The organism is Flavobacterium sp. 316, assembly GCF_000967805.1.
Classification (GTDB): Bacteria; Bacteroidota; Bacteroidia; order Flavobacteriales; family Flavobacteriaceae; genus Flavobacterium; species Flavobacterium sediminilitoris.
Genome location: NZ_JYGZ01000003.1, coordinates 449,101 through 506,771, shown reverse-complemented (window position 1 = coordinate 506,771; position 57,671 = coordinate 449,101). Strand labels below are relative to the sequence as shown.

Below are 57,671 nucleotides of genomic sequence, written 5' to 3'. Positions count from 1 at the left end.
GCATTGGTATTCCGTAAATTAAATACATACCATAATCTTCTTGACTATTGTTAAAAGCTCCTATTTGTAGTGCCATTTTTTTGTCGTCAACAATTTTCTTGTATAATTTAGAACTTTTACCATCTGATAAGTAAGAAGAAATCATATCTAAAACTCTAGCATCTCTTGTTTTCATAGATGGCGTTCTGTAAGTTGCTAAAACCATAGGAAGTTGAACGTTTGGATCTTCCCAAGTTGTTCTAAATTCTTTAGTTATAGGTTCTTCTGTAAAAGTTTTACGTTCTATAGCTGGTCCTTTTTTAATAGCACCAAAATATTGCTCTATCCATTTTTTAGCTGTTTCTGTTTCAAATTGTCCTGCAACAACTAAAACGGCATTATTAGGAATGTAGAATTTTTTATTAAAAGCTTGGAATTCTTCTAAAGTAGCAGCATCTAAATGTTCCATTTCACCTATAGTAGTCCATCTATATGGGTGTGTTTTAAACATGTTTTGTTTTACTGCTTTAAAAATATTACCATAAGGTTGATTGTCTACTCTTAAACGTTTTTCTTCTTTTACAACTTCGTTTTGAGTATCAACTCCTATTTGATTGATTATAGGATGCATTAATCTTTCCGATTCCATCCATAAAGCTAATTCTAAATTGTTAGAAGGGAAAACCTCATAGTAATACGTTCTGTCATCAGAAGTATTTGCATTATTATTACCCCCATTAGCTGTTACTAATTTAAACCATTCTCCACGCTCTATATTTTTTGTGCCTTCAAATAAAAGGTGTTCAAAAAAGTGAGCAAAACCAGTTCTATTAGGTTGTTCGTCTTTTGCTCCCACATGATACATTACAGATGTGATTACTACAGGAGCTGAATTGTCTTGATGTAGCACAACATGTAGTCCGTTTGCTAAATCATATTCTTCAAATGTTACTTTTTGGGCGTAAGTTGCTCCACCTAACAAAAGTGCTGTACTTAAAGCCATTAAAGATTTTTTCATAAGTTAATATTTGAGTTATTTTCCCCATAAGTCGTGATTTATTAAATTTTGTTACACCTTATGGAAGATTTAAAGTACTTTTTTTTGAAGAAACAGTATTTATTAAAACTTTAAGGATAATTTTTAAAGACACTTGTTGCTTGATTGATAAATTGTTGTATATTTGCACACTTGAAAAATTAACTAAATTCATATTCGTATGTATGCAATCGTAGAGATAGCAGGGCAACAATTTAAAGTAAGCAAAGACCAAAAGGTTTATGTACACCGTTTACCAGAAGAAGAAGGAAACAATGTTTCTTTTGATAAAGTTCTTTTGTTAGACGATAATGGTGCAGTAACTCTAGGCGCCCCAGCTATAGATGGAGCTTCAGTAGAAGCGAAAGTTTTAAGACACCTTAAAGGTGACAAAGTAATCGTTTTCAAAAAGAAAAGAAGAAAAGGATACAAAAAGAAAAACGGTCATAGACAATCGTTAACTCAAATTATCATTGAAGGAATTGTAGCTTCTGGTGCAACTAAGAAAACGGCTGCTCCTAAAAAAGAAACAGCTCCTAAAGCAGAGAAAGCAGCTCCAAAAGCAAAAGCTACTAAAAAAGGTGATGATTTAAAAAAGATTGAAGGAATAGGACCTAAAGCTGCTGAGGCTTTAGTTGCTGCTGGAATTGATACATTTGCTAAATTAGCTAAAGCTAGTGCAGAATCTGTAAAAGAAGTTCTAGACGCGTCAACTTCAAAACTTTCTCATTTAGATCCAACTACTTGGGCGCAACAAGCTCAATTAGCTGCTGATGGTAACTGGGATGAATTACAAAAATTACAAGACGAATTAAACGGTGGTAAAGCTGTTTAATTATTAATATTAACAATTAAAACTTAAAACGTCATGGCTCACAAGAAAGGTGTCGGTAGTTCTAAGAATGGTAGAGAATCAGAATCGAAACGTTTAGGCGTTAAGATTTATGGTGGTCAAGCTGCAATTGCTGGTAACATCATTGTTAGACAAAGAGGTTCTAAACACAACCCAGGTGAAAACGTTTACATGGGTAAAGATCATACTTTACATGCTAAAGTTGATGGTGTTGTTCAATTTCAAAAGAAAAAAGATAATAAATCATACGTTTCTATAGCTCCTTTTGAAGCTTAGTAATTAAGATTATTACATAAAAAAAACCAGCAGTTACTGCTGGTTTTTTTTATGCTTATACCATACTATATAAGCTTTTTTATAAAAGATTTAGAGTTGTGATTTTTTTTTCATTTTAAAAATAAAATTACAAAAGTTGTAAACTTTTTTTCAAAACGAAAAAAAAATTACAGAAACCGTGATCTTTTTTTTCATTTTGAAAAAAAAAATTACCAATCTTGTAATTTAATTTTCTTTTTGAAAAAAAGATTACAGACTTCGTGATTTTATTTTACTTTTGAAAAAAAAAATCACAAGATTAATTTGGTTAAAAAAAATGGATAAGAAAGGAACAATAAGAGAAGAACTAGGTGTTTCACAATCAGATTTAGCTATAGTATTAAAAGTAAGTAAAACTCAATTGGCTATGTATGAAACAGGCAGACGAGATTTGCCTACTGATGTTCTTTTGAAGCTAGCAGATATGGTAATTTTTGTACGAAAGGTGAAGAACAGTTCTATAGAAACAGCAGCTTATTTAAAAGAAGAAAATAAAAAAATGAAGCGATATTTAGAAGGAGAAATCCTTATAAATAAGCATAGGCAATTAATTTTAGAAAAGAAAATAAGTCGAGTTGAAAAGAAATATGAGGATAATATTGCTAAGTTAAAGTTTGTTGCTTATTTGAAAAAAATGAATGATAAAGACTCTTTGATTGATGCTCATTTAAAATTAATGGAGGTAGAAGCTATTAAAGAAATGGGACAAAACGGATACCAATTACAAGAAAAGTATAAGTTGAAAAAGAGAACTTTAGAAGATTATGAAAAATATTTGAAAGAGGCTTTGCAGCGTGTTTTATAGCACTATCAATTTAAATGTTTTAACCTGTTTTAGTGTTTCTCCTTTTTCATTGTACGCTACTTTAAAGATTGTATCACATTGGTTTTAAAATATAAAAGAGTCGGACCTATACTATATAGTCCGACTCTTTTATATTTGGCTTTTATTTAGTTTTTAACCCGTTGGGTGCAATTATTAAAAACGTCAATTCGAGTGTTTTTTGTGCAGTAAAACGGAACAAAAAATGTATCGAGAACCGTTTTTAATGAAATTTTTCTTGTTCTCGATACGATTTTCTRTCKAAAAAYACTCGAACTGAYAAAAAAAAKCATCAAAAATTAATTACACCCAACGGGTTTAGTTTTTTACTATCTTTTTAGTAATCACTTGATTGTAGTTATTAGTGATACGTAAAAAGTAAATACCATTCATAAAGTTTGATACGTTAATTTCATAAACAGCATTGCCATTAAATACAACCTGTCCTACTTGATTGTAAATTTCCACTTTTGTCACCATTTGGTCGGTGTTTATTGTTACTATACTTTTTGTTGGATTTGGAAATATTTTTATGTCATCTACTGAAAAATCTGGAGTTTGCAATGTAGTATCAACTACTTCTGTAGTAACAGTGTTGGTTACTATAGGAGGATTAAAATCAAAGAAAATATTAGCTGTGTTATTAAAAATATCACCAAGTGCTGCTGTTGATTTGGGTTTAATTTTGTAGGCAATATAGCCTTTTGAACCTTCTTCGTCTACATCACTACTTGCCAAATATATAGCATTAAAAATAAAACTTACTTGATTACCATCTTTTATTTCAACACGGTTTGAATGACTAAAACTTTCTAATTGAAATGTACTCCAATCTAATTTATCGTCTAAGATGTTTTCTACCCGAACACGTTCAGCATAAAAGTTTCCAGTATTTTGGTATCGGATGATATAGTGTAAATATTCATCAATATTTTCAACTGGAATTTGTGAACCTTCTAACACTGTAATGTCATTAGGGTCATAAGAGCCCACAATGGTTTGTTGTAATGTATATGTGTTGTTAGATTGCACAATATCATTTGTGTTTCCATTAATATTAGTAATAAAAGATACACTTTCGCCAATTGTAACGGAAGGAATTGTTGCTACTAAAAAGGTAAGATCTATTGTTGTTGTTTGAAACGGTAGCACATTATTAAAAGCAAAGGTTAAAGTGTTTGCAGTTTGTGATTCAATGGATTGACTTGCAGTAATAAAACTAAATTTTCCATTGTTGTAAGTAACTGACAGTGTTCCTGTTCCAGAGGTTGTACCATTGTTTTTTATATGTATGCGATACTTTGCTTGAAATCCTGGACGTGCTTCATCCAATTTGTACATGTTGATCTCTAATTCATCAAAAAGCGTTGTTGGTTGCATGCAAAAATTAAGCTGCTCTGTTTGATTGATACCTACAAAATTAGTAACATGGCTTAATGGATTCGGTTCATATTGTAATAATGGCGATTCAATTGTTGTGGTGTATTCATCTTCATTAGCGTACAATAAATAATTTCCATCATTGTTTGTAAAAGTTGAAAATGTAGTAGATCCTTTTGTTGTAGAAACCAATAAATTAGGTACTATTGTTGCATTGTTAGTGCAACCATTGGCAGCAATATCAGTGCGAACTGTGCCTTGAATTTTATTTTGTAAAAGACCAAGGTTTTCAAACCAAGCTATTTTAGAATCGTCAAATGATGAAGTTACAAAATCCAAAAGACCATCTGCATTCATATCAGCAACAACAATGCTGCTCATACGTAACAATTCATTGGTAATAGCAAAAGGCGTTTCAAAAGTTCCATCACCGTTGTTTTTAAACCAACGCAATCGGTCTCCTTGTTCAGCATCACAAACAATATCATTATCACCATCTCCATCTACATCATACATTGTAAGAGATAATGCTTTAGTAACTGTTGCAATAACGGTAGCTGGACCAAATGTACCTTGTCCGTCAGTATTTTCATACCATCCTATTTTGTTTTGACCTCGATAGATGTACACAATATCTTTATCACCATCGCCATCAAGATCGCTAGTATAAATCCTTTTTGTAAAGCTCGACGTTTCTGGAATGATGTGTTCTATGGTAAAATTACCTAATCCATTGGTGTTTTCATACCAACCAAATTTATTGCTATTTGCATTAATCACATCTAAATCGCCATCACCATCTATATCATCAATTGTTATATAACTAAAACTTGCTGTTGGAAAGTTATACAATTGCTGTGATTGAAAGGTTCCGTTGCCATTATTTCGAAGCACCATAAGGTTTGTTGTATTTAAAACGGCTACGATATCAATATCTCCATCGCTATCAATATCAACAGGAGTTATATAATACAAATCTGCTGTTCCTGTGTATATTGTGTTTTCGGTTGTAAAAACACCATTTCCATCGTTTTTAAACCATAAAATTTTATATACATCAATAGTATCATCAAAAAAATAAGTTGCAACAACATCTAAGTCTCCATCACCATCCATATCGCGTAAATATCCATTTCTTGCTTGTGTGGTCGTATTGGAAATGATTTGTTGTGGTTGTGTAAAGGTTCCAGTTCCTGAAACATTTTTATACCATGCTAACTTATTATCTCCATTAGAAGAAGAGAGAATATCTTTAATTCCGTCACCATCAATATCGCCAACATCAACATTATTAGGAAAAAGAACATAGTAAGAAATTCTAGTTGGTGCACTAAAACTGCCTAGATTATTCGTGTTTTTGTATAAAGAAATATCACCGTTTTTATAAGTTGCAGCAAGGATGTCTTTAGTTTCATTATTATTTAGATCAATTGAAGCAATGTCCCAAACCGATTCGGCATTTGTAGATATGATTTGTTCGGAACCGAAGGTTGTTCCAGTCATATTTTTGTACCATGCAATTTTGGTGGTATTGGATTCCATAAAAAGAATATCTAATTTATTATCACCATCCAAATCGGTCATTTCTAATTTTTTTTGATCATTACTAGAAGTTACCGTTAAATTAGGTAAATTGACCAAGATTACATTATTGGCAAAGGTTCCTAAACCATTTGTATTTTGATACCATTTTATTCGTCTTTCTGAACCTCCATTTTCAAATATGGTAAGAATATCAATATCGCCATCTCCATCTACGTCACCACTAAATATTCGACTTGTTTGTGCAAAACTGTCCATAGTTTCTAAGAGGCTAAGTGTTCCGTTTGTATTTTGCTCGTATGCCTGAAGTAAATAGCCATTTACTCGAACAATATCCATTAGGTTATCATTATTGAGATCTGTGATATGAAAAGCCGAACTATTACTTAAAATGGTAGATGTTGTAAAAGTTCCAGTGCCGTTATTTTTAAATAAAGAAATACCACTTGAAGAGCTACAAATTACATCCATATCATTATCGTTGTCCCAATCAACCACTTGTAACTGTGAACCATAACTACCAGTAGTTGTTATGGCTGTTGGAGAACTAAAAGTACCTAAACCATCTATGTTTTTTACCCAAAAGGCTAAGGATTGACTTCCATTCCAAATACTATAAACAACATCCTGAAAACCATCACCATCAATTTCTGCAACTGCTATACTATTAATAGAATATGTATTATTAGCAACGGTTTTCGTTTTAGAAAAATTACCTGTACCATTAAGGTTTTTTTGCCATGAAATTTTGCCTGAACTACCTACAACAACATCGGGAAAAGAATCCCCATCGATGTCGGCTATAGTTATCTTTTGTGGTTGAGAATAACCATAGGTGGAGTCAATTACTGTGTGTGGTTGGAAACCGACTTGAGCAAAACTAAAAAAATTAAAGCAAAATAGTAATGGTATGTAAAATTTACTCATAATAATTAATTGTTTGTAAGAATATTATTTTTTTCAGTAAGTTAGGTGTAAATATAATTATTTTATTTAATGTTAAAATTATAAGGTGTTAAAAGTGTAATAGTTACAGTAATAGATTTACTAGAGTTGTTATTTTTAAAATAGAATAATACTTCTCGATACGCTTCGCACTCGAAGTGACGTAGATTGCGTTAAACCGTTTGTGTCGTCAGTTTGAGTGTTTTTATGAAATGCGAACAGCAGTTTCACAAAAATGTATCGAGAACCACAAACTTGTCATGCTGTAAGCATCTCATTAGGAACTCCGTAATATTATGCATTAGTTTGGGTATTTTTATGAAAAAAATGTTGAGTCTTTGTGAAACTTCTCGATACGCTTCGCACTCGAAGTGACGTAGATTGTGTTAAACCGTTTGTGTCGTCAGTTCGAGTATTTATATGAAATGCAAATAGCAGTTTCACAAAAATGTATCGAGAACCACAAACTTGTCATGCTGTAAGCATCCCATTAGGAACTCCGTAATATTATGTATTAGTTTGGGTATTTTTATAAAAAAAATGTTGAGTCTTTGTAAAACTTCTCGATACGCTTCGCACTCGAAGTGACGCGAGTTGTGATTACTATAGTTTTTAAGACAATCTACGTCAGTTCGAGTATTTTTATGAAATGCGAACAGCAATTTCATATAAATGTATCGAGAACTTTTTTAAGATTTATTAAATTTTTTCTTAGCGAGGTTAGGCAGGTCATCATAATTATCTGAGATTAGAGCTTCTTTTTTTGCTTTAGACCATTTTTTAATTTGCTTTTCCTTTTGGATAGCAATAGTTATATCCGTAAATTCAGCATAAAAAGCTAATAAAACTGGTCGTCTTTTAAAAGTATAGCAATCTGGAAAATGTCCAATTTCATGTTGGAAAAAACGTTGAGATAAATTACTAGTAACCCCAGTATAATAGGTGTTGTCAGCGCATTTTAATATATAGACGTAAGAAATTTTCATATTATCAAAAATAATGTTTTTTCTTTTTATATCAAATTGGAGACATTGTGAGTTATTTTTTTGAGGAAAGAAGTAGAATAATACTTCTCGATACGCTTCGCACTCGAAGTGACGTAGATTGTGTTAAACCGTTTGTGTTGTCAGTTTGAGTGTTTTTATGAAATGCGACAGCAGTTTCACAAAAGTGTATCGAGAACCACAAACTTGTCATGCTGTAAGCATCTCATTAGGAACTCCGTAATATTATACATTAGTTTGGGTATTTTTATGAAAAAAATGTTGAGTCTTTGTAAAACTTCTCGATACGCTTCGCACTCCTTTAAAGGTTTTATTAAAATATCTATATAGTTTTCAGAGTATTTATACCGAAGATTTAATAAACCTTTGAGTTTTTTATTTGAATGAGCATTGTAGATGTCTTTTGTTTTGTTAAACTTTAAAACTTTCCACTAAAACGAAAATTGTCACCCTGTAAGGGTCGCATTAGAAACTCCGTATTATTGAGCTGCAAATGGGATGCTTACAGCATGACAAGATTGTGGAATTTAATGGTTAATAATTATGTTATAAATTAGTTTTTTGTTTGTATTCTCGCTGTTCGAGTGATTTTATGAAATGCGAACAGCAATTTCACAAAAATGTATCGAAAAAAAAGGGTTCAACTTTAATTAAAGTTAAACCCTCTTGTTTTTTAGAACAGTGTCAAAATTATCGTTTAATTTAGTTTATCCGCTTTTCTTTGTGCTTTGTCTAAATCAGCTTGATAATCTCTTAATTTATCTTCTTTTTTAAGAATTTTTTCTCTCCATTTTAGCTCATCATTAGGACTTAATTTTCCTTTTATTTTAAGCTTTTCAAATTTCGCTTTATCCTTTTCAATTTCTTTCTGATGTTCCGCTATTTTGTCTCTTCTTTTTGAAACATCTTTTCGTGCTTTCTCAGCTTTTTCTTTTTCTTTTTCCGCTTTTTTAGCTTCTTTCTCTCTTTTTTTAGCCGCTTTTTCTCTCTCTTTTTCTGCTTTGGCTCTTTCTTTTTCTGCCTTTTGAGCTTCTTTCTCTGCTTTTACTTTTTCCTTTTCAGCCTTTGCTAATTCTTTCTTTTGTTTCTCTTCTGCTTTAATCCTTTCTTTTTCTTGTTTAATGGCTTCTTTCTCTTTTGCAACTTCTTGCTCTGTTTTTAGTTTAGCAGCAGTAACACTATCTGTTATAATTTCCTGTCCGTTTGAAAATTGGAAACCAAGAACAACCAATAATAACATAAGTTTAATTTTCATACTTTTTTTTTTAAAGTTATCTTTACAAAGATAGATAAATGTATACAATATGTGCAAAAATAAAATGGCTATTTTGTTGATTATGACAGTGCTTATGGGGGCATGTAACCAGAATAGGACAACACAAAATAATGAATTTGGAACACAAAATAACGAAATAACAGTATTTGATTACTTACCTTCAAATACTACAGGAGCTGTTTATAAGCATAAAACGTATACTCTTTCTTATGCTGAAGAATATGAGCAAGCAGAGTGGGTGGCTTATGTGTTAAAGGAGAGTGATATAAAAAATACAGATTATAAGCGTCCTTATTTCGAAATAGATCCAGAAATATTAACGGGAGCGGCTCACTGGCGAAACTATAAAAGATCGGGGTATAATAAGGGGCATTTGTGCCCAGCAGGAGATAGAAGAGGGAGTTATGAGGATTATGAAGAAACGTTTTTAACGTCAAATATAGCGCCTCAAAAGTACGATTTTAATGCAGGAATATGGAATAGACTAGAGCAAAAAGTGCGCTATTGGGCAAAAGGACAAGATAGCTTATATGTGGTTACAGGCGGTGTTTTAACGCCTGATTTGGAAACTATTGGTTTTGAAAATGTTGCTGTACCTAAATATTTTTATAAAATACTATTGTCTAAAGATCAAAAAAATATGATTGGGTTTTTAGTACCAAATGAAGCTTCTGAAAAACCATTATATAGCTTTATTACTTCGGTAGACAAAATAGAACAGCTTACAGGGATTGATTTCTTTCCAGCATTAGAGGATGCTATTGAAGATGAATTAGAAGCGAAAACAGACTATACAGGATGGATATTTTAAAATTTAGAATTTGATTTTTTGTTTATTTTCTCTAAATGTTTGATGATTTTTAAAATGAGTCGTATCAGATAATAGATGATAATAACTAAGGCAAATACTAAAATGATTTGTAGTGTAAAATATAAATCCATTTTTTAAATAGGTTATAGTTGATGATTTAAACGGTTCTCGATGCATGAGTTTTTATTTTTGAAATGATAGCTTTAATTTGGTGTTTTTAACATTAAAATGACTAATGTTTAGATTATTGTTCTGCTATTTTAACAATTTCGGCAACAAAGTTGTAATTGTGAGTCAGATATTTTTTGTAGTATTGTGAACGTTGTATTTCTTTTTTAAAGTTAGTTAAAAGAACATTTTTACAACAAAAACAAGTAGATTACCAATAGATAATATGTTGGATACTTGAATTTTTTTAGTTATAATTTTCGTCAATTCGAGTAATTCTTTTAAAGAATTGTGATAAGATAAATGAAAATGGTTAAACGTTCTTCTCGCATTTTTGCTTTATAAAATAAAGTGAAAATACTCGAAACTGACGGTTTTTTATAGAGTTAAAAATTAGAATAAAAAATATTGTTGTAGCAATGTCAAAAAGTCTCAGTTGACTTAAAAAATCTTGGGATAATAATTAATTTTTTAAATTATTAGCATCATGAAAAAATCAATTTTAAGTTTAGTAGGGGCTCAGGAATTATCAAAGAAAACACAGAAAGAAATTGTAGGTGGACTAAGAGTAATGGATACTATAGGAGCTTCTTTTCCATGTTATTGTAATAGCGTTTTTAAGAAAAATTGCGATACAATAAGATGTTGTACAGATGCTTGTGGTTTAGTAACTACTTTATAAGGAAGGTATAAATATTATGAAAAACAATTTTAAATCTTTGTAGAACTCAGTAATTAACAAAAGATTATTAATGGAGGAAAAATAGTCTGTGTTTTGAGTTTGCCGAATTATAGTTGTACTGCAAAATAAGTGTCTTAAGGAGGAGTACGCTATAGAATAGGCGCTCTAAGATATTTGTGTGAACTTTATCCCATATAAAATATTAATAAATAAATATAAAAATGAAAAAATCAGTTTTAAATTTAAGAGGTGTGCAAGCATTATCTCAGAAAGAGCAAAAAGCAGTGCAAGGTGGATGGATTCCAGATTTAAGCAACCTATGTGGTGCTTATACTTTTAATTCAGTAGAATCTCAATGTTTAAGTTTAACAGAGTATTACCCTATTTGGGATAAGAATACAAGAAAATGTTCTGTAATAGGAAATAATTGTTAATAACTATAAAATTATGAAAAAATCAATTTTAAATTTGGCAGGAACTCAAGTCTTATCTCAAAAAGAGCAAAAAATGATTAAAGGAGGAAAAGCTCCAAAATGTTGTATAGACTGGGATCCAGTTCAAAGAGTTTGTTATGAGTGGCAAGAGGGTTGTGAAAGATAGAAAGTAAATACTAAAATTTACAGCAATGAAAAAATCAATTTTAAACTTGAGAGGTGTACAAGCATTATCTCAAAAAGAACAAAAAACCATTAAAGGTGGAATACATGTTTGTGCAATAGATGGTTGTCCTCCAGGATTATTTTGCACAAAAGTAGGATGTAAAAAAGATCCAGATTGGGTATAATTTTAAAAATAAAATAATAAAAATTATTATGAAAAAATCAATATTAAGTTTAAGAGGAGTACAGCAAATTTCTAAAGAAGAACAAAAGAATGTTTTTGGAGGAGAGAGAATAACATGTAATACACCATCTAATGTAGATTGTAGCACAAATCCTGGATTACCGGAAAGATGTAGAATTAATACACCTTCGGGCTGTAAACTTTCCGTTTGTTGTCTACTTGTTGCTTCAAACTGGCAGTAATCTCTAAATTTTAATGAAAGGTAATATAAATAGTATGAAAAATTATTTACATTAACTGAAGATTTTTTGATTACTATAAATATTGTATTTGAAATTTTTAGATGCTTTTAGAAAATCATTTGATTGGTTTTTTGAAAGCATCTTTTTTTTGTAGTTTTAATTTATATTATACCTTTGAGAGCATATAAGATTAATATGAATAAAATACTTTTTTTGATTTTTTTTGTAGTTCAAGCAGTTGTTGCACAGAAACTTAGTAATGATGATTTCTTGAAATATCAAGATAAAGTAAGTTTTCATATAAACGGAAATCTAGACAGTGCTTTTTATTATGTAAATAAAATAAAATTATCAAAAGAAGCAGAACAACTTACTTACGCATTTGCATCTGAAGCTTATTTATATCAATTAAAAGAATATTCAGATACTTTAAATTCTAATAATTCTTTTGAAACTTCACTCTTATATTTAGATAAAATTAATGCTCCATTTGTAAAAAAGAAAGCAAAAAGTAAACTGCTTAATTTTAAAGGATTGATAAATTGGAAAAGGAAAAAATTAAGCGATGCTATTAATGCCTATAGGGAAGCTAAAAGGCTAGCCATTGAGGTTGATGATAAAGTTTTAGCAGTAAAATGCTCAAACAATATGGCACTAATATTAGCTCAAGTTGGTAATTTTGAATTAGCCATTAAATCTGTAAAAGAATCAGATAGTATTACAGACAAGATAAAATACTTATACGAAAAAGAGAGTTTTTTAAAAGCAAAAAGCAGTGTATACATGAAGTTAGGCTCTTTTTATGAAGCCTATTATAGTGTTAATAAGAAGGCAACCTTATTAGATTCCTCAGAGTTATATTATAAAAAAACGATTATTTACTCTAAAAACTTATTAGATAGAAAATTAAAAGCTCAGATTAATTTAGGAAATATCTATGTAAAAAAATCAGATTTAATTAGTGCAGAGAAACAATATTTAGCGTCTTTAGTACTGGCGCAACAAAGCAACTTTACAACTCCTATAACTACATTATACTATAACTTAGGCTATGTTAATTATGGGAAAAGAAAATATGACAAAGCTCTAATTTATTTCAATAAAGTAGATTCATTATCCAATCATGAAACCAATAAAATAGAACTTACAAATTCTATGTACTATTTGGCTAAAATTCATAACGAATATGATGATTACGGTAAAGCAGAAAAATATTTAGCCATTTATAAAGACAAGTTTAAAGAAAATGAGAATTTAATAGCAGAAGAAACACTTAAAGTCAATAATATTATTGCAAATGCAGAAATAAAAGAAGATTTAAATATTCTTAAAAATGAAATTAAGCAAAAGAAGTCCCTTCTTTTGTTTTCAAAGGTTTTAATTGTATCTATTTTCTGTGGATTGATTTATTTTTTATATAAAAATTATAAAGCAAAAAAAGCAGCTCATATAAAAGTGAATAAACTTATAGAAGAGTTTAAACAAAAAAAAGATTTAATAGTTGTTAATGATGAAAAAGATAGTGAGGAGGTTGTAATAAACAATAATTCACTGAGCATCGATGAAGAGAAAGAAAATGAAATAGTGGCAAAATTAATTCAACTTGAAAAAGCAAATTATTTTTTAAGAGAAGACTTTAATCTGCAAAGCACTGCAAAAAAGATAAAAACAAATACTACTTATTTATCGTATGTAGTTAATAAAAGGTTTGAAAAATCATTTAGCGAATATTCAAATGAATTGAAAATAAATTATGCTATAGAACAAATGATAACAAATGCTACCTTTAGAAAATACTCCACGCAAGCTATTGCTGAAACAGTAGGATTTAAAAATGCTGTTTCCTTTGCAAAATCTTTTAATAAAAGAACAGGCGTTACACCTGTTCAATTTATTAAAAAAATAGAGAAAGACGAATTAGTCTAATTTAATAATATCTAAAACAATATCATCATCTTTAGGTTTGCCATCACCATTATCTTCACTAGATACAGTATCTGTAAGAATTGGTTTTTTAGGAGGCCTAGGATCACCCATTCCTATAATTTTAATTAATTGATGAGAAGGGATTTTGTCTGCTATAAATTGATCTAAAAAAAAAGGTTGCATTTTCATAAAATATGTTTTTATAGTTAATAAGTATCAAAGTTACTTTTATTTTTAGCTCTAAGAAGGGTATTTCATTTTTTGATACTAATAAATATTAATTAACGTTTAATGGGTTGTTTTTTAGTCTGTTGAATGTGTTTTTTGCCTTTCATAATTTATAAATTGTTTATGTTATAATTTATAAATTATATGTAACCCCCTTTTTTTTAACTCTTTTTTACTTCCATATTTGTCTTATCAAATTAATCAAATGATTAGTTCATTTTTTATTATATGAAGGCAATTATTAAAAAGTATTTAAAGATTAATAACTACGATAAAAAGCAAAATGATTTTGAAAATTTGTTTTTATCTCACCCTAATTATCCAAGCTTATTTGCAATAACGGATACATTAGATATGCTTTCTATAGAAAATGTAGCAGCTAAAGTTCCAAAAGAACAATTTCCAGAATTGCCTAACTCATTTTTAGCAGTATTTAATGATGACATAACCTTAGTTACAAAGCAGAATAATGAAATCGCGGTTGAGAAAGAAAAAGAAGGAAAAAAGAAAGTATCTACAGATGATTTCTTGAACAAATGGAATGGTGTTGTAATTGCTATTGAACAAGGTGTTAAACTAGAAAGAAAGAGATTAAGCCTATTTAAAAGTAAATATGTTTTACTCGTTTTAATTTTGTTTTCTCTTTTTGTGATTAAAATGGAACAAATGAATGGACTAATTTCCATATTTAATTTTGGAATTATAGTAATAGGAGTTTTAATCAGTGTGCTTATAGTCGATGAAAAATTAAATACATTAGACGGAGCTATCTCAAAAATTTGCTCTTTTAGCGAAAAGACATCTTGTGATTCTGTAATAAAATCTAAGAATGCGAAAATCACAAAATGGTTAGACTTTTCAGATTTACCAATTTTGTTTTTTAGTGTTAGTGCTCTTCTTATTGTAATAGATGAAAGTAATTTAAAACTAATTAATTTTTTAAGTGTTCTTTCTCTTCCTATTATTCTATACTCCATTTGGCTTCAACAAAGTAAATTGAAAAAATGGTGTGTTCTATGCTTGGGTATTTCATCCTTATTAATAATACAAGCTGCTTTGTTTTTTATTGTTAATCAACCACTAACATGGAATTTGTTGTCAATAACAAATGTGCTTTTAGTAATGGTTCCTATTTGGTTTTTTTGGAAACCAATATTATTTAAAAGAGTAGAATTGCAAAAGAAAAATATTGAGCTTATTAAATTTAAAAGAAACTATACTGTTTTTAAATCATTGCAAAAAGAGATCGTGAACGAACAAAGATTAAAGGCCTTAACAAAAGTTGAAATAGGAAATAAAAATGCATCTGTAAACCTAACCTTGATTTTAAGTCCAAGTTGTTCTTTTTGTCATACAGCATTTGAAAACGGATTAGAGTTAGTAAACTCAAGTTTAAATAAGGTAAGATTGACAGTGTTTTTCAATTTAAATCCAGATAATAAAGATAACCCTTACCTCTCAATTGTTGAAAGCATTCTTCAAATTAATGAAAATATGCCAGAAAAAATAGTGGAAGCTATTTCCGATTGGCACATAAAAAAGATGAGTTTAGAAGACTGGAAAGAAAAATGGGAACAAAAAAAGAAAGATTCTAATATAGTACAAATAATTAGAGAACAATACGAATGGTGCTCAGATAATAATTTTAATTATACACCTGTAAAATTATTGAACAGCAAATTATTTCCAGGCGAATATGATATTGAAGAAGTGAAGTATTTTATTTCAGAATTAGAAGAAGAATTACAACCTATTTTGGTTTAAAAATATTATTGCAATAATAGTCAAAAACTACAATTGACTTAAAAACGCTTGTAGTAGAAACAATTCAAAAACCGATTTATTATGAAAAAATCAATTTTAAATTTAAAAGGAGCTCAAATTTTAACAAAAGAAGAGCTTAAAGAAACTGCGGGTGGAAAAGTATTTAATCCAGGTGGAGGAGATGGACCAGGAGAAGATGGTTGCGGTTTCAATACATGTAGAAATCAATGGGGAAGATGTAGTTGGGCAGCTTGCGATAGAGGATATTAATCTATAAGCAACAAATTTGTCAAAACAATTGACAAAAACGTAGTAGAAATAAAAACAATTAAAATAAATATAACATGAAACAATCAATTTTAACTTTGAGCGGAGCTCAAGAATTATCAAAAAATGAACAAAAATCTATAAAAGGAGGATTGTACAATTGTGACGTTAACGGTGATAAAGTTTGCGAACAAGTAGGCAGACATTGCGCACAGTTATATTGTAGATTCATTGAAATAGAGCCATTGTTCTAGATTATCTTAATTAGGGAGATTTTCTCCCTAATTTTTTCTATTCCAGATTATTTATTTAACAATAACGGCAGAAAAACTGTAATACAAGTAGTGTATTTTTTTGTATTATTGTTTTATTGTATTTTTTGTTAAAAAACAGAAATATTCTGAAATAGATGTTTTGGAATTTAAATTTACAATTAAAATATTGCTGCAACAATAGTCAAAGTCTCAATTGACTTAAAATTATTTGAGTATTTATTAAAAACAAAATTTATCATTATTATGAAAAAATTAGAAGATTTCCAATCTCATAAAGTTGAGGTTGATTCGATTTATGGAGGACGTAGATTAGCTTCAAATACGTTTAGTATGAATACTGTTACAGTAGGGCCTGGTGCACCTAGTAATGGTGATGATGGTTCTGATGAAGAATGGGATGATCTATAGGAAAACTAAATAATCTGTTTGAAAAGTGCAGGAATTTCCTGCACTTTTTTAAATATCAATAATCAATTATGATATTAATATTAAGTACTCCAAGAGATTCTGATACACAAATAGTTGTCGAAAATTTACAACATAGTAATGCTGCTTTTTTTAGATTGAATGATGAAGATATAATGTCTGGATTAGTTACTCTTAATTTAGTTCCCAATGATCTTAATAATAGTTATTTAATTAAAGAGGATAAGAAAATTTATTTTTCTGATGTTAAAGTTGTTTGGATGAGGAAGTTTGGGTTCTTTAAAACCTATGAAGATTTTTTTGGTAAAAAAGCGGATTTAACACGCTATATATATTCTGAATTTTCTGTTATTAGAAATTTGATTTTTAAATTGTTAGAAGGAAAGAAATGGTTATTTAAAAGGTCTAACATGCTTACAAAAATTGAGACTCTAAATTTAGCAAATGAGGTTGGATTGAAAACTCCAAATAGCTTAATTACATCTAGTATAAAGCAGTTGGAGGTTTTTTTTGAAGAAAATAATAATTTAATTATTTCAAAATCAATAGGAGAAGGGAAACACATTGAACTTAATAATAAAAATTATCCTTTTTTTACCCAAATAATCAATTCATTAGATGGTCTTCCTGATACCTTTAGTCCATCAATGTTTCAAGAATATATAAATAAAAAATACGAATTAAGAGCTTTCTTTTTAGATAATAAGATTTATACAATGGTGATTTTTTCTCAAAATAATGAGAAAACAAAAATTGATTTTCGAAATTATGATATTGACAAACCTAATAGGGTAGGGAGATATCAACTGCCTCAATTGATTGAGGAAAAAGTGATTAACTTAATGAATAAAATTGGGTTAAATACGGGTTCAATTGATATTATTAAATCGGTGAATAATGACTATTATTTTTTAGAGGTTAATCCATCTGGTCAATTTGGAATGACAAGTATTCCGTGTAATTATAATTTACATAAAAAAATTTCTAATTATTTAATAGAGAATAATGAATAATAAATTAATAAACCAAATCAGTACTGAATTTAAAAATAAACTGCCTATTAATGTTTTTTTTGTTGAAGGAAAGGAAAATCAACCTATAAAAAATGTTGATTTAGCTTTTGTGACTTCAGATTTCCACCAAACTCAAAAAATGAGGTGTAATTCCTTTTACAAACCTGCTTTCTTATGATTGATAAAGATAAATATTTTAAATTTTATAATTCTTGTATTCCTGTAAAAGGATTTAATAGAACAGCTATATGTGATCTTCAACGATCAGAAATTTTTTTTATATCTAATTCTGTAACCGATATGTTGCAAGATAATATTGATAAAAAAATAGAAGTCATATATGAAGAATATAGCGGTTATGAAGAATTGGTAACAAAAAATTTTACTTTTTTAATTGAAAACGAACTAGGGTTTCTTACTGATGAACCTGATAATTTTTTAGACTTAGATTTAGAGAAAGATTACTTGTTTTTAAGCGATATTGTGTTTTTAGAAATTGATGATTTACAAGAATTTAAAGTTAAATTGTTGAAAGAAATTGATAGTTTAGGTTGTGTACAATTGGTCTTGTTATCAAAATCAAAAATTAAATTTGATATTCTTGAACAAGTTTTGGAAATTTTAAAAAACTCTAAATTAAATGTAATTAGTGTTGTTTCAGAATATTCTAATGATAGCTTAAATATTGAAAAATTCTTCGCAGAATTTCCTAGATTAAGAGATGTTAATTTCTTTAATTCACCTGAAGAGATGGTTTCTGATAATCAATGGATTAATTTTTATTCGGGTAATTGTAATGAATTTTTATCAAGGCGAATTAGTAGCGTTAATAATTTAGTGCTTAATCTTGATGCTTTTATAGAAGCTCAAAAATTTAATTTATTTTTTAATAGAAAAGTCTACATAAGTAATAAAGGAGATATTAAAAATTATTTTAATGATGAAAAGGTTTTTGGTAATATTGAAAATGATGCAATAACAGAAATCATTTCTACAGATTCTTTTCAAGAATTATGGAAAGCAAATAAGGATAAAATTGACGTTTGTAACGTTTGCGAATTTAGATATATTTGTCCTGATAATAGAATTCCTATTCAAAAGGATGAGAAGTATTTTCATGAAAGCCTATGTAATTATGACCCTAAAACAAACACTTGGAAATAGTATATTGGTTCTTGTTGTGTCTACTTTAATATTATCGTGTAACACAGTTAAAAAGAACAGAAAGTTTAATTATTTTAGTGGCACAGAATTTTATAATTACCCTTTAAATGTTAGCGGACATTTTTTTGGTGATGTTAAGTATTACGAAACAAATGAAGTAGATCAAATGGATGAGGTCTCTTCTGTTTTAGCATTTTATAAACTTCGGGATAAAGATTTATTAGTTTATGGTAAGACAACTGAAAGTCCTCTTTATCAATTGTATGTTTTTTTAAAAAAAAAGAAATCTAAATTGAAGGATAAACCTTCACAAGTAACAACTAAATTATTAGTAGATGATACAAGTAATAATTTAGTTTTATATGAAAAATCTAATGGTATTCAATCATTTTTTGTAGCCATTAAAAGTATTGGAAAACACAAATCAAATAAATCGATCTTGCAAGATGGTAAAAGTATAGTTGACTCAATGGAATTTAGTATTCATGAAAAGAATACTCCAAATTATATGGATATATTTAATTCATATAAAAATGATGATAACTATTTATTTGTAATGAATAAGCTTGATAGCGCTCCCATTAGTAAAGATCCAAAAAATGAATGGACAAAATTTCAATTATTAACTACAATTTTGTCATTCGATACAGAATATTATAGGTACAAAGAATTAATTAAAAAATTTGAAAGTAAGAGAAGCATTTTTTTTAATGATTTATTAAAAGATAAAAAAAACAGCTTATTAAAAAGAGAGGATAATCAAAAAAAGGAAGCTGTAATAAGCATGATAGCTGAAGCTTCTAAAAATTATAAGGTTTTAATGCTCAATGAAATGCATTGGAAACCTGAACATAGAGTGTTTGCTACTAGTTTGTTAAAACCTTTGAAGGAAAACGGATATACTCATTTAGCTATTGAGGCCTTAGATAAAGGGCAAGATAGCTTAATAAACAGTAGGAAATTTGCAATAAAGACTTCAGGCTACTATACAAGGGAGCCTTTTTTTAGTAACTTTATTAGGGAGGCATGTGCTCTAGGATTTAAAATAGTAGGCTATGACGATTTTGAAAGTATAAATAGAGAAGAAACGCAAGCTGAAAATTTGAAGCATATAATTGATCGAGATTCTTCTGCAAAAGTTTTTGTTTACGCAGGAATAGATCATATTTTAGAAAAAGGAGATAGTATTTCAACTAAAAGAATGGCTGCTTTTTTTAAAGAAAAAACAGGAATAGACCCTTTAACGATTGATCAAGTTGAAATTGTTTCAGATATACCTAATGAACTTTTGTTTTTTGAATCAAAAATATTTCTCGATGTTGAAAAGGTTAACTGTAATGTTGACTATTTTTTGATTAATAATATAAAACCTTCTTTTTCTGAATTTTCCAATTTAACTGAAATTACAATAAGTGATCTTGTTCTTAAAGAAGTAGAAGGGCAAGAAGTACTTATGAATTTTTATGATGCAAAAGAGTACTATAAATATAGTTCAAGAAGCATCCCAATTATAAGTAGAATAAAAAAAGTTGTAGGTTCTAAAGTTATTGTGGATGTTCCTAAAGGTAATTTTTTTCTTGTTATTAAAAATAAAGAAAACAAAGAATTATTGTTAAAAGATATAGGAGTTAATTAAGCTTTTTTTAATTATTTTTGTAAAAACTATAAACAAATTTTGAAAAAATTTCCTCATTATACACAGACAGAAAGCAAAGACTGTGGGCCTACATGCTTAAAGATAATAGCTAAACATTACGGTAGAACACTTAATACTCAAAAATTACGAGAACTTTCAGAAACCACACGAGAAGGGAGTAATTTACTTACTCTTAGTGATGCTTCTGAACAAATTGGTTTTCGCTCATTAGGCGTTAAAATATCTCTTGAGAAGATAGAAGAAGCGCCATTACCTTGTATATTACATTGGAACAATAATCATTATGTAGTATTATACAAAATTAAAAAAGGGAAGTACTATGTTTCTGATCCAGCAATAGGATTAATAGAATATACCGAAAAAGAATTTTTAAAATTTTGGATAGGGAATAATGCAGATAGAAAAACAGAAGAAGGGATTGCTTTATTATTAGAAACAACACCTAATTTCTTTGAGTCTGAATTTGATTTAGAAGAAAAGAAAGCATACGGTTTCGGGATATTATCAAAATATGTCTTAAAGTATAAATCATTTATTGTTCAACTTGCAATAGGATTATTTGCAGGTAGTTTGTTACAACTTATCTTTCCATTTTTAACGCAGAGTGTTGTTGACGTTGGAATCCAAAATCAAAATATTCACTTTATATATCTAGTGCTTTTAGCGCAATTATTTTTGTTTTTTGGTAAAACCGCATTAGAGCTTATTAGAAGTTGGATATTACTCCATTTATCAACCCGTATTAATATTTCATTAATTTCTGATTTCTTCATCAAATTAATGAATCTCCCTATTTCTTATTTTGATGTGAAAATGACAGGAGATATTATGCAAAGGATAAATGATCACCATAGAATAGAAAGAATTTTAACCACTTCGTCTTTGAGTGTGTTATTCTCTTTTATAAATATGATTATAATGGGAGGAGTTTTAGCCTATTATAACTTGAGTATTTTTGCAGTGTTTTTTGTAGGAAGCTTTTTGTATTTTCTTTGGGTAATTTTATTTTTAAAACAAAGGGAAATTCTCGATTATAAACGATTTTCAGAAGTAAGTCAAGAGCAAAGTAAAGTAATTGAACTTATTAATGGAATGCAAGAAATAAAACTTCATAATGCAGAAAAGCAAAAAAGATGGGGTTGGGAATATATTCAAGCTCGACTTTTTAAAGTATCTTTAAAAGGATTAGTGTTAGAACAAACACAAAGTATAGGTTCAAACTTTATAAACGAGCTTAAAAATATTTTCATTATTTTCTTGTCTGCAATTTCAGTAATTAATGGCGATTTGTCAATAGGGGAAATGATGGCGATAACAAGTATCGTTGGTAGTTTAAATGGACCAATTGTTCAATTAATAAGTTTTATTAGAGAATTGCAAGATGCTAAAATATCATTAGCTAGGCTGTCAGAAATTCACGATATGGACGATGAGGTTCAAGATGAAAGAGAGAAAATGACAGAAGTTACAAATGATGAAGATATTATTATAAAAGATTTGTCATTTAGATACATGGGATCAGATACCAATGTATTACATGAGCTGAATATGACTATTCCTGCAAAAAAGATCACAGCAATTGTAGGGACAAGTGGTAGTGGGAAAACTACTCTTATGAAACTATTGTTGAAATTCTATGAACCTAGTGAGGGTGATATTCTATTAGGAAAGTCGTCTCTGAATAATCTATCTCAGAAAGCATGGAGAAATCATGTAGGTTCGGTTATGCAAGAAGGATTTATCTTTAGCGATTCAATTGCAAATAATATTGCTATTGGCGTTGATATAATTGATAAAGATCGATTAAATTATGCTGCAAATGTAGCCAATATTAAAGATTTTATTGATGATTATCCACTTCGATACAATACAAAAATTGGTACAGAAGGAATAGGAATAAGTACAGGTCAAAAACAAAGACTTTTAATAGCAAGAGCCGTTTATAAAAATCCTGAAATGTTGTTTTTTGACGAAGCCACTAGTGCTTTAGATTCAAATAATGAAAAAGAAATAATGGAAAAACTAAATATTTTCTTTAAAGATAAAACCGTAATTGTAATTGCGCATCGTCTAAGTACGGTAATAAATGCAGACCAAATTGTAGTTTTAGAAAAAGGAAAGATCATTGAGACAGGGAATCATCAAGAATTAATTGCTAAAAAAGGAAGTTATTTTGAATTGGTGAAAAATCAATTGCAGTTGGGAACATAAATATTGTAAATTCTTTTTATTGCTAATAGCCAACGCTTTTTGAAAGTATTTCTTAAAAATTAAAAAAATAAAATGCCAAATAGTAATTTAGATACTCAACCTTCAGATGCAAACCTTCCAATCCAAGAAGTGGAATTGAGAAGTGAACAAGTGCAAGAAATTCTTACTAGAATTCCACATTGGATGATAAGATGGGGAAATTTGGTAATACTAATAATCCTATTACTAGTATTGTTGTTTTCATATTTTATAAAATATCCAGATATTAATTCAACTCAAATAACAATTACAACATTAGTACCACCAGAAAAATTAATGGCTCGTACTTCTGGAAGAATTGAAGCCATTTTAGTAAAAGACAATGATATTCTTGAAAAACACGCACCATTAGCAGTAATTGAAAACTCGGCTAATTATAAAGATGTTTTTGTACTGAAGAGTATTATGGATACCATAAACATTAATACAACTCCTTTTCCTTTTGAGAAGATTAAATTTTCTCAATTAGGAGATATTGAAAGTCAATATTCAATTTTTCAGAAGGAATATAGTGCAGATGAATTACAGAAAAAATTAAAACCTTATCAGGTTGAAACATCAGCACAAAGTTTTGAAGCTAGACAATTAAGTGAACGTTTATCTTTGTTAGAATCGCAAAGTAGTATTAATCAATCAGAATTAGAGCTTCAAAAAAGCGATATGGATCGTTATGAAAAGCTCTATAAAAAAGGAGTTATTGCTGCTCAAGAATTTGAAAAGCAAAAATTAGCATACTTGCAGTCACAAAAAAACTATAAGAACCTATTAAGTTCGATATCTCAATTAAAGTCATCTCTTAATGAGTTAAATAGAAATAGTCAAACAACAGTTATTAATTCTACAAAAGACGCTATTAACTTAGAACGAAATGTAATTCAATCTTTTTTTCAATTGAAAAAAGCAATTAAAGATTGGGAATTAAATTATGTATTAAGAACTTCAATAAAAGGGAAGGTTTCCTTTTTGCAATTATGGGCAGAAAATCAAACAGTGAATGCTGGAGATCAAGTTTTTTCTGTTGTGCCAGTAGAGCAAAATGTATATGTAGGCAAGGTTAAAGCGTTAGCTCAAAATTCTGGAAAGATTAAAGTAGGTCAACCTGTAAATATTAGACTAGCAAATTTTCCAGATAGAGAGTTTGGAATCATAAAAGGAGAAGTGCATAATATTTCGGCAACACCAGATAATGAAGGGAATTTATTAATTGATGTTTCACTGCCTAACGGATTAGATACTTCTTATGATAAGAAAATAATATTTCAGCAAGAAATGACAGGAACAGCAGACATTGTAACAGAAGATTTACGATTAATAGAGCGATTCTTCTATCAGTTTAGAGATGTATTTGGAAGAAAATCTAAGGTGGTTAAGGATGAGTAATTTTTTATTTGTTATTATGTAGGCAATAAGAGATGTTGATTTGCGTTTAAAGTATTAAATGTCAGAGACTCAACTGGTATAAATGATTGAGTATTTTTAAATTTTTATTACAAATAAACATGAAAAAACAAATTTTAGATTTAGAAGGAGTTCAAGTTTTAACTAAAATTGAACAAAAGAATGTAGTTGCTGGAATTAAAGTTAGAAATGTACAGTGTACAGGGAATATTATGGAGTATAACGGAGGAGTTACTGCTTTTGAGTGTACTTGGGAAGTTAGACCAACATTTTTAGGCATTGGTGTTGGTAGTTGGGAACAGACAACAGGTCCTTGTCCAGTTGGTGCAGAATTTGGATGTGTATAAAATTTTTAATTGTAGTAGCTATATATAGCTACTACAATCTTTTTCTATGAAAATATTAATATTTTTTTTATTTTTTTATTCATCACTTTTTTGTCAAGATTTTTTTATAATAAGAGATAGTATTACTTTTAGTCCAATTGAAGGGGTACATTTAATTAATGAAGAAAATAAAGTCTCTATTTCAGATGGAAATGGTAAGGTTATAATTAAAACAGACAAAGAAAAGTCTACTATGATTATTTCGCATATAGGTTATAAGTCTAAGGTTATTATTTGTAAAAAAATGATTAGAGATTCATTAGTGGTTTTTCTTCAACCTAATTCTATTAACTTAAAAGAAGTAATTGTAAAATCAAATCCTAAATCTTTTAAATATTCTTTAAATGATAGAAGAGGAATTAATTTTAATACAGGAGTTTCTTATCCAGAGAAATTTCAGGTAGGTATTTATTTGCCAAATAATGCTGATGATTTTAATTTAAAGATATCGAGTATTCTCTTTGAATTAGTTAATAAAAACGTCAAAGAGAGTGATTCAATAAGTTTTAATGTTGAGATTTGGAATGCTGATAGTTTATTACTTCCTTTTCAAAAGCTTAATACTAAAGAAATAGTAATTAATCAAAAATTTTCAAAAAAAATAAAAGTATTTTTAAAAGATGAAGAGATTTTGTTTGATGAGAAGGGTGTATTTGTTATAATAGACTTTCTAAATAAGGTGAGTTTGGGATCCAAGAACATTATTAAACCTAAATTTAAAGCTGTTAATGTTAAAAAGAAACTTCAGTTAAAGGAAATTCTCCGATATAGAACACAAAATAATAAAGAGTTTAGTGAATGGTTTGAGCCAATCTATAGTAAAAAAAATAAGCAGATTTTGAAATTAAACATTTATTTTAAATAGAAAATATGAAATTAGTTATAGTATTTTTATTGATGTTTAGTAATTTATTGTTTACTCAATCAACTATGGTTGTTTTATGTGATAAGAATGACAAATTACCAATAGAGTATGCGTCTATAGATTTTTTGAATGGATATGGTATTTATTCAGGTGAAGATGGATATATTGATTATGTTATTTTGCCTGAAAAATTTATGGTATCACATTTAAACTATAAGTCGCAAACATTAATTAAGAATGAAATAAAGGATACAATTTTTTTAGAACTGAAAGAAAATTTTTTAGACGAAGTTTTTGTTGTTAAAAAAAATAAAATAGCTAAAATTGGAAAAGAGAAAATAAAAAAGTGTAATAATCACAGTGACTATCAAAAATCTATAGTTCCTTCAATGGGTCTTGAAGTTTGTTTTTATTTGGAGAATAAAGAAACATTTGATATTGTATTAAAATCAATACAAGTTCCTTATATAAATACAAGTTTTGAGTTTAAAGATAAAAAGCAAAAATTAATGGTGAAAGATTTTAATAATTTGCTAAAAATAACGGTGTATAGTGTGATAAACGGGAAGCCTTTTGAAGAACTAAAAGAAATGTCAATGTATAAAATTATTAATTCAAATGAATTGAGGAAAGATAGTTTTGAAATTGATTTTCAAGACCCTATTCCTTTGCCAAATGGAGGTTTATTTGTTAGTATTAAATTTATAGGAAGAGTTGATGAATATAAAAATTTAATTCTAGAATTGCCTTATGAAATAGTTAATTATAATGGTGAAGTTAAAAAAATATCAAAAAACTTAATGCCTTTATTGCCTTTAGAAGAAACAGAAAGTGATATTTCATATTTAAGATATGAATTTTCAAATTCAAAGAATTGGCACACTATAGATGATTATAATTTTAGGAATAAAAATAAAGAAACAATTAATAAAAGATTAAAAGTACCTATAGGGTATAAAATATTATTATACAAATAAACAATAATATTTACCACTCATTTACTTTATTAGCGTCTAACTTAATAAATACAAATAGCATAATTGTAAAAGCCCATAAACTAGAGCCTCCATAAGAGAAAAAAGGAAGTGGAACACCTATTGTAGGGAAAAGCTTAATTAGCATGGCTATATTTACAAAAAAATGGGTAAATAAATAAGTCGCAACGCAATAGCCATAAACCCGACTAAACTTCGTTTTTTGTTTTTCTGCTAGAAAAAGGATTCTTAATAATAAAATTACAAATAAGATAATAACCACTGTACATCCTACAAAACCCCATTCTTCTCCTACAGTTGTAAAAATATAATCAGTATGTTGCTCTGGAACAAAACCACCTTTTGTTTGAGTGCCTTCTAAATAACCTTTGCCTGTTAATCCACCAGAGCCAATAGCAATCATGGATTGGTTTAAATTATAACCTTCTTTTTTAAGATCTACATTATCTCCTCCTATAAGTACATCAATTCGGTCTTTTTGATGTGGTTCTAATACATTATTATAAACGTAGTTTACAGAGAAAACGAAACCAGAAATAATAATAAATAAGAAAGTATAAAGAATGGGATTTCTACTTATTCTTTTGTTCTTTAAATAATGAAGAATCATTAAAACAGAGATACCTATTACAATATAAATGGGAGGAATTAATAATGCAACAAAGAATAATACAATGGCAGAAAATCCTGAAAATAAATACCAACTAGGAAGACCTTCTCTATTTAAAACAAAAATAAGAGATAAAAAAATCATAGCACTTCCTGCATCAGGTTGAAGTAAAATTAAAAAAATAGGCAATATTATAATGCCTAATGCAATGAATTGATGCTTTGTGTATTTTAAATTTATCTGTGAGTAACTCAAATATTTCGCTAATAGAAGTGCCGTACCTGTTTTGACAAACTCTGAAGGTTGAAAACCAAATCCGCCAAATTTATACCAATTCGTTTGTCCTTTTATAGTAGAACCAAAAACGAATAATCCTAATAAAAGGACAATTCCAAGTCCATAAAAAACAAAAGAGAGTCGCTCAAATATTTTAGCATCTATAAACAATAAAATAAAGATAAGTGGAACACTTAAAATGATAAAAAGCATTTGTCTTCCGTATGTTTGACTGGTGTCAAAAATGGATGTTTCTTCAAGCGGCAATGAAGCCGAATAAATAGTCATCCAGCCCATTATTACTAATGTTATGTAAAGTAATATTGTAATCCAATCGATACTATTTCCTATGCTTTGATTTCTCATCTTAATTTACTACCTCTTCTTTTCTAGCTATAGTTTTTGTTGTTGAATCTTCTACTTTTGAAGGTTCGGGAAAACGTTGACGAATAATGTTTTCAATTTTTTTATACTCATCTTGTAAAGAACCATTTAGCATTCTTGTTTCTAAATCTTTTCTAGTAATTTTTTTGTTTATATATTTTTCAACCATTAATGTAGCAATAGGGCCAGCCCATCTAGTCCCCCAATATCCATTTTCTACAAATACAGCAATTGCAATTGTTGGGTTTTCTTTTGGAGCAAAAGCCACAAAAATAGAATGGTCTTTTAATTGGTAGGTTTTCCCAGCAACTCTTATTTTATTTTCGGCTGTTCCTGTCTTTCCGCAAATTTCCATGTCTTTTACTTTAAGGGTACGTGCTGTTCCTCCAGGAGAGTTGTAAACATTAGCTAAGCCTTCTATCATTGGTTCAAAATATTTTGGATCAATGGTGCTTTCATGTTTTGTTGTGTACTTCTTGTCTAATTCACTTCCTTTTATGTTTTTTACAATATGAGGTGTGTAATAATATCCTTTGTTGGCAACAACTGCCATCATGTTTGCAAGTTGTAATGGGGTTGTTAATATTTCTCCTTGTCCTATTGAATTTGAAATAATGGTTGTGCTTCTCCACCCTCCATTTGGATAAGCTCTTTGGTATGTTTTAGATGTTGGAATTAATCCTTTGGCTCCAATAGGTAAATCAGTTCCAAGAAACTCTCCTAATCCAAAACTTTTCACATGTTCAGCCCATTTATCTATGCTCATACTAGGGTTAGGGTATTTGTCAATACTTCTTTTGAAAACATTTGCAAAATAAGTGTTACAAGACTGGTATATACCATTGTTGAGTTTGGAAATTCCAGCATCGTGACATTTCATGAATGCTCCTCTTCCATAACTAAATCCGCGATGGCAAACAAATCCAGTTTCTTCATCTATAACTTCCTCTTGTAAGCCTATTAATCCAGTAATAATTTTAAAAGGAGAGCCTGGAGGATATTGGGCTTGTAAGCCTCTGTCATATAATGGTTTTGCAATAGAATCATGATATAATTCAGTATAGTTTTTAGAACGTTGTCTTCCTACAAGTAAAGCTGGGTCATAAGTAGGTGCGGAAACTAAAGCTAAAATTTCGCCTGTTTTAGGTTCAATAGCAACAATACCACCACGCTTGTTAATCATTAAATCGGTGCCATACTTTTGAAGTTCACTGTCAATAGTTAAAGTTAAATCTTTTCCTTGTTGTGAGATAGTATCGAACTTTCCGTTTTTATATGGACCAATGATTTTATTGTGTTTGTCTCTAAGTAAGTATTTTATACCTTTTACACCTCTAAGAATCTCTTCATATTCTTGTTCTACTCCTTGTCTACCTATCAAGTCTCCACTGTTATAATATGGATTCTTGGCTATAATTCCTTCATTTACTTGAGTAATAAAACCAAAAATATTAGCACCTTCTTTAACTTGATAATCTCTTAAAGCTCGTTTTTGGGTATAAAAACCTTCAAATTTTCGTTCTTTTTCTTGAAAAGCAGCGTATTCTTTTTTGTTTAACTGTGATAGAAATACAGAAGGAAGTCTTGGGCTATATACAATAGCCTTTTTAATTTTTTTAATAAAGTCTTCTTTGGTAATATTTAATAAATTACATAAGTCTAATGTATCAATGTTTTTCATTTCTCTAGGAACAACCATAATATCATACGAAGGTTGGTTTGCTACTAAAAGTTTACCGTTTCGATCATAGATATACCCTCTTTCTGGAAAATCAAAAACTTTTTTTATGGCATTGTTTTCAGATTGAAGCTTTAAAGAGTCGTTAATTACTTGTAAATAGAAAATACGTGCAATTAATATAATTGCAGTAATTATAATGATTAAAGGAAGTATAATCTTTCTCATCGCTTACTTGGTTTTATTAAATAAATAATTAGTAAACAGAATGCAAATGTTAATAAGGTAGTTAGTAAAGTTCTAGATATTATATCGAAAAATAAATTAATTCTAAACAATTCAAAAGTGAATAAAACGAAGTGATGAATAAAAATTGAGAACAAGATAAAGGTAATTCTTTCCGTAGAAATTTTATCGGCAATTTTTACAGTTTGATACTCATAACTTAATCCAAATGAAAAACGAAACAAACTAGGCCTAACAAATGCTAAAATTAATGATGCCATTGCATGTATACCTCCTGAATTACAAAACATATCAAGAAGAAGTCCTAACATAAAACTGCTAATTAAAAGAATATTCTTATTTCCGTTAACAGGATATAGCAAAATGAATAATACATATGGATAAGGATTAATATAGCCTAATAAGTCAATATTATTAAAAATAAGGACTTGTAAGGATAATAAAATCACAAAACGAATTATGTTTAAAATAGTATTATTCAATTTATTTGGATATTGTTTCTTTTTCTAGTTTTTCTTTTTCTAGTCTGTTTTTATTTTCAATTACATATACGTAACCTAATGCTGTCATATCATTAAAAATTCTAACATTAATAGTGTAATAGTTAGTCTTAGTATCTATAAAAACTTTGTCAATTTTTCCAATAGGTATGTTTTCTGGAAAAATATCAGATTCTGCACCTGTTACAATAGAATCTCCTTTCTTGATAGAAGCTAATCTAGGGACATCCACTAATTGAACATATCCAGTGTTTTTACCATCCCAAGTTAGTGTTCCAAAATGATCGGAGTTTTTAATTTTTGCATTGATTTTTAGTTTTGTATTTAGGATGCTAATTACCGTTGCATATTTATTAGATGTTTTTTCAATAAGACCTACAACTCCTCTTTCATTTATAACACCCATATTGCTTTTAATACTATCTTTTTTACCAGCATTAAGAGTAAGGTAATTTTCTTTAACATTATAAGAGTTTTTAATTACTTTGGCTTTCGTTACAGAATAAAAATCAACACCTTCATGAGCAATAGTTTTTAAATCTAATAGTGTGTCTTTTTTATTAAAAAGAATTTCTTTTAAACGAGCATTTTCTTCTGCTAGTATGGCGTTCTTCTCTTTTAAGCTTAAATATTCTTTAGCAGCATTAATTTCATTGTAAATGCCGCCAGTAATGCTGTTTGCGCTATTAATATATTCACTTCTATGATATGAGTGAGATTTTATTATTAAGGCAAAAGAAATACCTAAAAGCAGCAAAAACAGCAATCGATGGCTGTTTTTTATAAAAAGATATACTATTTGCTGCATGGATTATTTTTATTTTATAAGAATACTTTTGTACTTGTTTAGGTTTTTTAATGCTATTCCTGTTCCTCTTACAACTGCCCTTAATGGATCTTCTGCAATATAAACTGGTAAGTCTGTTTTTATGGATATTCGTTTATCTAATCCTCTTAGCATTGAGCCACCACCAGCTAAATAAATACCAGTATTGTAGATGTCGGCTGCTAGTTCTGGAGGTGTTTGAGATAATGTTTCCATTACAGCATCTTCGATTCTCTGAATAGACTTATCAAGTGCTTTGGCTATTTCTCTATATGAAACATCAACCTGTTTAGGTTTTCCTGTTAATAAATCACGTCCTTGAACAGACATTTCTTCTGGAGGACTATCTAAATCCTCAGTAGCAGCTCCTATTTGAATTTTTATTTTCTCAGCAGTAGTTTCTCCTACAAATAAATTGTGCTGTGTTCTCATATAATAAATAATATCATTGGTGAAAACATCTCCTGCAATTTTTACTGATTTATCACATACAATTCCACCAAGTGCTATAACAGCAATTTCAGTTGTTCCACCACCTATATCTACTATCATGTTTCCCTTTGGTTGCATAATATCAACACCAATACCGATTGCAGCAGCCATAGGTTCATGGATTAGGTAAACTTCTTTTCCATTTACACGTTCTGCGGATTCTTTTACAGCACGCATTTCAACTTCAGTAATTCCAGATGGAATACAAATAACCATTCGTAATGCTGGTGTAAATAATTTTTTCTTTAATGCTGGAATGCTCTTTATAAGCATGCTTATCATTTTTTCCGAAGCATCAAAATCGGCAATTACACCATCTTTTAAAGGGCGTATGGTTTTAATGTTTTCATGTGTTTTACCTTGCATCATATTGGCTTCTTTACCAACTGCAATAATTTTTCCAGTTATTCGGTCGCGAGCAACAATAGATGGACTATCTATAACAACTTTATCGTTGTGAATGATTAAGGTATTTGCGGTTCCAAGGTCAATTGCTATATCCTCGGTCATGAAATCAAAAAATCCCATATGCTTTTTTAGGGTTTTATATTAGTAAATATTAGTGACTTACAAATGTAATAAAATTAATGTTTAAAATGACGTGTTCCTGTAAATACCATTGCTACATTATTTTCATTACAATAATTAATGCTTAATTCATCTTTTATTGAACCTCCTGGTTGAATAACGGCTGTTATTCCAGCTTTATTTGCTATTTCAACACAATCAGGGAAAGGGAAGAAAGCATCGCTTGCCATTACAGATCCAGTTAAATCAAATTCAAAAGAAGTTGCTTTTTCAATAGCTTGTCTTAGCGCATCAACTCTAGATGTCTGTCCTGTTCCGGATGCACAAAGTTGTTTGTTCTTGGCTAAAACGATTGTATTTGACTTGGTGTGTTTGCATATTTTAGAGGCAAAAATTAAGTCTTCAACTTCTTCTTCTGTTGGTTCAGTATTAGTAACGTTCTTTAGTTGTGTTTTAGTATCTGTAATGTTATCTTTATGTTGAACTAATACTCCATTTAAACATGTTCGTACTTGTTTTTCAGGTAAAGGAATGTCATTAATAACTAATACAATTCTATTTTTTTTCTCTTCTAATAAGTCAATAGCTTCTTTGTCGTATGATGGTGCTATAATTACTTCGCAAAATAAACTATGAATTTCTTCTGCGGTAGCTAAATCAATATTCCCATTTGCAATTAAGACACCTCCAAATGCGGAAGTAGGATCTCCTGCAAGGGCATCTAAATAAGCTTCTTTCATTGATCCTCTTGTTGCAATTCCACAAGCATTGTTATGTTTTAAAATTGCAAAAGTAGGTTGGTCGTATTTAAATTCGCTCATTAAATTTACAGCAGCGTCAACATCTAATAAGTTGTTGTAAGATAACTCTTTTCCATTTAATTTTGTGAACATTTTGTCAAAATCTCCAAAAAAGAATCCTTTTTGATGAGGGTTTTCACCATAACGTAGTGTTTGCCCTTTATCAATGCTTATTTTTAAATAAGTTTCGTCTGTATTAAAATAATTAAATATAGCAGTGTCATAATTAGAAGAAACATGAAACGCTTTAGTAGCTAGTAATTTGCGTTGCTCTAATGTTGTTGCTCCATTTCCTTCTGTGTAAAAATCTAAAAAAGAAGCATATTCTTCAACAGAAGCAACAATTACAGTGTCTTTGAAGTTTTTTGCAGCAGCTCTAATTAAAGAAATACCTCCAATATCTATTTTTTCAATAATATCAGCTTCGCTAGCATCACTTGCAACTGTTTTTTCAAATGGATATAAATCAACAATAACTAAATCAATTTGTGGAATTTCAAATTCTTGCATTTGTGCAACGTCAGTTGGATTATCTTGACGATTTAAAATCCCTCCAAAAACTTTTGGATGTAATGTTTTTACACGTCCACCTAATATTGAAGGATAAGAAGTAACATCTTCTACTGCAACAACAGGAATTCCTAACCCTTTTATGAAAGATTCTGTTCCACCTGTTGAATAAATAATTACATTGTTTTTGTGAAGTGATTTAACAATAGGTTCTAATCCCGTTTTATCAAATACAGAAATTAATGCCGATTGAATTGTTTTTGTTGTATTCATTGTGTTGCGTTGTTTAAGCTGCAAAAGTAGTTATACTTATTAAAAGATTCAAGAATATAATAAGAGAAAATAGATTTTTTTTGAAATACTTTTTAATGGTTTTTAACAAGTTATTAATTTTGGTGTAATCACTCATAAAATCAGTATGTTGTTAAGTAAAAGTGTTTTGTGTTATTAGTTCTAATAATATGTCTTTTTAATGCCTTTTCTAATGTAAATATGCTTTGTTTTTAGAATATACAATTGGTGTATTATTTTATGAAAAATGGTTATGATATGTTATTTCTATTCCTTTTTGTAACATTTTTGGAATTCGCTCTACTAATAAGAGAATCAGTTTTGTATTATGTTATTATATCTACGATTACTTAAAGAGAGTTTAAGCTTTGCATTAAATGCTTTGCGTAACAATAAATTACGTACACTTTTGTCCTTGTTAGGGGTTACAATTGGTATCTTTTCAATTATTGCGGTGTTGGCAGCGGTGGATTCTATGGATAAAAAAATAAAGGAAGACTTGAGTGATATGGATTTAAATACAATCTATTTAATTCGTTTTTCTTTTGGACCATCTGACATACCTCGATGGAAAAGACAGCAATTTCCTGATGTCACTTATGAAGAGTACGATTATTTGAGAAGATCGGTAAAAGGAGTTGATAAAATGTCGTTTAATCTTTTTACAAGAAATGAGAATGTTAAATATGAAGATAAAACAGTTAATTCTATTCGGGTAAAACCTTCAACAAATGAATTTATTGATATTGAACCTATAAAAATTGAAAGTGGTAGATATTTTAATGAGTCCGAATCAAATTCAGGAGCTCCAGTAATTACAATCGGAAGTGAAGTGGCAACTGGCCTTTTTGGCAATATGGATCCAATTGGGAAAAAAATTAGATTATATGGTCAAAAGTTAACAGTGATAGGAGTCTTGAAAAAACAAGGAGAAACGACATTTGGAGACAGTAATGACGTGGCGGTTTTTTTACCAGTAAATTTTTTAAGAAGAATGTATGGTGATAATAACAAAACATTAACGCCTGCAATATTAATTAAACCTGAAAAAGGAATAGATATTGATGAATTTAAAGCAGAATTGACTCAGAAACTTAGAACTTTTAGAAGTATAAAACCAGGTGAAATAAACAATTTTTTTATTAATGTTCTTTCTGGATTTACAGATTTTATTGATAATATTATTGGACAAATGAATGCAGTAGGATGGGGAATTAGTTTTTTCTCATTATTGGTTGGTGGTTTTGGAATTGCTAATATTATGTTCGTTTCTGTAAAAGAAAGAACAAACCTTATAGGGATACAAAAAGCCTTAGGGGCAAAAAATAAATTCATATTATTCCAGTTTCTATTTGAGGCTATAATCCTATCAGTAATTGGAGGACTTGTTGGAATGTTTTTGGTTTGGTTGTGTGCAGTGGGATTAAGTGCTGCTGTTGATTTTGAATTTATATTAAGTGCTAAAAATATGCTGTTAGGTACAGGTTTAGCTATTTTTATAGGACTTGTATCGGGAATCGTTCCTGCTATTTCAGCTTCTAAGCTAGATCCTGTTGAAGCTATTAGGACTGGAATGTAGATTAATTACAAAAAAAAATGCTTAGAATCTTCTAAGCATTTTTTTTTGTAATTAATTATCTTTTCATAGTGAAATGAGATTTAAATTCTTTTTTTTCACCGTTATGAGTGTAATTTACAATAAACCAATAATCGGTTGAAGGTAATGGTGTTCCATTGTATGTTCCATCCCATCCTTTACTAGTTGGAGATATCTGTTTGATTAGTTTCCCATATCTGTCAAAAATAGAAATTATAGCAGTTGAATCTTCTTCTAAATCAAATATATTCCATCGGTCATTATAACCATCTCCATTTGGAGTAAAGAATTTAGGATATTTAATTACGGTGAAGTGGATTTTAGTGTCACCACAATTCCCAAGAATATCATTCACTGTAATGATATGATCTCCAGAGCTTATATCATAGAATTGATTGTTGGTTTGGAAATTATTATTATCTAATTGGTATTCATAAGAGCCAAATCCTTGATTTATAATTACTGTGGCAATAGCAACATCTTCGAATGCATTTGTTAGAATTACTTCAGCGATAGCAGTACTAGATTGAGTAACAGTCGCTGTAGTAGGAGCAAAAGAACAATCGGGTGCATTTTCAGGACTTAATCGTATTGGAATTACATCGTAAGTTCCTATTTGATTAGCAATATATTGAAATCCATTACCCATTAATACACCATTTAAATACCATTCAATATTGTAGTTGGTGCTATTTAAAATAGAGTTTTCTATTACTTCAAGTGTTGTTGTATTTTCAACAATTCCTGTTTCTGGATGTACACAAATTATTCCGTTTTCTACTTCAAAAGTTGATAAAGGATGAATAGTGAATTCAAATTGTTGTTCATCAAAACAATTAACGTTGTCGGTTGCACTAGCATAAACCCAAACAGTAAATGTTTCGCTAGTTGAACCTGGATTAACTGAAAAAGTATAGTTAGAAGGTTGAATAATATCTGTTGGATTTCCTCCTGGTTGACTGTAATAATTTATAGTGTAAGGAGTAGAGTCTAGTGCTGGTAATGAAAAGGAGTTGCAATGATTCGTTCCATTGATCGCTGAAAAATCAATAGGATGTGTGTCTAAATTTGGAGTAGGAGATATAGTAATAGTAAAACTTTTTTCTTCTGTACATGGGAAGCGATCTCCATTACTCGCATAGACATAAATTGTTTGAGAACTAGTTAATGTGTAGTTAGAAGGTTGAATAATATCTGCTGGATTTCCTCCTGGTTGACTATAGTAATTAATACTGTAATTGTCAGGAGACTCAGGAGAATGAGTTAATGGTTGTAATATAAAATTATCGCAGCTTGCTTCGTTGTTGTAATCTGGAAGTCCTATGAAATTATAATAAACAGTAAAGGGGATATTTGTGAAACAGCCGGTTGTAGGTTCTATGGCGTAAATGTAAAAGTTTTTAGTTTCTTCAAATATCATATTAGGTGTAATGAGAATTCCATTGCCATTTGGTTCAGTATAATAATTACCATTAATTGGATCAGGAAGTGAATAAGGTGCACAAAAATATAAATCTCCTACGGTGTCTACAGGTGGTAGTGGATTTATTGTAACTGTAAATGTGCTTTGGTTGTCACAGCCAACATTGTTCGCAGGGGTATATATGTAATATGTGCCAGGGGAATAGTTGTTTCCTGTTAAATCAATGATATCACCAGGATTTAACATGTTCCCTTGTCCGTTAGGTTCTGTGAAATAATTTCCATTTGTAAGAGTAGGTAAAATATAATAATCACATTCAATAACATCGACTAATTCGTCTACTGGAGGTATAGGTAAAATGGTTACTTCAAAAGACATATTATCAGTACAGTTTGGGACAGTGCTTGTACTTGCATATATGTAAACTGTTTGTGAAGTTGTTATTTCTGTTTGAGAAGGGATTTCTGTTCCGGTTCCATTTGGACCAGTATAGTAATTTCCAGCATCTAAATTTGGTAAGGTATAACTTCCGCAACTTGATTGATTTCCAATGTTATTTATAATATATATGGTAAAATTGGATTGATTACTACAGCCATTATTGTCAGGTCCATTTGCTATTGTTATTGTTTGAGTAGTTGTAATGAAATCTCCTGCATTAAGAGGGGTTCCTTGAGCACTAAAATAATTTCCATTAGTTAATGGTTCTAAAGTGTAACTCATACAGGTAACTACATCGTTTAATTGATCTACTTGAGGTAGAGGATGTATGATTAAAGGAAAGGCTTCTTCTTTACAAAATGTCTCATTTACATCGGCATAAAAATAAATAGTTTGACTATTAGTAATGCTTGTTCCAGTTTCGATAAGTTCGTTTGATGAATTTGTTGGTCCGCCAGCTTGTCTGTAAAATGATCCAGCAGGAGAATTAGGGATAATGAATTCACCACAATGTTCAAGAGGAATGGTGTATTGATCTATTAGTGTTACTTGAAAAGAAGATTCATTTGTACATCCATTTGCATCAGGACCGTTAAAAATATAATAAGTTCCGCTAATATCTATACTATCTCCATTGTTGTACATTATTCCAGTTCCATTTGGTTCTGAAAAATAATTTCCATTTATAATATTTGGTAGTGTATAGGTATGGCACTCAATAACACTGGCAATTGTATCGACAGGTGGTAAAGGATGAATAATGATTTCAAAACTAGATAGTCCGAAACATTCTGTGTTTATTGAAGATTCAACTCTTACCCAAATAGTTTGGGTGTTTATACCTGACCCAATAGTGTAATTTGTTGGATTTGGAAAACTTCCATTTCCTCCTGTTTGAGCTTCTATTTGGCTTGAATAGAAAGAAAGATTGTAATTTTGTGAAAGATGAGGATTGTTCTGTAATGAGTTTGCTACTAAATTTGTAGAAAATCCACTTGAAGAAGTACAAGTTTCAATATTATCAATGGCATTTATGGTTATAGGATTGTCAACTAATAAGTCAAACGTATAAATCGCATCACAAAAATTATTTGTATTAGTGTTTAATAATGACAAATAGATTGTTTCATTTCCTGCGCTATTGTAATTTGATAATTGCGCTTGTGGTATTGCATTTGTATTATTCGTTGCATCAGTTAAAGAGTTGTAATATGCAATATCGTAAACGACATCATCAATGCCTAAGTTTATTTCATTGTTTATTGTTAAATCATAATTATAGTTTAAACTTCCATTATTACATGCTACTAGGTTTTCTGGAGTATTAACTTGTAGGTCTAAAAAGCGAATTTCATCAGTAATTATGCAATTTGTTCCTGTTTTTGTAGCAGTAACTTCGTATAATCCACTTTGTGTAACTGTAAGGGTATTGCTTGTTTCTGATAAAAGATTTCCATTTAAAGTCCAGCTATGTGTAAACTCAGTATCATCTAAATTAGAAGTTATTGTTCTGTTGTCTCCGTTACAAATTGTACTATCGATTCCAAGATCAATTGTGGTTTCAAAACTTCCAGAAGCTAGGAATACAGCGGAATCAAAACGAGAATCTTGATAATCTCCTATGACTAATCTTATTTTATAAGGTGTGTTTGGGATAACAGATGAAGAAGCATTCATTACCACTGTGTGTCCTCTCATGTTTAGCGTTGAGTTCGGATTGTTGACATTATAAGTGCTAAACAATCCACTATTTGATGATAAACAGTTTCCGTTATATGCTTGATCTCTGATGTTTAATGCTGAAATTGGAGTATTTGTATTAGGTATTACCGCTAAATTTGTTGTAGTATTTGTGTTTAAGTCTGTCAAAAAGAAAGCAAAAGTATCGAAAGAAGCACATTGCCATTGTCCGTATTCATTAGATGCAAATAAAAAATCAAAACTAAAATTTGATGAAAGAGGAATAAAATCAAATTCTAAATATGCTACATCTGTTATGTTTCCAGATTGTCCAAGATTGTTAATAATAGCTTGTAAACCTGAATCACCAGAATTGTTTTCTTGACTATCTAGATTGTTTCCAGTGTACGATCCTGCTGAATGGCGAGCAATTCCACTTCTTATGATAATACCTTCGCTAATAGGGAAAGAAGATCCGTTGTTGTTAAAATAAGCAATAGATTGTGGGGAAGAAATGGAAATGTTTGATACATCTGTACATGAATTTCCTAATAATAAATCGACCAGTTGATTTGGAGAATTACTAGTATCGTCAACCGTTATTGATTGAGAATATGTTACTAATGGTAAAAACCATAGCAATAGTGTTAAATTTTTCATTATGATATCTTTGGGTGCTAAAAATCAATTGGTTATGTAAAGGTAGGGTATTATTTTTATTTTTAAAAAGACAAAAAGATTAAGTTGTAGGTTTGTCTTAATCTTTTTGTTAATATTATAATTTAATCGTTTAATTTTAAAACGGCCATAAAGGCTTCTTGAGGAATTTCTACATTTCCTACTTGTCTCATTCGTTTTTTACCTTTCTTTTGTTTTTCTAGTAATTTACGTTTACGAGAGATATCTCCTCCATAACATTTTGCAGTTACATCTTTTCTTAATGCTTTTATGGTTTCACGAGCAATAATTTTAGCACCAATTGCTGCCTGAATAGGAATGTCAAATTGTTGTCTTGGAATTAATTCTTTCAATTTTTCACACATTTTTTTACCAATATAATAGGCATTGCTTTCGTGGATTAAAGCAGAAAGAGCATCAACAGATTGAGCATTTAATAAAACATCAAGTTTTACTAATTTTGATTCACGCATTCCAATAGGTGAATAATCGAAAGAAGCATATCCTTTTGAAACTGTTTTTAATCTATCATAAAAATCAAATACAATTTCGGCTAAAGGCATATCAAAATTTAATTCAACACGCTCAGGTGTTAAATAGGTTTGATTTGTAATAATTCCACGTTTCTCAATACATAGACTCATTACATTTCCTACGAAATCAGATTTTGTAATAATAGTTGCTTTGATATATGGTTCTTCTACACGATCTAATTTTGAAGGCTCTGGTAAATCGGAAGGATTGTTTACAATGAGAATAGTATCAGGCTCTTTTTTAGTAAAGGCATGGTAGGAAACGTTAGGAACAGTAGTAATAACTGTCATGTCGAATTCTCGTTCTAAACGCTCTTGAATAATTTCCATGTGTAACATTCCTAAAAATCCACAACGGAAACCAAAACCCAATGCAGCCGAACTTTCAGCAGCAAATACTAAAGAAGCATCATTTAATTGGAGTTTTTCCATGGAAGCACGTAAGTCTTCAAAATCCTCAGTGTCTACAGGGTAAATACCCGCAAATACCATTGGTTTCACGTCTTCAAATCCTGTAATCATATTTGTGGTTGGCGTTTTCGCATCAGTCACAGTATCACCAACTTTTACTTCTTTTGCTTCTTTTATTCCAGAAATTAAATAACCAACATCTCCTGTTGAAATTTTATCTTTTGGTACTTGATTTAGTTTTAAGGTTCCTACTTCATCGGCAAAATATTCATTGCCTGTTGCCATGAATTTAATTTTTTGACCTTTTTTAATTTCACCGTTCTTTACACGAAAAATTACTTCAATTCCTCTAAACGGATTGTAGTGAGAATCAAATATAAGGGCTTGTAGTGGTTCGTCTGGATTTCCTTTAGGCGCTGGTACTTTTTCAATGATAGCTTCTAAAATTTTATCAACACCAAAACCAGTTTTTCCTGAAGCATGGATAATGTCTTCTAGTTTACAACCTAATAAGTCAATAATGTCATCGCTTACTTCTTCTGGGTTAGCACTAGGTAAATCTACTTTGTTTAAAACAGGAATGATTTCTAAATCATTTTCTAATGCTAAATATAAGTTCGAAATTGTTTGAGCTTGAATACTTTGTGCAGCATCTACAATTAGTAAAGCACCTTCACAAGCTGCAATAGAACGAGAAACTTCGTATGAAAAATCCACGTGACCTGGAGTGTCAATTAAATTTAAAATATAATCTTCTCCATTGTGTTTATAGTTCATTTGTATAGCGTGACTTTTAATAGTAATTCCACGCTCACGTTCAAGGTCCATATTATCTAATAACTGTGCTTTCTCTTCACGAGCAGTCACAGTTTGCGTAGCAGCAAGCAATCGATCAGCAAGAGTACTTTTCCCGTGATCAATATGAGCAATAATACAAAAGTTTCTAATATTTTTCATTGCAAATTTATTATAGTCATAGTTGGTCAATTTGCTCTACATCAAATTAAATAATACCAACAATAATTTGCAAATATAATATTAGAAAATAGAATTAATTGAAAATCTTTTTGAAAAACCCCTTTTTTTTAGTTATTGGACCATTTTCAATAGAATATTTCCTGAATTCTATTAATTTCTTCTTTAATTCCTTGTTTAGTTTTTTTAAGCTTTTAGTTTTCATTTTTATAGTTTTAATGTATCAAATATATGGTTTTTTAACATTATTTAATAGTATTTTAATCTATTTTTGTTAAAACACTTATTTAATATTAGGCTATAAATAAATTTTTAACACAAAACTTTTTTTATTATGAGTAGTAGACCCACAAAACAAGATTTAAAAAACATAGTAGTAGATACAGGTGTAGAAAATGTACTTCTATTTGATATTGATGGCGATTTAATTGAGTCGAATGATTTTGAATATGATGGTAATTATTCAGCAATGTCAGGTATGATTACAACTATGAGTAAAGAAATTATTCAAAACCTTGATTATGGGGATATGGATAAAATTACAATTCATGCAAACAATGGATTAATAATTATTAATAAATTTAATAGAGATTACTATTTGGCTTCTTTTACAAGAGATAGTTCAAAATTAGGGTTATTAATGAAAACAATGGATTCGGTTATTAATAAATAGAATACTTTTATAAACTAAATATAACAACTTTATGTCAGATTTTTTAACAACTTTCGTAGAAGATTTAAAAACAAATGTAGCTGGGTTTATTGCCGTTGCAGTTACTGAAGTAAAAACAGGAATGTCTTATAAATCATTATCAATACAGCCGTCATTCGACCCTGAATTAGCATCAGCTTACAATCTTGAAGTGGTAAAGGCTAAAATGACTGCAATAAAAGCCTTAGGTCTTAAGGAAAAGATTGAGGATATTATGATTACACTTTCTAATCAAATACATATAATTAGTGTTTCTGCAAATGAAGAGTACTTTATTTATCTTGCAGTAGATAGTAGTAAAGCAAATCTAGGAATGACTAGAGCTATGTTGAAAAAATATAGTAGGGAAATTGAATCTAAAATGTAAATGTCTTTTTAAACAATCTCTTTTGATAGTTTAAATTAGTCAATTTTAATTCTCCAAGGGTTTTAATTCTTGGGTTTTTTTTTATAAATGATAATGGACGTATACTCTTCTCTAATTTTAAAAGTTAAAAGAGTTTTGTATAGAATATAACCTCTTATTCTTTAAGTAATATGCTTTTCAAAAAGTATTAAATAGCTATTATTCAACAATCTTTAGTATTTTTGCAAAAAAATAATAGAACAATGCCCAAAATTGGCAATATAGAATTACCAGATTTTCCACTTTTATTAGCTCCTATGGAAGATGTAAGCGATCCTCCTTTTCGTCGTTTGTGTAAACTACATGGAGCAGATTTAATGTACTCTGAGTTTATTTCGTCAGAAGGATTAATTCGTGATGCAATGAAAAGTAAACAAAAATTAGATATTTTTGATTACGAAAGACCAGTAGGAATTCAAATTTTTGGTGGAGATGAAGAAGCAATGGCATTAAGTGCCAAAATTGTTGAAACCGTTCAGCCAGATCTAGTAGATATAAATTTTGGTTGTCCTGTCAAAAAAGTGGTGTCAAAAGGAGCAGGAGCAGGAGTGTTGAAAGATGTAGATTTGATGGTGCGTTTAACAAAAGCTGTTATTAAAAGTACTTCTCTTCCAGTTACAGTAAAAACTCGATTAGGTTGGGATGAAGATTCTATAAATATTGATGAAGTTGCAGAAAGGTTGCAAGATATTGGTGTACAGGCTTTAACAGTTCATGCTAGAACAAGAGCGCAAATGTATAAAGGTCATTCTGATTGGACACATATTGCTCGTGTAAAAAATAATCCAAGAATTACCATGCCTATTTTCGGAAACGGAGATATAGATTCACCAGAAAAAGCATTAGAGTATAAAAACAAATTTGGTTTAGATGGTATGATGATAGGGAGAGCAGCAATTGGCTATCCTTGGATTTTTAATGAAATTAAACATTTCTTTAAAACAGGAGAACATTTGGCAGCACCAACAATGAAAGATCGTATTGAAGCAGCTAAAAATCATCTAATTTGGTCAGTAGAATGGAAAAATGAACGCGTTGGAATTGTTGAAATGCGTAGACATTATACCAATTATTTTAAAGGAATCCATAATTTTAAAGAATATAAACAAAAATTAGTAACAACAGATGGTTTGCATCAATTGTTAGACGTTTTTGATGAAATAGACGAAGTTTTTTCAAATTATGAATTTGAAATGTAACTTTTTGAAAAAGCACTAGGACTTATGCCTCTGTGGTTTTTAAATAATTTATTAAAATGACTAGAATCATTAAAACCAAGCTTCGTTGCAATTTCATTAATATTAAGTTTTTTTTCTTCAAGTAATTTTTCGGCTAATTTCAATTTCATTTTGATTACATATTGTTGTAATGAAATTCCAGTATGCTTTTTTATGTAAATACTTATATAATTAGGTGATAAGTGGAATTGAGTAGCTATGTTTTTTAATTTCATTTTTTCATTATCCAAAACATAAGTTCTTATGTGAGATAAAATGGAATTTAAGCGCTCCGTATCTTTGTCTAAAACTATAGAAGAATTAAAATCTGAATTTTTATTTCTAGCAATTAGCATCATTACCGCAAAAAAAGTCTTTTGAATTATTTCTTTACTTAATATACTGGTATTTAAAAATTCATGTTGAATTATTTTTAAAAGTGAAAAAACATGTTTTTTATCAGTTTTATCACAAATAGCACATCCCTCATTTAAATGATCTTGTTTTAAAATTGTTTCAAAAGTATTATTAGAAATTAAAAGTTTATTAATTTCTAATAAGTTTGAAAAGAATAATTCAGTAAACTTAATAAAAGTAAAAATAGTTTTATTCTCAATTATAAATTCATGAGCATCATTTGGCGTTATCAAAAAAACATCTCCCTTTTTATACTTAAATGATATTTCATTTAATAAGTGAATACCTTTTCCTTTTTCTATAAAGATTAATTCATAAAAGTTATGTTGATGTAACTCAAATTCCCAAATTTCTAATTCTAAAGAAAATACATTGAAGGGATGAAAATTATTAAACCGTTTCATGTTGAGATAGATTTTTACAAATATACAATAGATTTTTACAATTTTTTAAAGAGGAAAGAGAGATAAATTTGTGGAGTTAATTAAAAACAAAAAAATGAAAATAAAATTTATAAAAGTAATTACAGTACTAAGTTCTCTTTTCGTTCTTTCAAGTTGTACTTCAAAAGTAAAGGATGAAACAAAAAATGAGACAGAAACAAAAGTAGAAAAAGATGTTAAATCATATTGGCCAAATGGAGCACAATTAGTGATTTCAGTTTCTATGCAATTTGAAACAGGTGGACAACCTGAAGGTGCAGAAAGTCCATTTTCAGGCAATCCGTTACCAAAAGGCAATCCTGATTTGCCAGCAGAATCTTGGTTTAGATATGGTGCTAAAGAAGGTGTTTTTAGAATGTTGGATCTTTGGAAAAAACATAGCATTCATGTAACTTCTCACGTAGTTGGTGAAGCGGCTGTAAAATATCCTGATGTAGCAATGGCAATTGCAAATGGAGGTCATGAAATTGCAGCACATGGAATAGCTTGGGATGATCAATGGAATAAGACTTATGAAGAAGAATTAGAATTTGTTAAAAAAGGAATAGATACAGTAGAAGCAATTACAGGACAACGAGGCATTGGTTATAATAGTAATTGGTTGAGAAGAGGACCAAATACTTTAAAAGTTTTACAAGAATTAGGGTTTTTATATCATATAGATGATTTAAGTAGAGATGAACCATTTATAACAAAGGTTAGAGGTAAAAACTTTGTAGTTATGCCATATACTTTAAGAAATAATGATATTGTTAATGTTGAAGGAAAACATTGGAGTCCAGATCAGTTTTTGACTCAATTAAAAATGGAATTTGATCAATTGTATGAAGAAGGTCTTAAAAAAAGAAGAATGATGTCAATAAGCTTTCATGATAGAATTGGAGGTTCTCCAGCTATGGTAAAAACTATGGATGAATTTTTAAATTATGTACAAGCTAAATCGGGTGTTGTCTTTATGCGTAAAGATGAAATTGCAAAAATGATTCAGAACGATCCGAATACACCAATTGACAACTCAGAAGAAAAATACAATAATTGATTTTGCTATGAAGTTTAAGATGAAAATCATGTTGTTACTTCTAATTGTTAATAGTAGTTATGCACAAATAAAACTACCTTTTAAATTAGAAAACCAGTGGAAAGTCAATGGATTTGAGAATCCCGAGAGTATTGTAAAAGATAAGGAAATACTGTATGTGTCAAATGTAAATGGAACCCCGACTGATAAGGATGGGAACGGATATATCTCTAAGGTTAGTTTAGATGGAAAAATAATTCAGCAAAAATGGATTATTGGTTTGAATGCTCCAAAAGGATTGGGTATATATGGAGATACTTTATACGTTGCTGATATTGATGTTGTTATGGCTATAAATATCAAAACAAAAGAAAAAATACTTTATAAAGTTGAAGGGGCTACTTTTTTAAACGATATTACTGTTGATAATCAAGGTAATGTCTATGTTAGTAATACATTTGGGTTTAGTGCTATTTATAGATTGTCTAAAGGGAAAGTCTCACTTTGGATGAAAGATGAAAGTTTGAACTTGCCTAATGGATTATATGTTAGTGGTAACGATTTGTATATAGCTAATTGGGGAACAAATCTTAACCCTAAAACATATGCAACAGAAATTCTAGGAAATTTAATTAAAGTTAATATTCTGACTAAAGAAATTATAAAGCTTACAAAACCAGTTGGGAATTTAGATGGAATTTCTAAAACGATACATGGTTTTTTAATTACAGATTGGTTGGTAGGGAAATTACTCTATATCAATGAAGATTATGAAGTGGTTGAGGTTCTAGATTTGCCTCAAGGAAGTGCGGATATTTATTTCGATAAGAGTACAAAAACAGTCTATATACCATTAATGTTGGATAATCAAGTTCTAAGTTATCAATTTAAAAAAATAAAAAAATGAAAAGAGTTCTTCTTTTAGGTATTATATGTTTTAGTCTACAAGTTTTGAATGCACAATCAAATGAAACTAATTTGGAGATAAATGCAAATGAAATCCAATTAATTGATTTTGAAAAATTACCGATGGATACGATTAGTGATGGAATTAGACGGCAATGGATACATGGAGCAAAAGGACAAATGGCATATTTTCATTTGAAAAAAGGAGCTCATATTCCAATGCATTCACATCCCAATGAACAGATTACATATATTATCGATGGGAAAGTAAAAATTAAAACATTTTATAAGGAAAAACCAGTTGAATATATTGTAAAAAAAGGACAAGTAATTATTTTTCCAGAGAATGTTCCACATGAATTTTTTGCTTTAGAAAATACCTTAGACTTAGATGTGCACGTTCCAGTTCGTCAAGATTGGCTAACAAATGAATTGCCAGATTATTTAAAAAAGAGTAAATAAAAGAGTATGAAAATGATGCCTAAGAACACAGCATATGTTTTGCTACGGATTACTATGGGAATCAATATTTTTTGTCATGGATTCGTTAGAATTCCTAAGCTAACGAGTTTTAGGGATTGGATGGTAAATACTTTTGTAGATAGCATGCTTCCTTCTTGGACTGTTTATTCATGGGGAACAATATTACCTTTTATAGAATTTATCATTGGATTATTTTTAATTATTGGGTTTAGGACCTATGAAACAACTATTGCTGGAGCAAGTATGATTGCAATTTTAATTTTTGGGTCATGCTTAACTGAAAATTGGGAATGGGCAGGAATACAAATGATATATGCTTTATTCTTCTATTTTCTCATCAGTAATATTGAAAACAACAAATTTGTAATTGACACAAAAAATAAATTATTATGAAAGCTATCGGATTTAAAACCTCATTACCTATAGAAAATGAGGATAGTTTTATTGAATTTGAAATAATAAAACCCAAACCAAAAGGAAAAGAAATATTAGTAAAAATTAATGCTATATCAGTAAATCCTGTTGATTTTAAAATAAGGCAGAATAGTGCAAAAGATATTGTTTTAGCAGAACCGAAAATCATTGGGTGGGATGCAGTAGGAATAGTAGAAGCAATAGGTGACGATGTATCTCTTTTTAAGGTTGGGGATGAAGTTTTTTATGCAGGAGATGTTACAAAACAAGGGAGTAATGCTACTTACCAATTAGTAGATGAACGTATTGTAGGTTTTGCTCCAAAAAACATAAGTAATACTGAAGCCGCTGCAATGCCATTAACATCTTTAACCGCTTGGGAAATACTATTTGATAGAATCAGGATTTCAAAAGAAAAAGATAAAGGGAAAAGTATTTTAATTATTGGAGGTGCTGGTGGAGTAGGCTCGATTGCTATTCAGTTAGCTAAGAAAATAGCAGGATTGACAGTGTTAGCAACCGCTTCGAGAAACGAAACAACAGATTGGTGTAAGCAAATAGGAGCAGATCATATAGTAAATCATAAAGACCTAATTAATGATGTTCGTAAAGCAGGATTTGAACACTTAGATTATATTGTGGACTTTGTTGATACAAATGATTATTGGGATATAATGGTTGAATTAATAAAGCCACAAGGACATATTGCATCAATTACAGGTTCGTCTGAACCAATTGTACTTAATAAATTAAAAAGCAAGAGCGTGAGTTTTTCTTGGGAATTTATGTTTACAAGATCAATGTTTCAAACAGATGATATGATTGAACAACATCATATATTAAACAAAATATCAGCTTTATTAGATAGTAAACAAATTGTTCCTACAGTAAATCATATATTTAAAAGTTTTACTGTAGAAAATTTAAAAGAAGCACATAAGTTGTTAGAAAGTGGGAAAACAATTGGTAAAATTGTAATTGAATATTAATCCAATTGGAAACTGGAATTATTGGTCTATAAATAAACTTCAAGCTTTATTTGAGAATAATGAAATTAAAGTGTGTACAATACATTTAAAACCAGGAGATTCATTGCCTTTTTACAAACATCAATTACGTTATTTTTAGACAGCCTTGTCAAATGGGAAGTCAAAATCGTATTATAACGATGGAAGAGTTGTTGAATTTAAAAATGAAAAAATGAAAAAAATATTTAGTAATTACAAATTAGAAGGACATACATTAAAAAATCGCTTTTTAATGGCGCCAATGACGCGTTCAAGAGCTACTCAGCCAGGTGATGTTCCAAATGTATTAATGGCAGAATATTATAAGCAAAGAAGTACAGCAGGAATTATTATTACAGAAGCAACACAAGTTTCATTACAAGGAAAAGGCTATGCTAAAACACCTGGAATTTATACACAAGAGCAAATTGAAGGATGGAAATTGACAACGAAAGCAGTTCATGAAGCTGGAAGTAAAATATTTTTACAATTGTGGCATGTTGGCAGAGTAAGTTCTTCAAAAGTAAATAGATTGCAACCTATTGCTCCTTCTGCAAAAATAGCAAAAGACACAAGTGTTTATATTTTTGATGGCGCTCCAAATGGAGATGCAACATTTGTGCCTGTTGAAGAGCCTAGAGAAATGAATCAAAACGATATTAAAAATGTAATTAATGAGTTTGTTCAAGGAGCAAAAAATGCAATTGAAGCAGGATTTGATGGGGTAGAAGTTCATGGAGCAAATGGTTATTTAATAGATCAGTTTTTACGAAGTAATTCTAACCAAAGAACTGATGAATATGGAGGTAATAAAGAAAATAGAATCAAACTTTTAATTGAAATAACAAAAGCAATTATCAAAGCAATTGGCAAAGAAAAAACAGGAGTTCGTCTTTCACCATTTATAAGTTTTAAAGATATGAATGATCCAGAGATATTAGAAACAATAATGCTTGCAGTAGAACAATTAAATGACTTAGATATTGCTTATATTCATTTATGCGAAGCCGATTGGGACGATGCTCCACAAATTCCTCTAGAATTTAGGATAGAATTACGTAAGAAATTTAAAAATACAATTATTGCAACAGGAAATAAAACACCGAGAAACGGAGAAACATTGTTAGAAAATGAATTAGTTGATTTAATTGGTTTTGGACGAAAGTTTATTAGTAATCCAGATTATCCTATAAGGGTAAAAGAGAATTTAGTATTAAGTGATATTTCAGATAATCATACTCTGTTTGGAGGAGGAACAAAAAGAGGATATACAGATTATTCAAATGCTAAATAAAAAAATAGCCTTAATTTAAATTAAGGCTATTTTTTTATCCGTGATATACTCTTGAAGAAATTATTTTTTCATTTTTTATTTCTAAAACTTCAGCAATAAACAAGTCTTCTTCATTTTCAACCTTGCGTATGTATTCCATGAAAACCCTATCTGAATTTACAGTTAAAGAAGTAGCTTTGTAGTGTAAATTTGGCAATCTTTCGAAAGCATCTTTCCACCAAGAGCGCATTGCTTCTTTTCCTGTGATTAACCCGTTAGTTTCAGGATGACGAATTTTTAATTTTGGGCTATAGTGTTGTGCTTCATCGTCATATAGCGCTAGTAATTTTTCAAGGTCTTTAGCGTTAAAAGCTTCAAACCAACGAAAAGCAATAGATTGTATTTTCTCAGTCATATAAATGGTACTCATTGATGATTTAATCTACTGAGTCTTTTTACTTTATTAAATTAAATTAGAAAATAAATTTCTTAGCTGTTTTTTAAATTAATGATTTCTTGTTCAGTTAAAAAACGCCAATTTCCACGTGGTAAATTCTTTTTGGTTAATCCAGCAAAAGTAACTCGGTCTAATTTGATAACATTGTATTTTAAGTGCTCGAAAATTTTTCGCACAATTTTTACATTAGCTGTTTTCATTTTAATTCCTATTTCACTCTTAGGCTCATTTTCAATGTATGTTACTTCTTCAACATAAACCCTGTGTTCATCAATTGTTAATCCTCCTGAAATTTTTTCTAAATCCTCGTATCTTAAATTTTTGTCTAATGTTACTTGGTATAATTTAGAAGAACGTTGATTTGGTGTTGTAAATTTTCTAACCATATCAGTATCATTGGTAAACAATAATAAACCAGTTGTTGTTTTATCCATTCTACCTACAGGCTGTAAGTTGGCTTTAGTTGCTCCTCTTACTAAATCTAAAACATTTCCGTCTCCTTTTGCATCATCACCAGCAGTAGAAAAGTTTTTAGGTTTGTTTAATAAAATATATTCTTTCTTTTCAGGATTAATTATTGAGCCATCAAATTGTACAGTATCTGTTAGCTTTACTCTATATCCCATTTCTGTGACTACTTCACCATTTACTTTTACATTTCCACTTTGGATATAGATGTCAGCATCTCTACGACTACACATTCCTGAGTTAGAAATGTATTTATTTAAGCGCATTTCATCTGGATTAGAAGGCGCTTTTGGCGTTTTTGGTGCTTTTGATTCCGTAGGTTTTACAGAAAATTTTGAAGGTGTTTTTCTAATAGGTGCATTCCCCCTTGAAGCACTAGGTTTTTTTGTTCCACCTTGTCTTGAAGAAGTTCCTTTCTTCTTGTTGTTGTCTCCCTGATGACGTGTCATTCTCTAAATATTTTGTGCAAAGATATAACTAATAACTAGATATTAGTTTTTTTCCATGAATCAAAACTAATGGATCTATTAAAATAATGCAAAAAACACCAGAAACAATTATAAATTTTAGTAAAAAATGAAGTTTTAAATAGTCTGTTTTTTCTTTTGACTTCCATAATTTTAGTAAAAAAAAGACGAGGAAGATTAAACTGGTATAAAAATAAATATCCATATAACCCACATCATATATATCAGTCAAGAAGTAAACAGGAATTATAGTTAAAGTTGTTATTATTGAAATAATAACTTTGGAAGTATATTCTCCAAATAAAACAGGAATAGTTTTGTATTCATTTGCTAAATCTCCTTCAATATTCTCTAAATCTTTTATTAATTCTCGTATAAAAATAATAAGAAACAAAAATGTAGCATGAGCAAAAATAACTTGATAGAAATTCCTATAATACATTAGGATGCCAAAAAAAGGGAGCACAGCTAATACTGCTGCGGTAAGATTACCTATTATAATTTGTTTTTTTAGTTTGTGTGAATAATACCAAATTAAAAAAATATAAGATGAAAAAAATAATACGGCCTTCCATGAAATAAAACTAACCAACGTTACGACTAAAAAATTGATAGCAAAATAAACTTTTAATTTAGTAGATTGGCTAACAAGTCTGTCAATCATTGCCTTTTTAGGACGGTTTATTAGATCTTTTTTTGCATCATAAAAATTATTAATGATATACCCTGAAGCTATCGTTAACGATGATGAAAGTACTATTAAAAACATTTTCCAATCTAGTAGAATGTTCATAGCTCTCTCTTCGGGTGCTAAAATGTATATGGCAGAAAGATATTGTGCAAGAGCGATTACCCATATATTATAACCTCTTACAACAGAAAAAAAACTGAAGATTTTGGTTAAAAATAATTTAGATTTCCGTGTCAGCATAATAATCAAAAAAGCACACTTAAGATAAATCTATAGTGTAATAAGTGTTGTTAAAAACAATAAGTTTATTAAAAATTGTAAACTATTTCAAGTTTATAATCTTTTAAAGATGTTTTTGCTTTTTCAATATCCTCAGTAAAACCAAGAATATAACCACCACCACCTGATCCACATAGTTTTAAGTAATAATCATTAGTTTCAATTCCATTTTGCCAAATTTGATGAAACTGCTCTGGAATCATAGGCTTAAAATGACTTAAAACTACTTTCGAAAGTTTTTTAGTGTTTTCAAATAATGATTTTATATCGCCGTGTAAAAAATTATCTACACAAGCATCAGTATGTTTGATAAATTGTGATTTTAACATTTTACGAAATCCATTGTCCTTTAAGTTTTCCATAAAAATATTTACCATAGGAGCTGTTTCTCCTACAATACCTGAATCTATTAAGAAAACAGCACCTTTACCTTGTGTACTTTGACTAGGAATTCCTGTCGGTTCAATATTATCCTTCGAATTGATTAATATTGGAAGACTTAAATAACTGTTTAATGGATCTAAGCCAGAACTTTTTCCATGGAAGAAAGATTCCATTTGAGAAAAAATGGCTTTAAGTTGTAATAATTTATCGCGAGTTAAGTTTTCTAAAACTGTAACCTTATTTGTAGCATATTTATCATATATAGCAGCAACTAAAGCACCACTACTTCCTACACCATAACCTTGTGGAATACTTGAGTCGAAGTACATTCCATTAGATATGTCATCGTTTAATGCATCTAAATTAAAAGTAACCAATTCTGGTTGCTCTTTTTGTAAATGAGCTAAATGCAATGCAAATTTTTGTAAACTCATATTAGAGTTTTTCGCATCTGTTGAAGGATTTTTATCCGTTTTTAAAGCTCCTTTGTAAAAATTGTAAGGTATTGAAAGTCCTTTAGAGTCTTGGATAATTCCATATTCTCCAAACAATAATATTTTCGAATAAAATAAGGGTCCTTTCATAAGTTTTTAATTCAGGTTTAAAGTAAAGATACAAAATTAAATGGATTTTGCACCATTGCCAATTTGGTCACAAATATACTGTTCATTTTGACAATAGTCAACTAATTCATTCTTAATAAAATGTAAAACTTCTTCTTTCACATTTTCAGGATATAAAATATGAACATTTGCTCCAGCATCTAATGTAAAGCAAACAGGAATTTGAGTTTCGTTTCTAAGTTTCCAAATGCGATTAATGATTTCAAGAGTGTTGGGTTTCATTAAAATAAAGTATGGCATTGAAGTCATCATCATAGCATGCAATGTTAAAGCTTCACTTTCTACAATTTTAATGAATTCAGAAATGTTTCCAGTAGATAATATGTCTTTTATCTTTGAAAGATTTTCATGCGCTTGTTCAAATCTTTTTTCAGCATAAGGATGATTATGCATAAGATTGTGTCCAACTGTGCTTGAAACTTGTTTCTCTCCTTTATCGACTAATAAAATGGTATCCTGATAATTTTTAAAATTAGAATGGATATTTGAAAATTCTACTCCAAATAAATCAGAACTGTTAGAAACTTCTTTGTGATTCCCCCAAATTACAACTTCTCCTTTTATACTTCTACAAGCACTTCCACTTCCTAATCGCGCTAAAAAAGACGCTTTTGAATAAAAATAATCATCTGATATTGATGGAGATAATTCTTTCTCAAGACTCATTATGTTCATAGCCAAAGCAGCCATTCCTGACGCAGAAGAAGCAATTCCTGAACTGTGAGGAAAAGTGTTTTCAGTATGAATGGTTAAATGATAATCGTTTAAAAATGGACAATAAACGAGAATTCGTTCTAAAAATTTTTCAATTTTAGGATTGAAACTTTCTTTTGGTTTTCCTTCGAAAAATAAATCAAATGAAATTTTGTTCTCTAATGAATTATTTATGATTGATTTTTTATTTTCTACAGAAAGCTTTGTAATTGTTTTACAATTATTTAAAGTAAAACTGATAGAAGGATTTGCAGGAATTTGATTTTCTTTTTTCCCCCAATATTTTACTAATGCAATATTACTTGGAGCACTATATTGAAAAGTAGCATTGTTAATTTCTGAATAATTAGAAGCAATAAAATCTTTCTCGGAAAACATAGGTGTAATTTTTAGCAAAAATACCAAATTTGATTAACTCCTTTCCGACTTTATTTAAGAAATTATCATTTGTCAAAAATTAGACATTGTTGAGAATGTTTTTTGTTTCTCTATTTAAGATGAAAATAAGAATACGCCTTTTAATAAAATAATATTCTTTACTTTCTCAGTTTATTCGTTAATTTGTTTCAAAATAAAACACAATGAGTAAGTCCTTAAGAATTGTATATATAGTAGTTATTTGTTTAGCAGTTGGTTATTTATCGAGTTTAATTACTCAAAGCAGTATAACAACTTGGTATCCAACTATTAAAAAACCATTTTTTAACCCTCCAAATTGGGTTTTTGCTCCAGTATGGACAATTTTGTATGTAATGATGGGAATTGCTGCTGGATTGGTTTGGGATAAATTAGAAGAAAATAAAGAATTAGTAAAAAAAGGACTTTTCCTTTTTACGATTCAATTATTATTAAACCTTTTATGGACCTATTTGTTTTTTGGATTGCAGAATATTTTACTTGCATTACTAGAAATAGTACTTTTACTGTTAATTATTTATGAAACATATTTGGTTTTCAAGAAGATAGATAATACTGCTAGAAAATTATTTATTCCCTATATTGCATGGGTAGTTTTTGCTACAATCCTAACTATTTCCATTTATTTTTTAAACTTCTAATTTGTTATTTTTCTTAAACTGTTAATTTTTAGGTTTTTATAATTGTTTTTTTGTTAAATTTTTATAATTTTGAGATTAATCAAAACTAAAAGTTATGTCCAAAAAAGCAGTTTACCTACTTGGAATAGTATTTACAATTCTTTTAGGTACTTGGTTATATATAATATACTGTTGTGATTGTTACAATGTGCTTAATAATAACATTGATACAAAGGAAACAATAGAAAAAGAAAGTATAGACTTAACAAATTCTAATTCGGTAGAAATTAATAAAGGATTTGGATTTAAAGGAAAAGAGTTAGATTTTAATTGTTCCGATAATTTTCTTTTTAATAAATCAAACTTTAATCTTTTGCTCCCTATCTCAGACTCCATTAATCTTGGAATTTCTAAATTAAAAGAACAATTAGAAAAAACATCTTCAAAATTTCATATAAAAGGATTTTATACTTCAGATGAGGTAAATAATTCGATTTTTCCAAATCTAGGATTAGCAAGAGCAAATGGTATTAAAAACTATTTAGTAGAACATGGTATTCCTGAAGGAAAATTAGAATTGTTTGGAGAATTAAATGAAAATGATCCTGTTTTTAGAAATGATACAATATTTAATGCCGCTTCTTTTGAATGGCTAGAAGTTGATGAAAATGAAGCATCAACTGAGAACTGGAGTGTTGTTAAGAATCAAATCAATGCAGATCCGTTAGTTTTATATTTCAATACCGGACAAGCAACAATTGAATTAAGCGAAGGAGATAAGCAAAAGATAGCTACTATTGTAGATTATTTAAATCATGTTAAAGATTCTAAAATTATTATTGAAGGACATACAGATAATGTTGTAGGACCTAAAAATACTAATTTGTTCTATTCAGAAGAAAGAGCAAATTTTGCTAAAAAATATTTTATTACCAATGGTATTTCTGAAGAAAAAATGGAAGCTTATGGAAGAGGATCAACAAAGCCGATAGCGGATAATAATACAAATGTTGGACGAGCAAAAAATAGAAGAACTGAGGTTACTATAAAATAAAAACATATTAACTAACATATAAAATTATGAATTTACCTTGTTTTTTAATTCCAGCTTTAGTTGGTATAATTTGTGGAATATTAGGCTACTTATTAGGGAAAAATTTTTCAAAACAAAATGAAGATTACGATTCTATAAAAGATGATTTAGATAGCTGTAATAGAAGAAATTCACAGTTAAGATTGGATATGGATAAATTACGATCTCAAATGGGAGAAATCTCAAATAATAAACGATCTTCATTTACTGAAAGTATTTCTAAACCAACAATTCTACCTTTTAACGCAGAAGCAGTAAAAGAGGTTTTTGGAAAGAAAATTAATGAAAATGATTTGAAAATAATTGAAGGAATAGGTCCAAAAATAGAAGAATTGTTTAAAACTTCAGGAATTTTAACATGGAAGTCATTATCAGAAACCTCTGTAGATAGATGTAAAGAAATTTTATTAAAAGCAGGTGAGCGTTTCCAAATTCATGATCCAGGAACATGGCCAAGACAAGCTAAATTGTGCTATGAAGGCAAATGGTTAGAGCTAAAAGATTGGCAAGAAACTTTAGACGGGGGAAGAGAAAGATAATCATTGAAGAATAGAATGTATTCAAAAGAATGAATAGCTTTAATTAGAGTACTTACAACTATTTTAACAGGCAAATTCAAATGATTATAAACAATACATTATGTTCTTTGTTTTTTATCTTTTGTTAAATTCCATTTTTATCGTAAAATAAGGTTTCATCATAGGTATGAATATCGTTTGGTGTTACTCCTACTTTTGAATAGTTAGCGTCTAGTTTTACCTTATAAAAAGCCTTTCTTTATTAAGTTTTTAGTTTTGCAGTTTGGGCAAATTGAACTATCACTAATTCTGATATACGAGGTCGACTTTTTTACCATTTTCTTCGTTTTAAAGCTTTATATAACAGGAAAAGGAACGCAATATTGCGTTCCTTTTTTATGTTTTTCTTTAGTTAAGCTTTGTTTATCAATGGATTATCAATTATAAAAAAAGGTATCGCTAACTTTGAAACATTACCTTACTTTGTATTAAGATTCGATAAATACAAATAATCTGACCCATAGGCCTCCTTATAAACTTCTGGGATAACGTACTTATTTTTAAACTGGATATTTGTACACTTGTCTTCCTCGTACCATTGTATCCACTTTATATAATCTTGTTGAAAAACCCCTATAGGATAACTTCTTGCGTAATTCATTATTTGATTTACTGAAACAGGGGCATGATTTGAAATAAAAATTATGGATTTCATAAATGTTGAATCTTGTGAAATTCCAATATTATTTTCAATATATTTGATATGATAAAAAAATGCTTTTTTAAAATCCATATTTTCCTTACAATTACTTTTATTAATTTCAGAAGTTTTGCATGAAATTAAAATTAGAAATGTAGTGATTAATATTTTTTTCATAACTATATAGTTGTCTTTTTTGCATTCCCCTCTTTTGGAGGGGTATCCATCGGGCGGGATGATTTATTTTATTTTTTTGATTTTCCAAATATATTGGTTTAAAACACACTTATCAATACGTATTTATACGTATTTTTCAATGTTTTTTGTGCGTATAAATACGTACTTTTTAACTTTTCTATATTTTTTACACAGTTAATCGTTCAAAAAAGTTACAAAAACGATACCTTTTTTTAGTAATCATATTCTTAATAGAGTATCAAAATGTAAAAARGGTTGGGATRCGTATTTTCTTTTCTTAAAAATAGTTAGAAAAACACAATGAGGAATTATTTTTTTTAAAGTAGTACACGGAATTCATGAATTCCGTGTTGTTTTTATGTTGTGATTTTTTTTTCAAAATGAAAAAAAAGATCACGGTTTCTGTAATTTTTT

The 57,671-nt window shown here is 29.3% G+C and carries 56 protein-coding genes (1 of these 56 running past the window's edge); 36 read left to right on the top strand and 20 right to left on the bottom strand.

The features are described from left to right. Positions 1–997 carry the 5' portion of a pitrilysin family protein gene (locus SY27_RS08650; protein ID WP_045969197.1) on the bottom strand. Its footprint begins 329 nt before the window's first position, so 997 of the gene's 1,326 nt are visible here — the first part of the coding sequence; the start codon lies at positions 995–997; its stop codon lies beyond the left edge, outside the window. Between the two features lie 199 nt (positions 998–1,196). Here SY27_RS08650 and rplU point away from each other — a divergent pair, with 199 nt between their 5' ends. From rplU to SY27_RS08635, 3 genes are all read left to right on the top strand, one after another. After that, positions 1,197–1,850 carry a 50S ribosomal protein L21 gene (gene rplU, locus SY27_RS08645; protein ID WP_045969195.1) on the top strand — a complete coding sequence of 218 codons (654 nt, stop codon included), beginning with the start codon at positions 1,197–1,199 and terminating at the stop codon, positions 1,848–1,850. A 33-nt stretch (positions 1,851–1,883) separates the two neighbouring features. After that, complete coding sequence (rpmA, locus tag SY27_RS08640) at positions 1,884–2,144, top strand: 50S ribosomal protein L27 (protein WP_045969193.1); 261 nt, start codon at positions 1,884–1,886, stop codon at positions 2,142–2,144. 316 nt (positions 2,145–2,460) lie between these two features. After that, on the top strand, positions 2,461–2,988 hold the full coding sequence (locus tag SY27_RS08635; RefSeq protein ID WP_045969191.1) for a helix-turn-helix domain-containing protein: 528 nt from the start codon (positions 2,461–2,463) through the stop codon (positions 2,986–2,988). Between the two features lie 336 nt (positions 2,989–3,324). On the opposite strand, the gene SY27_RS08630 is transcribed toward SY27_RS08635, so the two are convergent. The 3 genes from SY27_RS08630 to SY27_RS18680 form a co-directional block, all read right to left on the bottom strand. Beyond that, positions 3,325–6,855, bottom strand: coding sequence for a T9SS type A sorting domain-containing protein (locus SY27_RS08630; RefSeq protein WP_045969189.1), 3,531 nt, complete (start codon positions 6,853–6,855; stop codon positions 3,325–3,327). A 707-nt stretch (positions 6,856–7,562) separates the two neighbouring features. Continuing rightward, entirely contained in the window at positions 7,563–7,859 is a 297-nt protein-coding gene (locus tag SY27_RS08625; RefSeq protein WP_045969187.1) for a GIY-YIG nuclease family protein, read from the bottom strand. Positions 7,860–8,574: 715 nt separating this feature from the next. Further along, the gene (locus tag SY27_RS18680; RefSeq protein WP_052705242.1) at positions 8,575–9,132 is read right to left on the bottom strand and encodes a hypothetical protein; all 558 of its coding nucleotides are present in this window, start codon (positions 9,130–9,132) and stop codon (positions 8,575–8,577) included. 49 nt (positions 9,133–9,181) lie between these two features. On the opposite strand from SY27_RS18680, the gene SY27_RS08615 reads away from it, so the two are divergent. The 7 genes from SY27_RS08615 (at position 9,182) to SY27_RS08595 (ending at position 13,765) form a co-directional block, all read left to right on the top strand. Then, on the top strand, positions 9,182–9,964 hold the full coding sequence (locus tag SY27_RS08615) for a DNA/RNA non-specific endonuclease (protein ID WP_082084325.1): 783 nt from the start codon (positions 9,182–9,184) through the stop codon (positions 9,962–9,964). A gap of 655 nt (positions 9,965–10,619) precedes the next feature. Continuing rightward, the gene (locus SY27_RS08610; RefSeq protein WP_045969183.1) at positions 10,620–10,814 is read left to right on the top strand and encodes a hypothetical protein; all 195 of its coding nucleotides are present in this window, start codon (positions 10,620–10,622) and stop codon (positions 10,812–10,814) included. 221 nt (positions 10,815–11,035) lie between these two features. After that, a complete protein-coding gene (locus SY27_RS08605) occupies positions 11,036–11,248 on the top strand; it encodes a hypothetical protein (protein WP_045969181.1) in 213 nt (70 codons plus the stop codon). Between the two features lie 13 nt (positions 11,249–11,261). Beyond that, positions 11,262–11,414 carry a hypothetical protein gene (locus SY27_RS19000; RefSeq protein ID WP_200894143.1) on the top strand — a complete coding sequence of 51 codons (153 nt, stop codon included), beginning with the start codon at positions 11,262–11,264 and terminating at the stop codon, positions 11,412–11,414. Between the two features lie 25 nt (positions 11,415–11,439). Further along, positions 11,440–11,598: a hypothetical protein gene (locus SY27_RS18870; protein ID WP_161794141.1), complete on the top strand. Its 159-nt coding sequence runs from the start codon at positions 11,440–11,442 to the stop codon at positions 11,596–11,598. 28 nt (positions 11,599–11,626) lie between these two features. Next, the gene (locus SY27_RS08600; protein WP_045969179.1) at positions 11,627–11,839 is read left to right on the top strand and encodes a hypothetical protein; all 213 of its coding nucleotides are present in this window, start codon (positions 11,627–11,629) and stop codon (positions 11,837–11,839) included. A gap of 195 nt (positions 11,840–12,034) precedes the next feature. Continuing rightward, positions 12,035–13,765: a helix-turn-helix domain-containing protein gene (locus SY27_RS08595; protein WP_045969177.1), complete on the top strand. Its 1,731-nt coding sequence runs from the start codon at positions 12,035–12,037 to the stop codon at positions 13,763–13,765. On the opposite strand, the gene SY27_RS08590 is transcribed toward SY27_RS08595, so the two are convergent. Then, entirely contained in the window at positions 13,757–13,954 is a 198-nt protein-coding gene (locus SY27_RS08590; protein WP_045969175.1) for a hypothetical protein, read from the bottom strand. The two genes, SY27_RS08595 and SY27_RS08590, sit on opposite strands and share 9 nt — an antisense overlap. 267 nt (positions 13,955–14,221) lie before the next feature. Between SY27_RS08590 and SY27_RS08585 the strand changes: the two genes are divergently transcribed. The 12 genes from SY27_RS08585 to SY27_RS08535 all read left to right on the top strand — a co-directional run bounded on the left by SY27_RS08585 (position 14,222) and on the right by SY27_RS08535 (position 26,435). Continuing rightward, on the top strand, positions 14,222–15,757 hold the full coding sequence (locus tag SY27_RS08585) for a vitamin K epoxide reductase family protein (protein ID WP_045969173.1): 1,536 nt from the start codon (positions 14,222–14,224) through the stop codon (positions 15,755–15,757). Between the two features lie 81 nt (positions 15,758–15,838). Continuing rightward, complete coding sequence (locus SY27_RS08580) at positions 15,839–16,027, top strand: hypothetical protein (protein WP_045969171.1); 189 nt, start codon at positions 15,839–15,841, stop codon at positions 16,025–16,027. 74 nt (positions 16,028–16,101) lie between these two features. Beyond that, positions 16,102–16,278 (top strand): hypothetical protein, encoded by a 177-nt coding sequence (locus SY27_RS18865; RefSeq protein WP_161794140.1) that lies wholly within the window; start codon positions 16,102–16,104, stop codon positions 16,276–16,278. Between the two features lie 264 nt (positions 16,279–16,542). Then, a complete protein-coding gene (locus SY27_RS18860) occupies positions 16,543–16,707 on the top strand; it encodes a hypothetical protein (protein ID WP_161794139.1) in 165 nt (54 codons plus the stop codon). Positions 16,708–16,775: 68 nt separating this feature from the next. Then, complete coding sequence (gwsG, locus tag SY27_RS18195; protein WP_052705239.1) at positions 16,776–17,738, top strand: grasp-with-spasm system ATP-grasp peptide maturase; 963 nt, start codon at positions 16,776–16,778, stop codon at positions 17,736–17,738. Between the two features lie 174 nt (positions 17,739–17,912). Next, complete coding sequence (gwsS, locus tag SY27_RS08565; protein WP_045969168.1) at positions 17,913–18,902, top strand: grasp-with-spasm system SPASM domain peptide maturase; 990 nt, start codon at positions 17,913–17,915, stop codon at positions 18,900–18,902. Beyond that, complete coding sequence (locus SY27_RS08560) at positions 18,841–20,538, top strand: hypothetical protein (protein ID WP_152640740.1); 1,698 nt, start codon at positions 18,841–18,843, stop codon at positions 20,536–20,538. The genes gwsS and SY27_RS08560 overlap by 62 nt, the downstream gene beginning before the upstream one ends. 39 nt (positions 20,539–20,577) lie before the next feature. Next, positions 20,578–22,770, top strand: coding sequence for a peptidase domain-containing ABC transporter (locus SY27_RS08555; protein WP_045969164.1), 2,193 nt, complete (start codon positions 20,578–20,580; stop codon positions 22,768–22,770). Between the two features lie 72 nt (positions 22,771–22,842). Then, positions 22,843–24,189 carry an HlyD family secretion protein gene (locus SY27_RS08550; protein WP_045969162.1) on the top strand — a complete coding sequence of 449 codons (1,347 nt, stop codon included), beginning with the start codon at positions 22,843–22,845 and terminating at the stop codon, positions 24,187–24,189. Between the two features lie 119 nt (positions 24,190–24,308). Then, the gene (locus tag SY27_RS08545) at positions 24,309–24,554 is read left to right on the top strand and encodes a hypothetical protein (RefSeq protein WP_045969160.1); all 246 of its coding nucleotides are present in this window, start codon (positions 24,309–24,311) and stop codon (positions 24,552–24,554) included. 46 nt (positions 24,555–24,600) lie between these two features. Further along, a complete protein-coding gene (locus tag SY27_RS08540; RefSeq protein ID WP_045969158.1) occupies positions 24,601–25,458 on the top strand; it encodes a hypothetical protein in 858 nt (285 codons plus the stop codon). A gap of 5 nt (positions 25,459–25,463) precedes the next feature. After that, positions 25,464–26,435 (top strand): hypothetical protein, encoded by a 972-nt coding sequence (locus SY27_RS08535; protein ID WP_045969156.1) that lies wholly within the window; start codon positions 25,464–25,466, stop codon positions 26,433–26,435. 10 nt (positions 26,436–26,445) lie between these two features. Here the strand turns inward: SY27_RS08535 and rodA are convergent, their stop codons facing one another. From rodA to purH, 6 genes are read right to left on the bottom strand one after another with little or no spacing between them, the layout of a single operon-like run. After that, a complete protein-coding gene (gene rodA / locus SY27_RS08530) occupies positions 26,446–27,705 on the bottom strand; it encodes a rod shape-determining protein RodA (RefSeq protein WP_045969154.1) in 1,260 nt (419 codons plus the stop codon). A 1-nt stretch (position 27,706) separates the two neighbouring features. Next, positions 27,707–29,629, bottom strand: coding sequence for a penicillin-binding protein 2 (gene mrdA / locus SY27_RS08525; protein ID WP_045969152.1), 1,923 nt, complete (start codon positions 29,627–29,629; stop codon positions 27,707–27,709). Beyond that, a complete protein-coding gene (locus SY27_RS08520) occupies positions 29,626–30,129 on the bottom strand; it encodes a hypothetical protein (RefSeq protein WP_045969150.1) in 504 nt (167 codons plus the stop codon). Before SY27_RS08520 ends, mrdA begins: the two co-directional genes overlap by 4 nt. 1 nt (position 30,130) lies before the next feature. Then, entirely contained in the window at positions 30,131–30,955 is an 825-nt protein-coding gene (mreC, locus tag SY27_RS08515; RefSeq protein WP_045969148.1) for a rod shape-determining protein MreC, read from the bottom strand. A gap of 9 nt (positions 30,956–30,964) precedes the next feature. Beyond that, positions 30,965–31,993: a rod shape-determining protein gene (locus SY27_RS08510; protein WP_045969146.1), complete on the bottom strand. Its 1,029-nt coding sequence runs from the start codon at positions 31,991–31,993 to the stop codon at positions 30,965–30,967. 56 nt (positions 31,994–32,049) lie between these two features. After that, a complete protein-coding gene (gene purH / locus SY27_RS08505) occupies positions 32,050–33,576 on the bottom strand; it encodes a bifunctional phosphoribosylaminoimidazolecarboxamide formyltransferase/IMP cyclohydrolase (protein ID WP_045969144.1) in 1,527 nt (508 codons plus the stop codon). A 346-nt stretch (positions 33,577–33,922) separates the two neighbouring features. Between purH and SY27_RS08500 the strand changes: the two genes are divergently transcribed. Next, positions 33,923–35,173, top strand: coding sequence for an ABC transporter permease (locus tag SY27_RS08500; protein ID WP_045969142.1), 1,251 nt, complete (start codon positions 33,923–33,925; stop codon positions 35,171–35,173). A 55-nt stretch (positions 35,174–35,228) separates the two neighbouring features. Here SY27_RS08500 and SY27_RS08495 read toward each other — a convergent pair whose 3' ends face one another. Both SY27_RS08495 and lepA read right to left on the bottom strand, forming a co-directional pair. After that, positions 35,229–39,395 carry a T9SS type B sorting domain-containing protein gene (locus tag SY27_RS08495; protein WP_045969140.1) on the bottom strand — a complete coding sequence of 1,389 codons (4,167 nt, stop codon included), beginning with the start codon at positions 39,393–39,395 and terminating at the stop codon, positions 35,229–35,231. Positions 39,396–39,517: 122 nt separating this feature from the next. Next, positions 39,518–41,314 carry a translation elongation factor 4 gene (gene lepA, locus SY27_RS08490; RefSeq protein ID WP_045969138.1) on the bottom strand — a complete coding sequence of 599 codons (1,797 nt, stop codon included), beginning with the start codon at positions 41,312–41,314 and terminating at the stop codon, positions 39,518–39,520. 352 nt (positions 41,315–41,666) lie between these two features. Here lepA and SY27_RS08485 point away from each other — a divergent pair, with 352 nt between their 5' ends. The 3 genes from SY27_RS08485 to dusB all read left to right on the top strand — a co-directional run bounded on the left by SY27_RS08485 (position 41,667) and on the right by dusB (position 43,649). Beyond that, positions 41,667–42,005 carry a roadblock/LC7 domain-containing protein gene (locus SY27_RS08485; RefSeq protein ID WP_045969136.1) on the top strand — a complete coding sequence of 113 codons (339 nt, stop codon included), beginning with the start codon at positions 41,667–41,669 and terminating at the stop codon, positions 42,003–42,005. A gap of 31 nt (positions 42,006–42,036) precedes the next feature. Then, positions 42,037–42,411 carry a hypothetical protein gene (locus tag SY27_RS08480; protein WP_045969134.1) on the top strand — a complete coding sequence of 125 codons (375 nt, stop codon included), beginning with the start codon at positions 42,037–42,039 and terminating at the stop codon, positions 42,409–42,411. 242 nt (positions 42,412–42,653) lie between these two features. Continuing rightward, a complete protein-coding gene (gene dusB, locus SY27_RS08475) occupies positions 42,654–43,649 on the top strand; it encodes a tRNA dihydrouridine synthase DusB (protein ID WP_045969132.1) in 996 nt (331 codons plus the stop codon). Here the strand turns inward: dusB and SY27_RS08470 are convergent. Next, positions 43,631–44,488 carry an AraC family transcriptional regulator gene (locus SY27_RS08470; RefSeq protein ID WP_045969130.1) on the bottom strand — a complete coding sequence of 286 codons (858 nt, stop codon included), beginning with the start codon at positions 44,486–44,488 and terminating at the stop codon, positions 43,631–43,633. The genes dusB and SY27_RS08470 overlap by 19 nt on opposite strands. A gap of 94 nt (positions 44,489–44,582) precedes the next feature. Here SY27_RS08470 and SY27_RS08465 point away from each other — a divergent pair, with 94 nt between their 5' ends. The 7 genes from SY27_RS08465 (at position 44,583) to SY27_RS08440 (ending at position 49,649) form a co-directional block, all read left to right on the top strand. Then, positions 44,583–45,566, top strand: a complete 984-nt coding sequence (locus tag SY27_RS08465; protein WP_082084324.1) for a polysaccharide deacetylase family protein — start codon at positions 44,583–44,585, stop codon at positions 45,564–45,566. 28 nt (positions 45,567–45,594) lie between these two features. Then, positions 45,595–46,452 (top strand): SMP-30/gluconolactonase/LRE family protein, encoded by an 858-nt coding sequence (locus SY27_RS08460; RefSeq protein WP_152640739.1) that lies wholly within the window; start codon positions 45,595–45,597, stop codon positions 46,450–46,452. Further along, positions 46,449–46,913, top strand: coding sequence for a cupin domain-containing protein (locus SY27_RS08455; RefSeq protein WP_045969128.1), 465 nt, complete (start codon positions 46,449–46,451; stop codon positions 46,911–46,913). The genes SY27_RS08460 and SY27_RS08455 overlap by 4 nt, the downstream gene beginning before the upstream one ends. A gap of 12 nt (positions 46,914–46,925) precedes the next feature. After that, the gene (locus tag SY27_RS08450; RefSeq protein WP_045969333.1) at positions 46,926–47,327 is read left to right on the top strand and encodes a hypothetical protein; all 402 of its coding nucleotides are present in this window, start codon (positions 46,926–46,928) and stop codon (positions 47,325–47,327) included. Further along, positions 47,324–48,337: a zinc-binding alcohol dehydrogenase family protein gene (locus SY27_RS08445; RefSeq protein ID WP_045969126.1), complete on the top strand. Its 1,014-nt coding sequence runs from the start codon at positions 47,324–47,326 to the stop codon at positions 48,335–48,337. Before SY27_RS08450 ends, SY27_RS08445 begins: the two co-directional genes overlap by 4 nt. Then, entirely contained in the window at positions 48,327–48,476 is a 150-nt protein-coding gene (locus tag SY27_RS18855; RefSeq protein ID WP_161794138.1) for a hypothetical protein, read from the top strand. The genes SY27_RS08445 and SY27_RS18855 overlap by 11 nt, the downstream gene beginning before the upstream one ends. Positions 48,477–48,548: 72 nt before the next feature. Continuing rightward, positions 48,549–49,649 (top strand): alkene reductase, encoded by a 1,101-nt coding sequence (locus SY27_RS08440; protein WP_045969330.1) that lies wholly within the window; start codon positions 48,549–48,551, stop codon positions 49,647–49,649. Positions 49,650–49,683: 34 nt separating this feature from the next. Here SY27_RS08440 and SY27_RS08435 read toward each other — a convergent pair whose 3' ends face one another. The 5 genes from SY27_RS08435 to SY27_RS08415 form a co-directional block, all read right to left on the bottom strand. Continuing rightward, positions 49,684–50,058, bottom strand: coding sequence for a nuclear transport factor 2 family protein (locus SY27_RS08435; RefSeq protein WP_235270933.1), 375 nt, complete (start codon positions 50,056–50,058; stop codon positions 49,684–49,686). A gap of 59 nt (positions 50,059–50,117) precedes the next feature. Then, the gene (locus SY27_RS08430) at positions 50,118–51,002 is read right to left on the bottom strand and encodes a pseudouridine synthase (RefSeq protein ID WP_045969124.1); all 885 of its coding nucleotides are present in this window, start codon (positions 51,000–51,002) and stop codon (positions 50,118–50,120) included. Between the two features lie 28 nt (positions 51,003–51,030). Beyond that, a complete protein-coding gene (locus SY27_RS08425; RefSeq protein WP_045969122.1) occupies positions 51,031–51,951 on the bottom strand; it encodes a geranylgeranylglycerol-phosphate geranylgeranyltransferase in 921 nt (306 codons plus the stop codon). A gap of 68 nt (positions 51,952–52,019) precedes the next feature. Further along, positions 52,020–52,958 carry a mevalonate kinase gene (locus SY27_RS08420; protein WP_045969120.1) on the bottom strand — a complete coding sequence of 313 codons (939 nt, stop codon included), beginning with the start codon at positions 52,956–52,958 and terminating at the stop codon, positions 52,020–52,022. A 36-nt stretch (positions 52,959–52,994) separates the two neighbouring features. Further along, on the bottom strand, positions 52,995–54,089 hold the full coding sequence (locus SY27_RS08415; RefSeq protein ID WP_045969118.1) for a diphosphomevalonate/mevalonate 3,5-bisphosphate decarboxylase family protein: 1,095 nt from the start codon (positions 54,087–54,089) through the stop codon (positions 52,995–52,997). Positions 54,090–54,292: 203 nt separating this feature from the next. Here SY27_RS08415 and SY27_RS08410 point away from each other — a divergent pair, with 203 nt between their 5' ends. The 3 genes from SY27_RS08410 (at position 54,293) to SY27_RS08400 (ending at position 56,380) form a co-directional block, all read left to right on the top strand. Further along, positions 54,293–54,769, top strand: a complete 477-nt coding sequence (locus tag SY27_RS08410; protein ID WP_045969116.1) for a TspO/MBR family protein — start codon at positions 54,293–54,295, stop codon at positions 54,767–54,769. Between the two features lie 94 nt (positions 54,770–54,863). Further along, the gene (locus SY27_RS08405; RefSeq protein WP_045969114.1) at positions 54,864–55,802 is read left to right on the top strand and encodes an OmpA family protein; all 939 of its coding nucleotides are present in this window, start codon (positions 54,864–54,866) and stop codon (positions 55,800–55,802) included. Positions 55,803–55,828: 26 nt separating this feature from the next. Continuing rightward, a complete protein-coding gene (locus SY27_RS08400; protein WP_045969112.1) occupies positions 55,829–56,380 on the top strand; it encodes a hypothetical protein in 552 nt (183 codons plus the stop codon). Between the two features lie 457 nt (positions 56,381–56,837). On the opposite strand, the gene SY27_RS08395 is transcribed toward SY27_RS08400, so the two are convergent. Then, complete coding sequence (locus tag SY27_RS08395; RefSeq protein WP_152640738.1) at positions 56,838–57,236, bottom strand: hypothetical protein; 399 nt, start codon at positions 57,234–57,236, stop codon at positions 56,838–56,840. Positions 57,237–57,671 lie beyond the last annotated feature (435 nt).

Bases quoted from the DNA above. Each gene is read 5' to 3' on its own strand.
- rplU (WP_045969195.1), top strand. From the start codon at position 1,197: ATGTATGCAATCGTAGAGATAGCAGGGCAACAATTTAAAGTAAGCAAA.
- rpmA (WP_045969193.1), top strand. From the start codon at position 1,884: ATGGCTCACAAGAAAGGTGTCGGTAGTTCTAAGAATGGTAGAGAATCA.
- SY27_RS08635 (WP_045969191.1), top strand. From the start codon at position 2,461: ATGGATAAGAAAGGAACAATAAGAGAAGAACTAGGTGTTTCACAATCA.
- SY27_RS08630 (WP_045969189.1), bottom strand. From the start codon at position 6,855: ATGAGTAAATTTTACATACCATTACTATTTTGCTTTAATTTTTTTAGT.
- SY27_RS08625 (WP_045969187.1), bottom strand. From the start codon at position 7,859: ATGAAAATTTCTTACGTCTATATATTAAAATGCGCTGACAACACCTAT.
- SY27_RS18680 (WP_052705242.1), bottom strand. From the start codon at position 9,132: ATGAAAATTAAACTTATGTTATTATTGGTTGTTCTTGGTTTCCAATTT.
- SY27_RS08615 (WP_082084325.1), top strand. From the start codon at position 9,182: ATGTGCAAAAATAAAATGGCTATTTTGTTGATTATGACAGTGCTTATG.
- SY27_RS08610 (WP_045969183.1), top strand. From the start codon at position 10,620: ATGAAAAAATCAATTTTAAGTTTAGTAGGGGCTCAGGAATTATCAAAG.
- SY27_RS08605 (WP_045969181.1), top strand. From the start codon at position 11,036: ATGAAAAAATCAGTTTTAAATTTAAGAGGTGTGCAAGCATTATCTCAG.
- SY27_RS19000 (WP_200894143.1), top strand. From the start codon at position 11,262: ATGAAAAAATCAATTTTAAATTTGGCAGGAACTCAAGTCTTATCTCAA.
- SY27_RS18870 (WP_161794141.1), top strand. From the start codon at position 11,440: ATGAAAAAATCAATTTTAAACTTGAGAGGTGTACAAGCATTATCTCAA.
- SY27_RS08600 (WP_045969179.1), top strand. From the start codon at position 11,627: ATGAAAAAATCAATATTAAGTTTAAGAGGAGTACAGCAAATTTCTAAA.
- SY27_RS08595 (WP_045969177.1), top strand. From the start codon at position 12,035: ATGAATAAAATACTTTTTTTGATTTTTTTTGTAGTTCAAGCAGTTGTT.
- SY27_RS08590 (WP_045969175.1), bottom strand. From the start codon at position 13,954: ATGAAAATGCAACCTTTTTTTTTAGATCAATTTATAGCAGACAAAATC.
- SY27_RS08585 (WP_045969173.1), top strand. From the start codon at position 14,222: ATGAAGGCAATTATTAAAAAGTATTTAAAGATTAATAACTACGATAAA.
- SY27_RS08580 (WP_045969171.1), top strand. From the start codon at position 15,839: ATGAAAAAATCAATTTTAAATTTAAAAGGAGCTCAAATTTTAACAAAA.
- SY27_RS18865 (WP_161794140.1), top strand. From the start codon at position 16,102: ATGAAACAATCAATTTTAACTTTGAGCGGAGCTCAAGAATTATCAAAA.
- SY27_RS18860 (WP_161794139.1), top strand. From the start codon at position 16,543: ATGAAAAAATTAGAAGATTTCCAATCTCATAAAGTTGAGGTTGATTCG.
- gwsG (WP_052705239.1), top strand. From the start codon at position 16,776: ATGATATTAATATTAAGTACTCCAAGAGATTCTGATACACAAATAGTT.
- gwsS (WP_045969168.1), top strand. From the start codon at position 17,913: ATGATTGATAAAGATAAATATTTTAAATTTTATAATTCTTGTATTCCT.
- SY27_RS08560 (WP_152640740.1), top strand. From the start codon at position 18,841: ATGAGAAGTATTTTCATGAAAGCCTATGTAATTATGACCCTAAAACAA.
- SY27_RS08550 (WP_045969162.1), top strand. From the start codon at position 22,843: ATGCCAAATAGTAATTTAGATACTCAACCTTCAGATGCAAACCTTCCA.
- SY27_RS08545 (WP_045969160.1), top strand. From the start codon at position 24,309: ATGAAAAAACAAATTTTAGATTTAGAAGGAGTTCAAGTTTTAACTAAA.
- SY27_RS08540 (WP_045969158.1), top strand. From the start codon at position 24,601: ATGAAAATATTAATATTTTTTTTATTTTTTTATTCATCACTTTTTTGT.
- SY27_RS08535 (WP_045969156.1), top strand. From the start codon at position 25,464: ATGAAATTAGTTATAGTATTTTTATTGATGTTTAGTAATTTATTGTTT.
- rodA (WP_045969154.1), bottom strand. From the start codon at position 27,705: ATGAGAAATCAAAGCATAGGAAATAGTATCGATTGGATTACAATATTA.
- mrdA (WP_045969152.1), bottom strand. From the start codon at position 29,629: ATGAGAAAGATTATACTTCCTTTAATCATTATAATTACTGCAATTATA.
- mreC (WP_045969148.1), bottom strand. From the start codon at position 30,955: ATGCAGCAAATAGTATATCTTTTTATAAAAAACAGCCATCGATTGCTG.
- SY27_RS08510 (WP_045969146.1), bottom strand. From the start codon at position 31,993: ATGGGATTTTTTGATTTCATGACCGAGGATATAGCAATTGACCTTGGA.
- purH (WP_045969144.1), bottom strand. From the start codon at position 33,576: ATGAATACAACAAAAACAATTCAATCGGCATTAATTTCTGTATTTGAT.
- SY27_RS08500 (WP_045969142.1), top strand. From the start codon at position 33,923: ATGTTATTATATCTACGATTACTTAAAGAGAGTTTAAGCTTTGCATTA.
- SY27_RS08495 (WP_045969140.1), bottom strand. From the start codon at position 39,395: ATGAAAAATTTAACACTATTGCTATGGTTTTTACCATTAGTAACATAT.
- lepA (WP_045969138.1), bottom strand. From the start codon at position 41,314: ATGAAAAATATTAGAAACTTTTGTATTATTGCTCATATTGATCACGGG.
- SY27_RS08485 (WP_045969136.1), top strand. From the start codon at position 41,667: ATGAGTAGTAGACCCACAAAACAAGATTTAAAAAACATAGTAGTAGAT.
- SY27_RS08480 (WP_045969134.1), top strand. From the start codon at position 42,037: ATGTCAGATTTTTTAACAACTTTCGTAGAAGATTTAAAAACAAATGTA.
- dusB (WP_045969132.1), top strand. From the start codon at position 42,654: ATGCCCAAAATTGGCAATATAGAATTACCAGATTTTCCACTTTTATTA.
- SY27_RS08470 (WP_045969130.1), bottom strand. From the start codon at position 44,488: ATGAAACGGTTTAATAATTTTCATCCCTTCAATGTATTTTCTTTAGAA.
- SY27_RS08465 (WP_082084324.1), top strand. From the start codon at position 44,583: ATGAAAATAAAATTTATAAAAGTAATTACAGTACTAAGTTCTCTTTTC.
- SY27_RS08460 (WP_152640739.1), top strand. From the start codon at position 45,595: ATGTTGTTACTTCTAATTGTTAATAGTAGTTATGCACAAATAAAACTA.
- SY27_RS08455 (WP_045969128.1), top strand. From the start codon at position 46,449: ATGAAAAGAGTTCTTCTTTTAGGTATTATATGTTTTAGTCTACAAGTT.
- SY27_RS08450 (WP_045969333.1), top strand. From the start codon at position 46,926: ATGATGCCTAAGAACACAGCATATGTTTTGCTACGGATTACTATGGGA.
- SY27_RS08445 (WP_045969126.1), top strand. From the start codon at position 47,324: ATGAAAGCTATCGGATTTAAAACCTCATTACCTATAGAAAATGAGGAT.
- SY27_RS08440 (WP_045969330.1), top strand. From the start codon at position 48,549: ATGAAAAAAATATTTAGTAATTACAAATTAGAAGGACATACATTAAAA.
- SY27_RS08435 (WP_235270933.1), bottom strand. From the start codon at position 50,058: ATGAGTACCATTTATATGACTGAGAAAATACAATCTATTGCTTTTCGT.
- SY27_RS08430 (WP_045969124.1), bottom strand. From the start codon at position 51,002: ATGACACGTCATCAGGGAGACAACAACAAGAAGAAAGGAACTTCTTCA.
- SY27_RS08425 (WP_045969122.1), bottom strand. From the start codon at position 51,951: ATGCTGACACGGAAATCTAAATTATTTTTAACCAAAATCTTCAGTTTT.
- SY27_RS08420 (WP_045969120.1), bottom strand. From the start codon at position 52,958: ATGAAAGGACCCTTATTTTATTCGAAAATATTATTGTTTGGAGAATAT.
- SY27_RS08415 (WP_045969118.1), bottom strand. From the start codon at position 54,089: ATGTTTTCCGAGAAAGATTTTATTGCTTCTAATTATTCAGAAATTAAC.
- SY27_RS08410 (WP_045969116.1), top strand. From the start codon at position 54,293: ATGAGTAAGTCCTTAAGAATTGTATATATAGTAGTTATTTGTTTAGCA.
- SY27_RS08405 (WP_045969114.1), top strand. From the start codon at position 54,864: ATGTCCAAAAAAGCAGTTTACCTACTTGGAATAGTATTTACAATTCTT.
- SY27_RS08400 (WP_045969112.1), top strand. From the start codon at position 55,829: ATGAATTTACCTTGTTTTTTAATTCCAGCTTTAGTTGGTATAATTTGT.
- SY27_RS08395 (WP_152640738.1), bottom strand. From the start codon at position 57,236: ATGAAAAAAATATTAATCACTACATTTCTAATTTTAATTTCATGCAAA.